Annotated in this window: 47 protein-coding genes and 1 tRNA gene; 14 read left to right on the top strand and 34 right to left on the bottom strand. The window is 49.2% G+C overall.

Features of this window, described 5'->3' with window-relative positions; translation table 11 throughout:
- The coding region (locus Q4488_RS15290) for a cytosine permease (protein WP_303581350.1) at positions 1 to 443 on the top strand (443 nt) is incomplete at its 5' end.
- Between the two features lie 159 nt (positions 444 to 602).
- Here Q4488_RS15290 and Q4488_RS15285 read toward each other — a convergent pair.
- From Q4488_RS15285 to Q4488_RS15230, 12 genes are all read right to left on the bottom strand, one after another.
- Complete coding sequence (locus Q4488_RS15285; RefSeq protein ID WP_303581349.1) at positions 603 to 2,009, bottom strand: NAD(P)(+) transhydrogenase (Re/Si-specific) subunit beta; 1,407 nt, start codon at positions 2,007 to 2,009, stop codon at positions 603 to 605.
- Between the two features lie 2 nt (positions 2,010 to 2,011).
- Positions 2,012 to 2,299, bottom strand: coding sequence for an NAD(P) transhydrogenase subunit alpha (locus tag Q4488_RS15280; RefSeq protein ID WP_303581348.1), 288 nt, complete (start codon positions 2,297 to 2,299; stop codon positions 2,012 to 2,014).
- Positions 2,299 to 3,483 carry a Re/Si-specific NAD(P)(+) transhydrogenase subunit alpha gene (locus Q4488_RS15275; RefSeq protein ID WP_303581347.1) on the bottom strand — a complete coding sequence of 395 codons (1,185 nt, stop codon included), beginning with the start codon at positions 3,481 to 3,483 and terminating at the stop codon, positions 2,299 to 2,301. Before Q4488_RS15275 ends, Q4488_RS15280 begins: the two co-directional genes overlap by 1 nt.
- Before the next feature lie 145 nt (positions 3,484 to 3,628).
- Positions 3,629 to 4,858 carry a Zn-dependent hydrolase gene (locus Q4488_RS15270; protein ID WP_303581346.1) on the bottom strand — a complete coding sequence of 410 codons (1,230 nt, stop codon included), beginning with the start codon at positions 4,856 to 4,858 and terminating at the stop codon, positions 3,629 to 3,631.
- Between the two features lie 241 nt (positions 4,859 to 5,099).
- On the bottom strand, positions 5,100 to 5,708 hold the full coding sequence (ribA, locus tag Q4488_RS15265) for a GTP cyclohydrolase II (RefSeq protein WP_303581345.1): 609 nt from the start codon (positions 5,706 to 5,708) through the stop codon (positions 5,100 to 5,102).
- A gap of 121 nt (positions 5,709 to 5,829) precedes the next feature.
- Positions 5,830 to 6,834, bottom strand: coding sequence for a TIGR03842 family LLM class F420-dependent oxidoreductase (locus tag Q4488_RS15260; RefSeq protein ID WP_303581344.1), 1,005 nt, complete (start codon positions 6,832 to 6,834; stop codon positions 5,830 to 5,832).
- 41 nt (positions 6,835 to 6,875) lie between these two features.
- Complete coding sequence (gene npdG, locus Q4488_RS15255) at positions 6,876 to 7,544, bottom strand: NADPH-dependent F420 reductase (protein ID WP_303581343.1); 669 nt, start codon at positions 7,542 to 7,544, stop codon at positions 6,876 to 6,878.
- Positions 7,541 to 8,326, bottom strand: coding sequence for a coenzyme F420-0:L-glutamate ligase (gene cofE, locus Q4488_RS15250; RefSeq protein WP_303581342.1), 786 nt, complete (start codon positions 8,324 to 8,326; stop codon positions 7,541 to 7,543). Before cofE ends, npdG begins: the two co-directional genes overlap by 4 nt.
- Positions 8,327 to 8,335: 9 nt before the next feature.
- Positions 8,336 to 8,947, bottom strand: coding sequence for a 2-phospho-L-lactate guanylyltransferase (gene cofC, locus Q4488_RS15245; RefSeq protein ID WP_303581341.1), 612 nt, complete (start codon positions 8,945 to 8,947; stop codon positions 8,336 to 8,338).
- A 14-nt stretch (positions 8,948 to 8,961) separates the two neighbouring features.
- Positions 8,962 to 9,978 carry a 2-phospho-L-lactate transferase gene (cofD, locus tag Q4488_RS15240; protein ID WP_303581340.1) on the bottom strand — a complete coding sequence of 339 codons (1,017 nt, stop codon included), beginning with the start codon at positions 9,976 to 9,978 and terminating at the stop codon, positions 8,962 to 8,964.
- Complete coding sequence (cofH, locus tag Q4488_RS15235) at positions 9,975 to 11,234, bottom strand: 5-amino-6-(D-ribitylamino)uracil--L-tyrosine 4-hydroxyphenyl transferase CofH (RefSeq protein ID WP_303581339.1); 1,260 nt, start codon at positions 11,232 to 11,234, stop codon at positions 9,975 to 9,977. The genes cofD and cofH overlap by 4 nt, the downstream gene beginning before the upstream one ends.
- Positions 11,235 to 11,886: 652 nt before the next feature.
- The gene (locus Q4488_RS15230; RefSeq protein ID WP_303581338.1) at positions 11,887 to 12,540 is read right to left on the bottom strand and encodes a TetR family transcriptional regulator C-terminal domain-containing protein; all 654 of its coding nucleotides are present in this window, start codon (positions 12,538 to 12,540) and stop codon (positions 11,887 to 11,889) included.
- A gap of 159 nt (positions 12,541 to 12,699) precedes the next feature.
- Here Q4488_RS15230 and Q4488_RS15225 point away from each other — a divergent pair, with 159 nt between their 5' ends.
- The gene (locus tag Q4488_RS15225; protein WP_303581337.1) at positions 12,700 to 14,088 is read left to right on the top strand and encodes a GGDEF domain-containing protein; all 1,389 of its coding nucleotides are present in this window, start codon (positions 12,700 to 12,702) and stop codon (positions 14,086 to 14,088) included.
- Between the two features lie 158 nt (positions 14,089 to 14,246).
- Here Q4488_RS15225 and trmB read toward each other — a convergent pair whose 3' ends face one another.
- From trmB to ftsY, 8 genes are all read right to left on the bottom strand, one after another.
- On the bottom strand, positions 14,247 to 14,978 hold the full coding sequence (gene trmB / locus Q4488_RS15220) for a tRNA (guanosine(46)-N7)-methyltransferase TrmB (protein ID WP_303581336.1): 732 nt from the start codon (positions 14,976 to 14,978) through the stop codon (positions 14,247 to 14,249).
- Between the two features lie 132 nt (positions 14,979 to 15,110).
- On the bottom strand, positions 15,111 to 15,908 hold the full coding sequence (locus Q4488_RS15215) for a thiazole synthase (RefSeq protein ID WP_303581335.1): 798 nt from the start codon (positions 15,906 to 15,908) through the stop codon (positions 15,111 to 15,113).
- Positions 15,909 to 15,968: 60 nt separating this feature from the next.
- Complete coding sequence (gene thiS / locus Q4488_RS15210) at positions 15,969 to 16,169, bottom strand: sulfur carrier protein ThiS (protein WP_303581334.1); 201 nt, start codon at positions 16,167 to 16,169, stop codon at positions 15,969 to 15,971.
- Between the two features lie 19 nt (positions 16,170 to 16,188).
- Complete coding sequence (locus Q4488_RS15205) at positions 16,189 to 16,566, bottom strand: DUF423 domain-containing protein (protein WP_303581333.1); 378 nt, start codon at positions 16,564 to 16,566, stop codon at positions 16,189 to 16,191.
- A 121-nt stretch (positions 16,567 to 16,687) separates the two neighbouring features.
- On the bottom strand, positions 16,688 to 17,545 hold the full coding sequence (rpoH, locus tag Q4488_RS15200; RefSeq protein ID WP_303581332.1) for an RNA polymerase sigma factor RpoH: 858 nt from the start codon (positions 17,543 to 17,545) through the stop codon (positions 16,688 to 16,690).
- 341 nt (positions 17,546 to 17,886) lie between these two features.
- The gene (ftsX, locus tag Q4488_RS15195; RefSeq protein WP_303581331.1) at positions 17,887 to 18,906 is read right to left on the bottom strand and encodes a permease-like cell division protein FtsX; all 1,020 of its coding nucleotides are present in this window, start codon (positions 18,904 to 18,906) and stop codon (positions 17,887 to 17,889) included.
- The gene (gene ftsE / locus Q4488_RS15190; protein WP_303581330.1) at positions 18,896 to 19,558 is read right to left on the bottom strand and encodes a cell division ATP-binding protein FtsE; all 663 of its coding nucleotides are present in this window, start codon (positions 19,556 to 19,558) and stop codon (positions 18,896 to 18,898) included. Before ftsE ends, ftsX begins: the two co-directional genes overlap by 11 nt.
- Positions 19,559 to 19,601: 43 nt before the next feature.
- Positions 19,602 to 20,984, bottom strand: a complete 1,383-nt coding sequence (gene ftsY / locus Q4488_RS15185) for a signal recognition particle-docking protein FtsY (RefSeq protein ID WP_303581329.1) — start codon at positions 20,982 to 20,984, stop codon at positions 19,602 to 19,604.
- Between the two features lie 164 nt (positions 20,985 to 21,148).
- Between ftsY and Q4488_RS15180 the strand changes: the two genes are divergently transcribed.
- Both Q4488_RS15180 and rsmD read left to right on the top strand, forming a co-directional pair.
- Positions 21,149 to 22,402, top strand: a complete 1,254-nt coding sequence (locus tag Q4488_RS15180; protein ID WP_303581328.1) for a hypothetical protein — start codon at positions 21,149 to 21,151, stop codon at positions 22,400 to 22,402.
- Between the two features lie 31 nt (positions 22,403 to 22,433).
- A complete protein-coding gene (rsmD, locus tag Q4488_RS15175; protein WP_303581327.1) occupies positions 22,434 to 23,042 on the top strand; it encodes a 16S rRNA (guanine(966)-N(2))-methyltransferase RsmD in 609 nt (202 codons plus the stop codon).
- Positions 23,043 to 23,134: 92 nt separating this feature from the next.
- Here the strand turns inward: rsmD and Q4488_RS15170 are convergent, their stop codons facing one another.
- Complete coding sequence (locus Q4488_RS15170; RefSeq protein WP_303581326.1) at positions 23,135 to 24,394, bottom strand: M48 family metallopeptidase; 1,260 nt, start codon at positions 24,392 to 24,394, stop codon at positions 23,135 to 23,137.
- Between the two features lie 186 nt (positions 24,395 to 24,580).
- On the opposite strand from Q4488_RS15170, the gene coaD reads away from it, so the two are divergent.
- Entirely contained in the window at positions 24,581 to 25,060 is a 480-nt protein-coding gene (coaD, locus tag Q4488_RS15165) for a pantetheine-phosphate adenylyltransferase (RefSeq protein ID WP_303581325.1), read from the top strand.
- Positions 25,061 to 25,095: 35 nt separating this feature from the next.
- Positions 25,096 to 25,341 (top strand): YfhL family 4Fe-4S dicluster ferredoxin, encoded by a 246-nt coding sequence (locus Q4488_RS15160; RefSeq protein ID WP_303581324.1) that lies wholly within the window; start codon positions 25,096 to 25,098, stop codon positions 25,339 to 25,341.
- A 106-nt stretch (positions 25,342 to 25,447) separates the two neighbouring features.
- On the opposite strand, the gene Q4488_RS15155 is transcribed toward Q4488_RS15160, so the two are convergent.
- From Q4488_RS15155 to Q4488_RS15140, 4 genes are all read right to left on the bottom strand, one after another.
- A complete protein-coding gene (locus Q4488_RS15155; RefSeq protein WP_303581323.1) occupies positions 25,448 to 25,960 on the bottom strand; it encodes a DUF501 domain-containing protein in 513 nt (170 codons plus the stop codon).
- A 35-nt stretch (positions 25,961 to 25,995) separates the two neighbouring features.
- On the bottom strand, positions 25,996 to 26,964 hold the full coding sequence (locus Q4488_RS15150; RefSeq protein ID WP_303581322.1) for a succinylglutamate desuccinylase/aspartoacylase family protein: 969 nt from the start codon (positions 26,962 to 26,964) through the stop codon (positions 25,996 to 25,998).
- 93 nt (positions 26,965 to 27,057) lie between these two features.
- A complete protein-coding gene (gene recG / locus Q4488_RS15145) occupies positions 27,058 to 29,139 on the bottom strand; it encodes an ATP-dependent DNA helicase RecG (RefSeq protein ID WP_303581321.1) in 2,082 nt (693 codons plus the stop codon).
- Between the two features lie 14 nt (positions 29,140 to 29,153).
- On the bottom strand, positions 29,154 to 30,065 hold the full coding sequence (locus Q4488_RS15140; RefSeq protein ID WP_303581320.1) for a hydrogen peroxide-inducible genes activator: 912 nt from the start codon (positions 30,063 to 30,065) through the stop codon (positions 29,154 to 29,156).
- A 50-nt stretch (positions 30,066 to 30,115) separates the two neighbouring features.
- Here Q4488_RS15140 and Q4488_RS15135 point away from each other — a divergent pair, with 50 nt between their 5' ends.
- Complete coding sequence (locus tag Q4488_RS15135) at positions 30,116 to 30,988, top strand: SDR family oxidoreductase (protein ID WP_303581319.1); 873 nt, start codon at positions 30,116 to 30,118, stop codon at positions 30,986 to 30,988.
- 3 nt (positions 30,989 to 30,991) lie between these two features.
- Here Q4488_RS15135 and Q4488_RS15130 read toward each other — a convergent pair whose 3' ends face one another.
- The 6 genes from Q4488_RS15130 to hemB all read right to left on the bottom strand — a co-directional run bounded on the left by Q4488_RS15130 (position 30,992) and on the right by hemB (position 37,643).
- Positions 30,992 to 31,741 (bottom strand): ABC transporter permease, encoded by a 750-nt coding sequence (locus Q4488_RS15130; protein ID WP_303581318.1) that lies wholly within the window; start codon positions 31,739 to 31,741, stop codon positions 30,992 to 30,994.
- Positions 31,738 to 32,430 carry an ABC transporter permease gene (locus Q4488_RS15125; RefSeq protein ID WP_303581317.1) on the bottom strand — a complete coding sequence of 231 codons (693 nt, stop codon included), beginning with the start codon at positions 32,428 to 32,430 and terminating at the stop codon, positions 31,738 to 31,740. The genes Q4488_RS15130 and Q4488_RS15125 overlap by 4 nt, the downstream gene beginning before the upstream one ends.
- 64 nt (positions 32,431 to 32,494) lie before the next feature.
- Complete coding sequence (locus Q4488_RS15120) at positions 32,495 to 33,253, bottom strand: ABC transporter substrate-binding protein (protein WP_303581351.1); 759 nt, start codon at positions 33,251 to 33,253, stop codon at positions 32,495 to 32,497.
- A gap of 42 nt (positions 33,254 to 33,295) precedes the next feature.
- Positions 33,296 to 34,069, bottom strand: coding sequence for an ABC transporter ATP-binding protein (locus Q4488_RS15115; RefSeq protein WP_303581316.1), 774 nt, complete (start codon positions 34,067 to 34,069; stop codon positions 33,296 to 33,298).
- Positions 34,070 to 34,355: 286 nt separating this feature from the next.
- On the bottom strand, positions 34,356 to 36,584 hold the full coding sequence (gene ppk1, locus Q4488_RS15110) for a polyphosphate kinase 1 (protein WP_303581315.1): 2,229 nt from the start codon (positions 36,582 to 36,584) through the stop codon (positions 34,356 to 34,358).
- Positions 36,585 to 36,632: 48 nt separating this feature from the next.
- The gene (gene hemB / locus Q4488_RS15105; RefSeq protein WP_303581314.1) at positions 36,633 to 37,643 is read right to left on the bottom strand and encodes a porphobilinogen synthase; all 1,011 of its coding nucleotides are present in this window, start codon (positions 37,641 to 37,643) and stop codon (positions 36,633 to 36,635) included.
- 282 nt (positions 37,644 to 37,925) lie between these two features.
- Here hemB and elbB point away from each other — a divergent pair, with 282 nt between their 5' ends.
- The 3 genes from elbB to Q4488_RS15090 all read left to right on the top strand — a co-directional run bounded on the left by elbB (position 37,926) and on the right by Q4488_RS15090 (position 41,478).
- Positions 37,926 to 38,579 (top strand): isoprenoid biosynthesis glyoxalase ElbB, encoded by a 654-nt coding sequence (gene elbB / locus Q4488_RS15100; protein ID WP_303581313.1) that lies wholly within the window; start codon positions 37,926 to 37,928, stop codon positions 38,577 to 38,579.
- Positions 38,580 to 39,081: 502 nt separating this feature from the next.
- Positions 39,082 to 40,278, top strand: coding sequence for a diguanylate cyclase (locus Q4488_RS15095; RefSeq protein WP_303581312.1), 1,197 nt, complete (start codon positions 39,082 to 39,084; stop codon positions 40,276 to 40,278).
- A 435-nt stretch (positions 40,279 to 40,713) separates the two neighbouring features.
- Positions 40,714 to 41,478, top strand: a complete 765-nt coding sequence (locus Q4488_RS15090; protein WP_303581311.1) for an EAL domain-containing protein — start codon at positions 40,714 to 40,716, stop codon at positions 41,476 to 41,478.
- Between the two features lie 83 nt (positions 41,479 to 41,561).
- Here Q4488_RS15090 and hisF read toward each other — a convergent pair whose 3' ends face one another.
- From hisF to hisB, 3 genes are read right to left on the bottom strand one after another with little or no spacing between them, the layout of a single operon-like run.
- Positions 41,562 to 42,335, bottom strand: coding sequence for an imidazole glycerol phosphate synthase subunit HisF (gene hisF / locus Q4488_RS15085; protein WP_303581310.1), 774 nt, complete (start codon positions 42,333 to 42,335; stop codon positions 41,562 to 41,564).
- Between the two features lie 41 nt (positions 42,336 to 42,376).
- Positions 42,377 to 43,024: an imidazole glycerol phosphate synthase subunit HisH gene (gene hisH / locus Q4488_RS15080; protein WP_303581309.1), complete on the bottom strand. Its 648-nt coding sequence runs from the start codon at positions 43,022 to 43,024 to the stop codon at positions 42,377 to 42,379.
- Positions 43,025 to 43,618 carry an imidazoleglycerol-phosphate dehydratase HisB gene (gene hisB, locus Q4488_RS15075; protein ID WP_303581308.1) on the bottom strand — a complete coding sequence of 198 codons (594 nt, stop codon included), beginning with the start codon at positions 43,616 to 43,618 and terminating at the stop codon, positions 43,025 to 43,027.
- A gap of 272 nt (positions 43,619 to 43,890) precedes the next feature.
- Here hisB and Q4488_RS15070 point away from each other — a divergent pair, with 272 nt between their 5' ends.
- From Q4488_RS15070 to Q4488_RS15055, 4 genes are all read left to right on the top strand, one after another.
- On the top strand, positions 43,891 to 46,020 hold the full coding sequence (locus Q4488_RS15070) for an AsmA family protein (RefSeq protein ID WP_303581307.1): 2,130 nt from the start codon (positions 43,891 to 43,893) through the stop codon (positions 46,018 to 46,020).
- Positions 46,020 to 47,072, top strand: a complete 1,053-nt coding sequence (gene mutY / locus Q4488_RS15065) for an A/G-specific adenine glycosylase (RefSeq protein WP_303581306.1) — start codon at positions 46,020 to 46,022, stop codon at positions 47,070 to 47,072. Before Q4488_RS15070 ends, mutY begins: the two co-directional genes overlap by 1 nt.
- A 45-nt stretch (positions 47,073 to 47,117) precedes the next feature.
- The gene (locus tag Q4488_RS15060; RefSeq protein ID WP_303581305.1) at positions 47,118 to 47,390 is read left to right on the top strand and encodes an oxidative damage protection protein; all 273 of its coding nucleotides are present in this window, start codon (positions 47,118 to 47,120) and stop codon (positions 47,388 to 47,390) included.
- 117 nt (positions 47,391 to 47,507) lie between these two features.
- Positions 47,508 to 47,583 (top strand) — tRNA-Phe (locus tag Q4488_RS15055).
- The last annotated feature ends 109 nt before the right edge of the window (positions 47,584 to 47,692 follow it).

Genomic DNA, 47,692 nt, shown 5'->3' with positions numbered 1-47,692 from the left:
AAATCAATCAGACCCGTGGCGTACTGCTAACGGGCCTCATCGGTGTGTTACTGATGTCTTGGGAATTGCTGAAAAAGTTGGGACTGATTGAATCTGATGTCAGTGTCGAGGCGATGTACAGCGGTTGGTTGCTGGGCTACTCATCACTGTTAGGTCCGATTGCTGGCATTATGATTGTCGATTATTTCGTCATCAAACGTCAGCAACTTAATCTGCCGGATCTCTACAAAACCCACGGCATCTATAGTGGCTTTAACATCAATGGCTTTATCGCCTTTGCCATTCCCGTGGCGCTAACGCTGTATGCACTGATGACGGGGCAGCTCAACTGGTTCTATCAGTATGGCTGGTTTACCGGCTCTATTCTCGGCGGCATCACCTATTGGTTCTGCGCTCGCAAACAAACAGCAGAACTCGGCAAACTGGCGACTCAAGGGGAGTAACGCAGCAGGCAGTATAAAAATAATAAAGCCCGGTCTGTTATTTAACAGCCGGGCATTCTTTTATCCGCGCTTTAGTTTACTAGAGCTTTAGTTTACGGAGCTTTAGTTTACGGAGCTTAAGGCTTAGAAGTTGACGTTAAGAAACCGTCTACCAACCGATTAAGCGGCTTCATGCAGTGAAGCCGTTAAATCCATAATCGCCTGCTTGCCATCACCAAACAACATCACCGCATTATCCATCGCAAATAACGGATTGGGTAGGCCAGCAAAACCAGGACTCAAGCTACGCTTAATCACCACCACGCTCTTCGCGGCATCGACATTCAGAATCGGCATACCATAGATTGGGCTACCTTTATCTTCACGCGCCATCGGGTTAGTCACATCATTAGCCCCGATCACTAGCACGACATCGGTTTTGCTGAAATGAGGATTAGATTGTTCCATGGTTTTCATCGCCTCATAATCCACCTCAGCCTCAGCCAGCAGTACATTCATATGCCCCGGCATGCGTCCGGCAACGGGATGAATAGCAAACTCCACTATAGCACCACGGCTCACGAGAGTATCCGCCAATTCACGCACCGCATGCTGCGCCTGCGCCATGGCTAAACCAAAACCGGGCACGATAACCACGCGCTGTGCACCTTCCAGCATCATGCCCACCTCATCCGGTGTGGCGGATGTGACTTTGCCTTGATAAACCTCATCGGCATCGACCGTTAAGCCATCACTTACGGCCATTTTACCGAATAAGACATTCAGCAATGAGCGGTTCATGGCGACACACATAATTTGCGTCAGAATAAGCCCGGAAGCGCCCACCAACGCGCCAGAAACAATCAACACGTTGTTGCCCATAATAAAGCCCGCCGCAGCCGCCGCCATACCCGAATAAGCGTTCAGCAGGGCAATCACCACCGGCATATCCGCCCCTCCTATCGGCATCACTAAGGTGACTCCCAGTAACAGCGCTAAACCCACCAGCAGCAAGAATCCGTCACTCCCCAGCTGATTATTCACCAGCAGAAAAATCACCGCGACAGACGCCAGTAGTAACCCCAGATTGATAAACTTCATGCCACTGAAACCGATTGCTTGACTCGGTAAAATCTCTTGCAGTTTGCCAAATGCCACGGCACTGCCAGAAAAGGTCAGCGTGCCAATCAACACCGTCAGCATGACAGCGCTATTAGTGATGATCAGCGTTGCCCCACTCAGTGCGGAACCACTCGCTAACACCGAGAAATAACTGGCGGCGGCCACCCCCAGCGATGCTCCGCCACCTAGGCCATTCAGAATCGCCACCATCTGTGGCATTGAGGTCATCTGCACCTTAACCGCCATCAAAACACCAATCAATGTGCCCAGCGCCAATCCAGCGAACACAATGTCATAGTGAATCACCTGCCGGTCCAGCAAGGTAATCACAATAGCCAGCAACATACCCAGCGCCGCTAAACGGTTGCCTCGCACGGCGGTTTTTGGCCGCGTTAAGCCCTTAATACCCATAACAAACAGTAATGCCGCGAGCAGATAGAAGAGGTTAATTATTATGCTATTCATCATTAGCCCCTCCGCTTGAACATTTTAAGCATACGATTAGTGACCATAAAACCGGCCACCACATTGATCGTAGCAAAGACAATCGCCACGAAACCTAATAACGGCACCACGGTACTCGACTCATCACCGGAACCCGCCGCCAAAATCGCACCGACAATGGTAATACCCGAGATCGCATTACTACCAGACATCAAAGGGGTATGGAGGGTCGGTGGCACCTTCGTAATCAGCTCAACCCCAAGGAATACCGCCAATGTAAACAGCGATAACAAGACAATGAAAGCTTCCATTATGCAACCTCCTCTAACAGTGGCGTTGCAACTAACGGCGGCAGATCTAACCTTTCACGTAGATCGTTATTAATGATCGCGTCGCCGTGGGTAACCACCGCCTGCTGAATAATTTCATCATCGAAATCCAACTCACAATCACCCTGCTCATTGATGAGGTGGTGCAGCAAGTTCTCGATATTATTGCCGTACATCTGACTCGCATGATGCGCCACGGTCGCCGTGATATTGTCAGGCCCCATGATCGTCACCTCGTGCTCAATCACTACCTCGCCATGACGAGTCAACTCACAGTTGCCGCCCCGTTCTGAGGCTAAATCGACAATCACCGCGCCCGGTTTCATCTGCTTCACCATCTCGGCGGTAATCAATACCGGGGAACGGGCACCAGGAATGGCGGCGGTCGTAATCACGATATCTTGCTCACTTAGCACCGCGGTCATCAATGCACGCTGACGCTGCAAGAAAGCCTCTCCCTGCTGTTTGGCATAACCTCCCTGAGCCTCGGTGGAATCCGCCTCTAACGCCAATTCAATCGGCTTGGCACCGACCGAGATAATCTGCTCCCGTGCTGCGGGCCGCACATCGTAGGCTTCGACCACGGCGCCCATGCGCTTAGCCGTGGCCGCCGCCTGTAAACCCGCGACGCCGGCCCCCATAATAAAGACCCGCGCCGGACTCAGGTTGCCCGCGGCAGTCATCATCATCGGATAGATTCTGGGCGCCACATTCGCCGCTAACAACACCGCTTTATAACCGGCTAACGTTGCCATCGAGGACAGCACATCCATACTCTGTGCACGGCTAATACGCGGAATCAGTTCCATCGCGATACTGCTGATACCCTGTTCCGCTAAGGCCGTAAAACGTTCGGGTTTGCTGAAGGGATCCATCATGCCAATCAGTAACGGGCTACTTTCCAGCCAAGCGGCGGCCTGATTCAACATCGCCCCGGATAGATTCACCCGCAACAGAATATCCGCTTGCTGATACACAGCCTGTGCCGAGGGGCTTATCTGCGCCCCCACATCTCGATAATCCTGATCACTAAAACCTGCCGCCAACCCCGCTCCGGCTTCAACCACGAAGGTGGCACCGGTGGCGGATAAGCGGGTGATATTCTCTGGTGTTAAGGCAACCCTTGATTCATTCGCCAAGGGCTCTTTTGCTAGACCGATTTTCATACCTATACTCCCCAAGCCGCCCCTTATTTCAGACAACAGGACGCCTATACGCGTGTAAAACACGCGCAGGCATCGAGTATGCGAGAAAGCGTCCGGAAGCGGACTTAGTTTTTGTTAGATTTATTCTTAGAGTGTGTTGCTGTGATTAGAGACAAGCTTGATTGAGTACCGCTTGTAACAGCACATTGCACCCGGCATGAAGGTCTTCGGGTTTAGCATTTTCTTCTTCGTTATGGCTGATACCGTTTTCACAGGGCACAAAAACCATCCCCGTCGGCGCAACACGCGCGATATAACAGGCATCATGGCCAGCACCACTGACAATATCACGATGACTATAGCCCGCATCTTCAGCGGCCTGACGTACTGAATCAACACAGCTGGTATTGAATGGCACCGGTGGAGAATACCAGATCTGCTCGAACTTCATCTCCAAGCCCATTTCATCGGCAATCTTGGCACAGACCTCACGTAGCTGTTGATCCATTGTCGACAGCACTTCATCGTTCGGGTGACGAAAATCGATGGTGAAGAAGACTTCGCCAGGAATAACATTACGTGAATTAGGAAACACCTGTAACAAGCCGACGGTTGAACAAGCATTCGGCTGATTAGCCAAACCGATAGCGTTGACCTCTTGAACGATTTTAGACGCGCCCAGCAAGGCATCCTTACGGCGTAGCATCGGTGTTGGACCCGCATGGGCTTCCTGACCGGTTAAGGTCACTTCATACCAACGCTGCCCTTGCGCATCCGTCACCACCCCAATAGCAAGCTCTTCCTCTTCCAGAATGGGCCCCTGCTCGATATGCGCTTCAAAAAACGCCTTAACGGGGCCACCCACCTCATGTTCACCGGCATAACCTATACGCTGTAACTCTTCACCCATCGTCTTACCATCAAGATCGGCACGACTTAAACCGTACTCTAGATCAAAGACCCCGGCAAAAACGCCCGATGCCACCATCGCGGGAGCAAAGCGAGAACCCTCTTCGTTGGTCCAGATAGACGCTTCAATCGGATGATCGGTTTCGATGTTGTTATCATTCAGGGTGCGAATCACTTCTAACCCAGACAGCACGCCATACACACCATCAAACTTACCACCGGTTGGCTGCGTATCGATATGACTGCCCATCACCACTGGTGGCAGATCGTTATTCTTACCCGGGCGGCGAGCAAAAACATTGCCGATTTTATCAACTCGGACGGTACAGCCTGCCGCTTCACACCACTGAGTGAATAGATCACGGGCCTGCTTATCGAGATCGGTCAGCGCCAGACGGCAACAGCCACCCTTTTCAGTACCTCCGATTTCGCCCATCTCCATCAGGCTGTCCCAAAGTCGCTGTTCATTGGTTTTTATGTTTTTCATCGATAAAGGCTCCTAATTAACGCTATTGGCAATGCCCATCAAAGGGCGACAATAAAGCACTACAAAGTATTTCCCATACAATAAAACTAGTTTAATTTTACCACATGGTCAAATTAATTTTCGAAACGTCTTGCTCGCAATATGTTCTGTTTACTTTCGCTTGATTTGATTGAGTCAAACACAGATCGGGGATCAAGCCGGTGATGCCTTAATTCATCATCGTAACCCGTTTGACATGCCGCTATAAGCTAACAAGATGACCCATTTTGAGCTGCTTTGCCTGCATATAAGGCAAATTATGTGATTGATAATCGACCTGTATCGGCACCCGACTCACGACAAAACCGAACGCCTCTAAACTGCTGATTTTATCTGGATTGTTGGTTAGTAAGCGCAGAGTCGAAATATTCAGTGCGTTGAGTACTGTGGCGGCAACCTCGTAGCTACGACTATCCACCGGCAAGCCCAGATGCCTATTGGCATCGACCGTATCCAACCCTTGATCCTGCAATTGATACGCCCTGAGTTTATTCTTCAGACCGATACCTCGCCCTTCCTGACGCAGATAGATCAATACGCCACAACCGACCTTGCCAATCATGCTCAAGGAACGATCCAGCTGTTCACCGCAATCACAACGAGAGGAGGCAAAAAGATCGCCGGTTGCACACTCGGAATGAATTCTCACGATCGGTGCCGCTGCCAAATGGGGCTGCCCCATGACCAAGATAATGTGCTCTTTAGCATCATCAGGATCACTAAACACAGTCATCGAAAATTCACCATAGGCGGTCGGCATACGCACACTCACCGCATCGGTGAGCGTTGCTAAATAAGCTTCTATCGACATAGCTATCTCCGTGTTGAGCCTGACTCAACCGTTTGTGCTGACACCCCTTTGCACAAGAAGACATCGAAGCACGTCAACATAACCGGCTCAGACCCCGAAAGGCCTGAGCACAAAGACCTGCTTAGCTAAACTGAGGAATAATGTGTTTACCGTATTTCTCGACGATATTTTCCTCATCACCATTATCCAGATAGATATTGAACTGAGTGGTTCCGGCAGCTTCCAACTCTTTCAGCTTAGCGATATGCTCATCCACAGAGCCCAAGACACAGAACTCTTCGACAATATCCGGAGTGATGAAATCCAAGAATGGGTTATCACTCTGACCATGTTTAGAATAATCATAGCCCTGACGGTTTTTGATATAAGAGGTCAAACTTTCCGGCACCTGACCACTGCTATCACCGTATTTTTCGACAATATCGGCCACGTGATTACCCACCATGGCAGGGAACCATTTAGTCGCCTCAAGACAACGTTCTTTGGTACCAAAATAAGCCGGCGCAGAGGCAATAACCTGATAGTTACTCATATCACGTCCCGCCGCCTTACCGGCATTGATCGCCTGATCCTTAAACCATTCAACCAGAGAGGGTGAGCCTATCTGCAAGACAACGCCGTCACCGACTTCACCCGCAGTTTGCAACGCTTTCGGGCCATACGCGCCAATATAAACGGGCAGTTCATACCCCTGTGCCCAAGGGAATTTAACCGGTGCTGGGCAATCGTCATACATCACCTCCTCACCGCGAACCAACGCCTTAACCTTGGTTGTGAACTCAGCGACGCGAGCCAGGTTGGCCGGTTTTTTACCCAACACACGCACACCGCTATCACCTCGACCTAAACCAACATGAAAACGGCCATTACTTTGCAGCGCTAAGCTACCAAAAAGACTCGCGGCTTGAGACCAATCACGCGCATTAGGATGCGTGACACAGGGACCAAAACTGATTTTAGAGGTATGTTCCATACACATCGCCATGGCCGGATAGGATTCACGCCACAGCACATGAGAGTCATAAAACCAGCAATGTGTAAAACCAGCTTGTTCCGCTTGTTTAGCCAAATTACGCGCACGTTCAGGGCTAATAAAACCTTTAAAAGTAATACCGAAATCCATCATTATTCTCCTAGTAAGGATTTGTTGCGTATAAGTGATTGTGCTTAATGATCAGGCGCCCAGATCTTCACTCCCGCGTGGGAGAACGGCACCTTCTTCGAAATGTTTAAACGAATCAGAATCGGGGTAATCGCTTCAATACAGCGTGCATTCACAGCAGGACCGGCGTTATAGGCATTCACACCGAGACTGGAAATCAGCTCCATCACCGCTTCTTTTGCCAGCAGATCATTACCACAGACTAAAATATCGCAGTTAATCGACTGACCGAGATTGTTCAGGGTGGCGGCGGAGACGTTATGCAATGCACCAACAACAGGAATATCATCGCCCAGTAGCGCTTGCGCGGCTTCCGTGGCAGAGCCTTCGGCAGGCATAGCCACCGCTTTAGGATCACCATCGGCCAGCGGCACAACAATATCCACCAGAATTTTATTGCTCAAATCAGGCTTAATGGCTTCCAGTGTGGCATTATGGGCGGCAAAAGGTACGGCTAAAATAACCACTTCATCCGCTGCGGCGGTCGCCTCACGGTTATCCGCTCCACTGATCACCCCACTTGCCTGCGGCTGTTGTTCATTCAGCTGTTGTGCAATTTCTGCCGCCCGCTCACCATCGCGAGAGCCTAGTGCAACATCAATACCCGCCGCCGCAAAACGCAGCGCCAGTCCTTTCCCTTGTGGGCCTGTGCCACCTAAAATAGCAATTTTCATCGAAATAGATCCTCTTGTTGTGGACGCACTAAGTCTCCGGCAGAACTTTCACAGCGCTGCCAGTCAACGCCTTTAAATATCAAAACCGGCTTTTTACCGTTTTTACTCATCAGCAAGCCGGAAGCCGCTGCAATTTCGTCTGCTAACGCGGGCACGGTGACCGAAAGCACGCGGCCATAGGCATCAACATCCCCCGCCAAATCAACTTTGGCCGGTACGTTGGCCAAACCAACCGCTACATTAACCAACCCCATCCGCCAAGGACGACCAAAGGTATCGGTAATCACAACGCCTAATGATTTGCCACTGGCCCGCTCTAAGTCTTGACAGATACCTCGCGCACTCTGATCGGGGTCATGGGGAAGGAGAATGACCTTACCGACCGCATCCACATTGGATTCATCCACCGCCGCATTGGCGCAGATAAAACCCAATCGATGCTCAGCGATAATCGTGCCCTCATCCTGCTCAGGGCGTTTTGATGTGCGGACTAAACGTTTAGATTCCGATAACACCACCTGCACCTTACGTGGGTCTTTATTCAACTCTCTGCCCAGTGTTTGCGCTTCGATGGTGGGACTAATGTCATTCAGATCAATAATTTGACCTTCCTGTTTTGACACCACCTTATGAGCAATCACGATAATGTCACCATCATCCAGTGAACATTGATTGCTATCGAGCGCCGCGAGAATCATGCCGGATAGGTCATCACCTGGGTGAATATCGGGGATGCCATCGAGTGCATGAATACTGACTTCGTTATGTGCATGACTATTCATAAAGCTGTCCTATGCGGATTTTTTTTCCAACCAGATGTTCGCCCGATCTAAATCATCAGGACAATCAACATCAAACGAGAGACTTTCAAGAAATAACCGTTGCGTATGCAATCCAGCATTAAAGGCCGACAGCAGATGGATCTGACAGGAGTTCAGGCCAAAGCTAAATGGCATCGCATTCGGCGGCGAGGTCATAATCGCATTGGTGCCCCCATCATATGAGGGACACACCACCACCGATGGCCGCGCTTCCCGATGGCTTAGCAGACATTCAATCTCCTGATAATCCAGCGTCTCAATATCACCAGGAATCACCAGTTGAGTCTCAATACCACGGCGTACGTTATATTCAGCGGCCAGCGTAACGGCGGCATTCAATCCCGCTAACTTTTGCTCTTCGAGCAGTACTTCAGCACCATAACTGTGTGAAATATCCTGAATACGCTTCGATTCGGTTACCACGAGTAGATTGTGCTGTGGGTAACGTTGACGAAAAAAACCTAAGTTCTTTTCAAATAGCTCTAGCGTTAATTTTTTCCGTTGACTGCGACTTAAAACCTCGGCCAAACGGCTTTTAGACCGTTCAGGACTTTTCATTGGAATAACAATCGATAGGGTCATAACCAACTCCTGAGTTATACCGCGGTGCGGGTCGCTAATGCATTGGCAGACTCGATAAATGACCTAGCAGATCTATTATTTCGCCCTCTGCTCGCCTGATAGAAATGCACAATGGTTTCTGCGAGGCTCATTTTTTGCTGCCGGTTAAACATTAAGGTGTCCGTTGCCAGCACATATTCGACCTTATTTGACAGACGCGGCAGCCTGTCACGATCCTGCTGATCGATGATCAATCCGTCGATCACACCGCTATAGAAATCGGCCACTCCCTCGACATCCGATCGATATCCCGCCGCCGTCATCATGCTATCCGCAGGCCCTTTCACCGTTTCACCATTGATTAAAGGAGAGACTGCAAGCTTGAATGCTGATGAGTGTTGCAGCACATCGGCGATACCCGGCACCGACAAGATAGGTTTAATACTGACAATCGGATTACTCGGCGCAATCACAATCAGATCCGCCTCGGCAATCGCGTTAAGCGACTCGGGAGTGGCGGTCGCCGCTTCAATACCGGCAATTTTGAAATCCAGTATGTCGGGCTGACAGGCTAGTTTGACGAAGTAATCTTGAAAATCGATCCAACCACTTTCAATCATCACCTTATTCTGAATACAGTCATCGGTGGGTAAAATAATCGGGGTTTTAACACCGTAAGCATGAGCGATATTGGCGGCGATAACGCTCGGCCTGACACCCCGTTGACGCTGTTCTGTTCGATAGATATGAGTGGCAAAATCCTTATCGCCTAAATACATCCAGCTATCCGAGCCCAAGCGTTTTAGCTGATCCAGCACTTGATTGCTTTCATCCCTCAGCCCCCAGCCTTTAGTTTTATCGATCTCATCGGCGAGGGTATAGGTCAAAGTATCAATATCAGGTGAAACCCATAACCCGTGAAATGCCTGATCATCAGCCACATTACCAATCACACTGAACTGCGCCGCAGATCGGCTAAAGGCAAAGCCTTCCGCCATCTTGGCACCGCCCACTCCGCCACTCAGCAGTACAATCTTCAAGGGGGAGTTCATGAGGCGACCCTCACGCTATCATTCGTAGTCGCAATCAGTTGAAAACCCTCACGGCTGGCAATGTCAGTAGGCTGCCGCGCATAAGTTTCAACCACATCATAGAGTGTGTTTCGCCGCACCGGATCACGCCCTGCAGCACTGATCATGCGAATCATATCTTGCGGCACAATCTCCTGCTCATTCTTACCACCCGCGGCCCGCGAGATACTTTCATTCATCAGCGTACCGCCCAAGTCATTCGCGCCGGCCTGTAGCATCTGCTGTGCATATTCTGGCCCTAGCTTCACCCAAGACGCCTGAATATTATCGATCCAACCATGTAACATCAGACGCGATACCGCATGCATACGAATATTTTCATCCACGGTTGGGCCTGGCCTAACGTTAGGAATATTCATATAAAGAGGGGATTCATAATGAATAAAGCCCAGCGGAACAAATTCGGTAAAACCGCCGGTCTGTTTTTGAATGGTGCGAATTTTGCCGATATGGCCAGCCCAATGTTTAGGACTATCGATATGACCATACATAATCGTGGCGGTCGTCGGCAAACCCAGCTCGTGAGCCGTGGTAATGATTTCAACCCATTGTTCAGTGGTCAGTTTATCCCGCGTCAACTGTTGACGAATCTCCACGTCAAGAATCTCAGCGGCGGTACCCGGCATCGATCCCAAACCATGATCGATTAGGTCTTGAATAAACTCAGCAATCGAGACCTTGCTTTTTAATGCGCCAAACCAGATTTCAAACGGCGAGAACGCATGGATATGCATCGCTGGGACTCGTTTTTTAATCGCCTTAAGAATTTCACGGTAATGGCTGCCATCAATATTGGGATGTAAGCCTCCCTGAATACACACTTCAGTCGCACCTCGAGCCCATGCCTCTTCGGCTCTATCGGCAACTTCATCAAAGCTCAGCAGTTCGGCAGTGGCTTCCTCTTTACGCTTAGCAAAACCACAAAACTTACAGCCCATATAGCAAACATTGGTAAAGTTAATATTGCGGGTAATAACAAAGCTCGCTTGGTTACCCACGGTCTTCTGACGGAGATAATCTGCCGTAGCGATCAAGCCATCGAGCTCGGCGCCGGTCACACCGAAGAGAGTCACGGCATCGGCTTCTGAGAGTTCAACCCCCTGTATCACAGAGATCAATATGTCGCGGATGCTGACATCAATATCATCTAACTGCGTCAGCAGTTTATGTTGCGCTGACACACTGTTATCCAAACTTAAAATACTCGGAGCATTCATATTTCTTTCCTTAATTTTAAATTCAATGACACCTAAGAAAAGACGTGGGGTGCTGACGCTGATGGACGTCATTAAAACGACTCAGCATTGAATCAACCTTGCAGAGAAAAGAACGAATAACTGCGCAAAAGAGGCAAACAGCGGTAGCCACGACAAAAGCAATATTGACGCTCACGACTGCTAGGGCTGCTTTAAAAATCAGCGTTAACTGATTCAACAAGAGGATCAGAATAGGCATCAGTATCTCCACTGCTTATTTATTCTTATTCTCGGTATAGGCTTGCATCCACAAACTTTTTACCAAACGGTAAAATAATACTAGACTAATTTTTACCATCTGGTCAAGCTTTTATTGTTAGACAATTAGCAGCGCAGCCAAAAGAAAATAAACCCTTAAGATACATAAACTTATAAAACAATTTATCTAAAGAAATAAAAATAAAGAAAGCCTATTGTTGAAAAATAGGCTGGTGAAAATGCCATATAAGAGACAATCAGTGATGCGAAGTGTCGATTAAACAACGATAAAATCGGCTCTCGATATCGATAAAAGAGCGCGAGAGAGGCATAAAAAAACCAGATAATCTTCTGCCAAGAAGCTTATCTGGTTATTCATAATCAGTGACTGATAGTGAACAGTCGAGCGAACAATTTAGCGCATTCCAAGCCCTTTAATGACCAAGTGAGTTAAGAACTCAGTCGCATTATCAAAATCTTTATCTTGCAGTTGCTCCTTACCTAGCGAGAGGCTTACCTGAGAGGAGAAATCCGCATAGGTCTGAGTCGATGACCAAATCATGAAAAACAGATGATAGGGATCAATTTTATCCATAACCCCCTCAGCCATCCACTTTTCAACTAACTTCACGTCATCCTCTAATGCGGGTGTCAGATGTGTCTGAAGATACTTCTTCAGATAAGGCGCACCGTTAATAATCTCAATCGCAAACACCTTAGAGGCATCTGGGTAATGCCGAGAGATCTCGACCTTACTTTTAATATAATTAGTGAGTATCTCTGTTGGCGTCTCACCTAGCTGATCCATCAACGTCATTTTTTCAATCAAGATATCGAGTATATTCCGCAATACCCGTTGGTAAAGAATCTCTTTCGACGAGAAATAGTAGATGAGGTTTTGCTTCGACATCCCCGCTTTCTCGGCAATCGTCTCAAGCGCCGTGCCATGATAGCCATTTTGAGAGAACAGCTGCTCTGCCGCTCTAATAATTGAATTCTCATGGGCTTCACGAATACGCGAGCGTCGACGAGGTTTATTGATAACGATTTCTTCCGATGAATTCGGCATGGTAACTGGATATCCGAGCAAAGAATAAAGTACTGAGCGCTTATTTTACCATGTGGTCATGACTGAGAAAAATTAAAGTATTTACCTGACTGCAAAAAAGCAGGGAAACCCAAGTATAATAGCGATCTCTCACATGACGTTATGGTATAGGTAGAATTCTTGTTACATAAAAATTACGCTGGCTACGTCAATCTTGACAAAATTCGCGCTATCCATGCCTTAAAGTATCAGTTATTGCAGTTAGTGATTTTTTTAATCGTTATCATCTATGCAGGCTATCTCTTTGATATCGAATCCTTATACCGACCGATTCATAACGGCCCTGCCACGCATGAACTAACGATATTATCGGCTCTGTTGATCGTTGCCGCTGTTCTAATGGATAAGATTAACACGACATCGGTGTGGATGATTGGCTTGGCTTTCACAGCGGCGCTTATCAGTCTATTACGTTTAGCGGAAATTGGCTTTGAATGGCGCTTGATTTCACACCTGACACCGTTTCATGAAGTGGCCGAAACTGCGATTGCCAATAACCTCAGTCATGCCATGGGGATGAATACATCAATGGCGATCCTGTCCTTAGCGATCGCCTTGTTATTACGTCACACACTCTCAAAACTATCTTTTTCCATCGCCTCCATCGCACCTTTTTTAGCCTTTTCAAGCCTAGCAGGTTACAGCTTTGGGGAAGACGCATTGCATGGCGCGATGTCTTTTCTAACCATTACCCTGCTACTCCCCCTGAGTCTAGCAACACTAATGCAGTGGGCCCATTATAAGTTTCTCCGCGCCATTTTCTTGCATACGCAAATGGGCAAGATATCCAGGGCTCAGCTATTACTATCCATGACAATACCTTGGGGGCTGGGCGCTCTGATTGTCTATTTAAGTAACGTCAATGATGTCTACCCTTTCGCCCTATACACCACAGGGGTGTCTTGGTTCATCATCGGCATGGTGGTATTTGCGGCGGTTACCTATGAAAGGCTTGATAGTCGCAGAAGAACACACGAACGTCAAAGCCATCGACTGTCAACCATCGACACACTGACCGAGTGTTACACTCGAGTGGAGGGGCTAAAACAAGGACAGTACGCCGTCTCAATGGCCAAACGAAACCGCGCGCCCTTGTCATTAATGATGTTTGATATTGATAATTTTAAACGTATTAATGATAACTATGGTCATCTCGCGGGTGATCAAGTCCTAAAAGCAATCGCTGATGAAATAAAAAAAGGTTTACGCAAAACAGATATACTCACTCGCTGGGGAGGCGAAGAATTTGTGGTCATTTTATATGACTGTGCAGAAGCCGACGCCATGACATTAGCCGATAAAATCCGTCAGGCCATTGCAACAACTAACCTTTCACTCGAGCCACAATCCGACCTTCATGTCACCGTTTCCATCGGCTGCTCATCACTGACGGAAGCTATTGCCGATATTCCAAGTTTATTCAATCATGCAGACACGGCGATGTATGCGGCGAAAAAAACGGGCAAGAATAAGGTTGTAGGACAACAGCAGCTCAACGAAGGATTGTGACAAAGTCAGCGATAAAACACTGACTTCACAGGCTTCATATCGACGTTAAGTAGCCTAATCTGACACTTTTAGGGGCGCTTCATCATGACGATCGATACACCACTCGTTCATTTAGGCTAACCGTAAAGCTCACAGGCTGCGCAGAAGAATAACGCGTCTCAATCTGCCGTGCGCTCAAAGATGAGATCCCATACCCCATGCCCTAGGCGTTCGCCCCGCTTCTGAAACTTAGTCACGGGGCGCCACTCGGGTTGCGGTGAATACTGTTGATCACCCGCGACATTACGGTAGCCCGGCGCAGCACTCATAATTTCCATCATATGTTCGGCATAGTTTTCCCAATCCGTGGCCATATGCAATTGACCGCCGACTTTAAGCTTCTTGCGAAGCGTGGCGGCAAACGCTAGCTGCACAATACGACGCTTATGGTGTTTTTTCTTATGCCATGGATCAGGAAAGAACAGTTGCAACGTACTCAGGCTTGCATCGGGAATACATTGAGCCAGCACTTCAATCGCATCATCACAAAACACGCGAATATTGGTGAGGCCTTGTTTCTCGACATTGCTCAGCAAGCGCCCCACACCGGGACGATGTACTTCGATACCGATATAGTTTTTCTCTGGCTGGTCTTTAGCCATCTCGATCAACGAGTCACCCATACCAAAGCCGATCTCCAGCACCACCGGTGCCTCACGGCCAAACACCTCTGCCAGATCCAGCATCCCCTGACTCAGCTCCAGCCCCATCTGCGGCCATACTGTCTCCATCGCCTTCTGTTGGCCTTCGGTCATGCGGCCGGCACGCAGCACAAAGCTTTTAACGGTGCGCATATATTTTTCCTCAGACTGTTCTGAGGTTGCCTGTTCAGGTTTTTTATCTTCTGACATCAATCTGGGCTCTTAGTAAAACAAAACAGCCTGATCAACGGATCAGGCTGCTACAATCTTTAATTAAATCAGACGACGCCATCGCCGCCTGTTTATAAATCAATAAGTTAACAACGGCTATTTAAGCGGCCATCACTTAGAGACAATCGTACCTTCCATCGGAGATGATGCGCTGGCGTATTTCTTCCGTGGCATCCTTCCTGCGAGATATGCCTCACGTCCCGCTTCAACCGCTTTACGCATCGCAGAAGCCATCAATAAAGGGTTACGAGCACCAGCAATCGCTGAGTTCATTAATACCGCTTCACAACCCATTTCCATCGCTACCGCGGCTTCAGAAGCCGTACCAACACCCGCATCAACCAATACCGGCACGTTGCAATCTTCCATTATAACATTGATATTATGCGGGTTGAGGATTCCTAAGCCAGAGCCGATCATCGAGCCCAACGGCATAATAGAAACACAGCCCAAAGACTCGAGCTCTTTGGCCACAATCGGATCATCACTGGTATAAACCATCACCTTAAAACCATCCCGCACCAACACATCGGCGGCTTTGATTGTTTCGACCACATTCGGATAGAGCGTTTTCTGATCGCCCAAGACTTCCAGCTTCACCAGATCGTGTCCGTCCATCAACTCACGCGCCAGCATACAGGTACGAATAGCGTCTTCAGCATTAAAACAACCGGCGGTATTCGGCAAAATCGTATATTTATCTGGGGAGATGACATCTAAAAGATTCGGCTCATCTTGATTTTGACCAATATTGGTACGGCGTACCGCCACGGTCACAATCTCAGCGCCACTGGCTTCGATCGCCAAACGCGTTTCTTCTAGGTCACGATATTTCCCAGTGCCAATCAACAGACGCGACTGAAAGCTACGGCCTGCAATAATCAATGGATCGTTATGTTGTTCCGACATTGTATTCTACCCAATTAGATTCTGTCATATTCTCAAAAACATGCATCAGGTTGGCTATCGTCAACCGCCGCCAATTGCATGCACTACTTCAACTCGGTCGCCTTCGCTAAGCGCGGTTTCTGCATGTCGGCTACGAGGCACGATCTCAAGATTCAGCTCGACGGCCACGCGACGTTCTCCCAATTGCAACTGTTCAATCAGATCGGCCACGCAGGCGCCTTCCTGAACGTCTAGATTGTCACCATTTACCTGTATCAACATTGAGCTTGATCCACTTTTATTAACTTAACTGCCGAAACGCAACCCGGCCAAGATTCAACCAGCCAGCTAGAAACAATACGCCCCCGATAGGAGTGATAGCGCCTAACCAATGCTGCCCGCTCAGCGCCAGCAGATAAAGACTGCCACTGAAAAAAACCATTCCCGTCATAAACAAGACCGCTGTCTGATTTAGGCCTCGATCAGGCTGTCGTAGCATTAGCCCCCCCACACCAAACAGCGCGAGGGTATGAAACATCTGATATTGAATGCCGGTTTGCAGCACCTCATAGAGACGGCTACTCAGCTGCGTGCGTAGCATATGTGACGCAAAGGCACCGAGGCCTACTGTGATAAAACCGCTCAGCGCGGTAAAAAAAATAACAAATCGTGCAGACATGAATGGTTCCGGGAAATAAGGCTCATTATTCTAACAAAGCTAAGCGGCCGCGATAAGCAATAAAAAAGCCGCACTCAAACGAGGGCAGCTTTTTTAATCAGTACGACAACCGCCTAAGTGATCAGGCTTCGAGCATCGATAGTTTAATTTTTTTCATCGCATTCTTTTCCAGCTGACGAATCCGCTCGGCAGACACTTCATAGCGAGCGGCCAGCTCATGCAGTGTAGCCTTCTCTTCGCCTAACCAGCGTTGCATCAGAATATCACGACTACGTTCATCTAACTGTTCCATCGCCTGACTAAGACGCTGATTAGAATCGGCTTCCCAATTAGAATCTTCCACCTGACTCGCAGGATCTTGACTATGATCTTCTAAAAAATAAGCCGGGGATTGATAAGCACGCTCATCGTCATCACCAACCGGCGCATCAAAGGCCATATCGGCACTGCTCATCCGGCCTTCCATTTCACGCACAACTTGCTCATCTACGCCAAGATCGCCAGCCATCGCGGTAACTTCATCATTGGTTAACCAGCCAAGGTTTTTCTTCTTACTACGTAGATTAAAGAACAGCTTACGCTGTGCTTTAGTCGTCGCTACTTTGACAATCCGCCAGTTGCGCAGAATAAACTCATGCATCTCCGCTTTAATCCAATGTACAGCAAAGGATACCAAGCGAACCCCCATGGTAGGGTCAAAACGCTTCACGGCTTTCATCAAGCCAACGTTGCCTTCTTGAATCAGGTCAGCCTGAGATAGGCCATAACCGGAATAAGACTTAGCAACATGCACCACAAATCGCATGTGAGATATTACCAACTGACGCGCTGCTTCAAGATCGTTCTCGAAATACAGACGCTGTGCCAGTCCACGTTCCTCTTCTACTGTGAGAACAGGAATCGCAGTCACCTGACGTATATATGCCTCCAGATTCTGACCCGGAGATAATACTTCAATGACTCGCAGGCTTTTGCCCATTTCTCAACCTCATTACTTATTCATTTAAAGAATGTCGCTATAAGTTAAAGCTATGACACACTTCAGTCTGATTAGTTCCGACTAGATACAACCCGCTATTTTAAACAATAACCGCCTCTTTGATAAGACTAACCGCTAGCGGACCAATAAAGATAACGACAACACTAACAGATGGCAAGCATAACAACGGAATCACTTTACCTATATTTACATTGAACATTTACATTGAACATTTACATTGAACAGCTGAATACTTAACCGCCCACGTGCATGTACTACTGTTGCAGCGGCCATCACATCGCTATCTAACAAGCGACTTTAGGCTGTATCGATTAAACGGCTTATTGCGGCTGAATCTCGCGCAGATGCCGCCCTACCGCTAGCCAAGCACCGGCTAAGCCCAAGAGAATACTGATGATGAGTAACAGAATTGTTTCAACGAAACCCAAGCCGGTCAGTTCAAACTGACTATGATAAAGCCCCACTAACTGTTCAACAGGGCCATTCAACCAGAATAAACTAAATTGAATCAAGAACCAGGCAGATACTCCACCCGCGAGCCCAAACCAGACGCCATCATAGAGGAAAGGGCGTCGCACATAAGCATCCGTCGCTCCCACTAGCTTCGCAATAATAATTTCATCACGGCGACTCTCAATGGATAAACGAATCGTATTACCCACCACCAATAGCACCGCCATGATAAATAGCGCCGTCAGTACCCACACTAATCGCTCCGCCAATAATACAAAAGCGACTAACCGCTGCACCCATTCCATATCCACGATCGCTTCATCGACCTGCGGCAAGGCTTGTAATTTCGCTTGTAATAACGGCACCGATGCGACCGATAGATCCCGCGGCATCACCATCACCACAGCGGGCAACGGGTTACTATCGAGAAAACTAAACACATCACCAAAGCCAGACATCGCCTGAAACTCCAACATCCCCTGCTGTGCCGTAATCAGTTCGCTGGCCGCCACATCATCACGCAACAACAGCTTGCGGCTGAGGGTTTCCGCCTCTGCGTCGGTAACGCTCAATTTAAGATACAGCGCCACCCGAGGATCGCCTTCCCAACTATCCCCCAGTTGTTGAAGATTCTTTAACCCCGTATACAGCGCGCCAGGCAGGGCTAAGGCAATCGCCAGTACCGCTAGGGTCATAAAGGTGGTCAGGGGCTGCGATAACAAAGAATAATAAGACTGTCTGGCCACCTCAATATTATGCCGCACATAGCTGCGGCCTTTATCGGCGATATTCAGATGATGATGTTCTGCACCTCGATGCACCTTAGCATCGCGTTTGGGCGTTGGCTCAACCCGGACCGCACCTTTGCGACGTTGATTATTTTCCATCGGTCATCAGCCTACCCTGATTAAGAGTAATCACGCGATGAGGCATGCGGGCAATCAAGCTCAGATCATGGCTGGCAATCAACACGGTTGTACCCACCTGATTAAACTGCTGAAACAACCGCATGACCTCTTCAGAGAGTTTTGGATCGAGATTACCGGTCGGTTCATCGGCTAACAACACCTGCGGTTTATGCACAATCGCACGCGCAATGCCCACGCGCTGCTGTTCGCCCCCCGATAGCACCACCGGATTAAGCTTCTCTTTATCTAATAGGCCAACTTTATCCAATGCCGCACGCGCTCGACGCGCCGCATCAACGGGATCAAAGCCGCAGATACGCAGCGGTAAAACAATATTTTCGAACACCGAACGGTCGAACAGTAGCTGATGGTTTTGAAACACCACCCCAACGCGGCGACGATGATAAGGAATCTGTCTGTTACTCAACCTTGCGAGATCTTGATCGCCCATCAACACGCGGCCATTAGAAGGCCGCTCCATTAGCATCAATAACTTCAGCAAGGTACTCTTACCCGCCCCCGAATGGCCCGTTAAAAAGGCCATTTCGCCACGGGCGAGACTAAAGTTAACCTGACTCAGCGCATCATAGCCATTGGGGTAGCGCTTAGTGACATTGTCGAAGCTAATCATTGGCGTATTCGATACATGACGTTAAACCGTTGCTAAAAAGAACCTAGTCAAACAGCGCCGAAACAAATTCTTTCGCCTTAAAGGGACGCAGATCATCCACCTGCTCACCGACACCGATATAACGAATAGGCAGATCGAGCTGCTTAGCGATGGCAAAGATAATGCCGCCTTTGGCAGTGCCATCGAGCTTAGTCAGACTGATACCACTCACACCCACTGCCTCTTTAAACAGCTTGGCCTGACTCATCGCATTCTGTCCCGTCCCCGCATCTAGCACCAGCATTACCTCATGAGGTGCATCGGGATCTAGCTTTTTCATCACCCGCACGACTTTTTCCAGCTCTTGCATCAGATGATCTTTATTCTGTAACCGACCCGCGGTATCGGCAATCAATACATCGACATTCTTAGCCTGAGCAGACTGCAAGGCGTCATAGATAACCGAGGCGGAATCCGCACCGGTATGTTGCGCGACCACCGGTACATCATTACGATCACCCCACACCTGAAGTTGCTCGACCGCCGCCGCACGGAAAGTATCACCCGCCGCCAACATCACGGATTTACCTTCGGCCTGATACTTTTTCGCCAACTTACCGATGGTCGTGGTTTTACCCACACCGTTAACCCCCACCATCAGTAACACAAACGGTCCGTTACTCTGACTGAAATCAATCGGCTGTTCTACCTGATCCAACAATCCCGCCAACTCTTCTTTCAACGCGATATAGAGCGCATCGGCATTGGCTAACTGCTTACGGCTCACACGAGCCGTCAGTTTATCGATAATCTCGGTGGTTGCTTCAACCCCGACATCGGCGAGTAACAGTTGAGTTTCGATCTCTTCAAACAGATCATCATCGATCTCTTTAGCACCGAGAAATAGATTGCCCAAGCCTTCGGTCAGATTACCCTTGGTGCGGCTCAAGCCCGCTTTAATGCGGCCAAAGAAGCCTGGTTTCTTTTTAGTCTCAGGGGTTGCGGCTGCAACGGCCTCCGGTTCAATCAAAGCCACCGGAGACTCAGCGACGTCTACCGGTTCGTCAACGGTTTCTACAGGCGCAGCACTGAGCGCTTCGATTGACGACTCGTGATCCGCATTCCCCGTTATCGCATCGTCAGCCGTGGGTTGATCTTCGGCGACCGCCAGGTTTGGTTCCGTGGGAGCCTCCGCCATCACCGTCTCTGGCTTTTCGATCTCGACCGCTGCGTCCACCGTTTGGACTGCTTCGACAGCTATCGCGTCAGCCTCTATCGTTTCTTCAACAGAGGCTTCTATCGCTGTCGATTCAATCGGGGCGACGGATATTTCGTCCTGCTCGACAACCGTTTCCGCCTGTTCAGATGGCCGTTCGACTACCTCGGCTGAATCTTTCTGAGTATCATTTTTCTCAGACTTGAAAATTGATTTAAGCTTCTTAAACATGCTCGATTACTGTCCGATATCAGACGCTGAAAGGGCAAAAAAACAAGGGAATCCCTGTTCCATCCGCGAGTCGTCCTGTATGTTTCATTTAGGCCGGATATCTTATCATAGTAAAGCTCGACTGGGGCACTCAAAACAGGCCATAACATAACCAGGTAAAACCGATGCTGGAAGCCAAGCCTCCTCTGTTCAACCGCACTTATCTCAAAATCATTATCGGCGTCGTCGCCGTTGCTATTGCACTGCTCACTGCGGGTCAGCGCAGCGGCCCTGAGTTTATCAATATAAAGAAACAGCCCGAAGTGCCACTCTATTACGCTAACGTCGATCAATTAGAGACACTAGAGCTCAGCTTCCTATTACGCACTGACGTCGCTCTCAATGGCGAACAACAGTTATTACAACAGCTATTATTACAACAGGTTGAACAACAACTGGCAGGATTAACGGCGCAACCCACGTTTGCCTTTTTGCAGGCGACACTGAGCACCGCGATTGCGCCCGATCAGCTTAAAATCGTTATTACGCTTTCGGCAGATCATGCCGCGCAAACCGATGCTATTCACGATCTAACCAAACAATTGCTACAACGGTTGAGCACTTATCAGCCCGATATCGGGCTCGAGCAACGTTGGGCACGCTTAGAAGCAGCGCAATACTTAAATTTGAAAGACCCTGAGAATCGCCTGCTAAACCACTTTGGTGAGCTAATCAGTCACCGCCACTCGGTGTCTGCGCTTCAACGCTTTGCCGATATCTATCATAACAGCACTCACCTCAGTGGCATCACCCTCACCCTTAAAGGGCCCGACAGCGAAGCACTCGCTCAACGTCTAAGCGCCCTACTAAGCAGCCCAATAGTCAGCAATAATCGCCGTCATGGCAGTCTCGACATGGCACCGACTGACCCCACATCGGTTCGCCTACCTCCTCAAGGCAATCAAACCTATCGTCTGACAGGTCTCGTATTACCCGGTCGCCAACAACCTCAATTTGCCACTGAACTACTCACGGTCCAAACATTGCGGCAGTTAATCCAACGACAATCGCAACTAACCGCACGCCTAATCTGGAAATCACTCGACAAACAGGGCTATCTCGCTATGATGCTGCACGGTTCATCCATCGATGCCAATAGCGATCTAACACCGTTAATGACAACACTGCTAACACAGCTTGATGATGCCTTGATCGATGACACTCGGCACAGGCTGCAAAATACCTATCGAGAGCAGATGGAGTCACTTACCGCGCAGTTAAATATGTTAGATACTATTGCGTTTTACCGGTTACCGACGGATTACCTGAGCCGTTTCGAAACGACGCTCGATGCAGTCAATAACGCCGATGTTCGTGATAATATGCGTCACTTTCTCACCAGTAACGAGCGTTATCAAATTACGCTACCGGCATATTAAGTCATGCAGCGTTCAACTTTAAGGAATGACAATGGCTAGACGTCGCCCACAGCGCCCGCCTCAGAAAATCAGCTCAGGCAATCAACAACTACGGATCATCGGCGGTGAATGGCGTGGCCGTAAACTCAGCTTTCCCGCCGTCGAAGGTCTGAGACCCACCCCCGATCGCGTCAGAGAAACACTGTTTAACTGGCTATCGACTTACATCCCTAGCGGTCGTTGCCTCGATCTTTTCAGCGGCAGTGGCGCACTCGGTTTCGAAGCACTGTCGCGCGGAGCCTCTCACGTCACCATGATCGACAACTCAGCGGTAGTGATTCGTCAGTTACGTCAAAACATTCAAGATCTGAAGACTCAGAGAGCCGAATTAATTACCAGCTCGGCCACCGATTGGTTAGAACAGCGCAGTGGTGATCTGGAAGTCCAGTTTGATGTGGTGTTTCTGGATCCGCCCTTCCATCAAGACCTGTCCGCCATCTGCTGTCAATTACTGGAACAAAACGGCCTGCTAACCGCCAACGCAATGATCTATCTCGAAACCGAAAAGGAACTCACCGATCCGCTAGTACCCGATAACTGGGTGCTGCATCGAGAAAAAACCGCAGGACAGGTCACCTATCGGCTGTATCGAAGAACCTAACAAAGCCGTGATTCGTTGTTCGTGGCTCGATGGCGGCGCTGAGCAACAACGCGTCAATCGCACACGTTGGACGTTCGAGCAACGCTTTCGCCCTAATATGGCAAGGCATCATCGACGTAATAGCGCGCCTTCATCTTCTCAAGCTGCGCTAACGTCACGCCATCATTGGTTTTAAAGGTCAGACTAAAGCGTTGACCGGGACGCACGATACCCGACTGATGAGCAACATACCGATGCACCTTGCCTCCACTGTCCTCTGCAATAAACCCCATCACCACGCCTTTGAGTGATCGATTACCGGCATAGCGCCAGCGAGTGCTCCAGCTAGTCGTGCTGACGCGCCGCTGTTGTTCAAGCTGCATATAGGTTTCGACGGCTTTCACAAACTGAGCATATTGTGCCTGACGTCCCGCTTCCTGCTTTGCTTGTTGATGATCAACATAGGCGCCTAGGGCGGTGGATAAGATAGCCGATACGCCACCACCTTCACCGGCGGTAGCTTGATCTCGATTATCACGTTTCTGCCATAGACTATTATTATCGCGCAAGGTCGCGGCACTCGGATTGATGCGACCCGATTGATAATACTGCTTAACCTGATTCGCCAGCGCCTTGGTTTCGGCGGCACGTTCGGCATTCACGGGATGATCATGGGCAAATAAACTACGGGCATTACCCTGTTGCTGATATTGTCGCTGCCAAATACCCGTGGCCGCATAAGGATCATAACCCGCCAAGGCACTGTATAACACACCGATACGATCTGCTTCCCGTTCTAACGCATGGGTATACGCCGCTTGATAGCCCTGTTTTCGTGCGGCACTCGATGTCAGTAAGCTAATCTGCTGAGAGGTCTGACGCTCGCCAATATGATTCGCTACGGTATGCGCAATTTCATGACCAATCACCGCCGCCACCTCATCATTATTTAATTGCTGCATCAACCCCCGATGAACAACGATATAAGTACCGCCGGTGGTAAAAGCATTAAATGAATCCCGATCCAGCAATATTGGCTGCCAACGTTCTTGACTGAGATGACTAATCTGATGCACCCGATCAAAGATTTGAATTAAACGCTGATATTCGCGTCGATCAAGCGCCGCATCCGTTTTACGGCCCGCTTTTCGCTCAGCCGCTAACATCTGTTGAATCGCGGCATTGCCCTGCTTGATCTGCGCCGTACGATCCGCAGCACTCAGTGTTCGCTGCCCCGTCACGCGATCAGTTTCGGTGATTGATTCGGCAACGTCATACAAACCTTTATCAATATTCTGTAATGTTTGACAGCCGCTCAGCAGCACAACACTAAAAACAAGAAGAAATGGAGTAAAACATCGCATCGCCGTCATCTGATCACCTTTTAATCATTCGCGCTAACATGTATATTCCTTATTGTGATTAAAATAATTCTTCTTATAACCACTAAAGATCAATACATTCCATTATTGTATTTGTGATAGCCTTGCAATTCAGCTAATATCGCGCCTTTGCGGATTTGCTAATATTCATTCAAGCACAGTAGACGTGAACTCATAATGAACATTGCAGTATACCCGGGTACATTTGACCCTATAACAAATGGACACGCCGACCTAGTCGAACGGGCATCGAAGCTGTTTGATAAGGTGATTGTAGCCATTGCCTCTAGCCCTAATAAAGAACCTTTATTGCGGCTGGAAGAGCGGGTTCGCCTGGTGAAAACGGTAACATCACACCTAGACAATGTTGAAGTAATTGGCTTTGATTGTTTATTGGTAGAACTGGTACGCAAGCATAATGCCAATATTATTTTGCGTGGCCTTCGTGCGGTTTCCGATTTCGAGTATGAGTTTCAGCTCGCCAATATGAACCGTAAGCTAGCGCCGAAGACAGAAAGTATCTTTCTGACGCCGGCAGAGCACTTATCTTTTATTTCATCCACCCTAATACGCGAGATCGCGAGCTTGGGCGGTGATGTAGAACAGTTTGTGCACCCTTCAGTCAATACAGTGCTGAAAGATCATTTCGGACACTAATATTTAAGTAATTACGAGTCAGTGAGGTAGCCACAATGTCATTAATTATCACAGATGAATGCATTAACTGTGACGTATGTGAGCCGGAATGTCCCAATGAGGCGATTGCTCCCGGTGATGAAATATACGAAATCGATCCAAACAAATGTACTGAGTGTGTTGGTCACTATGACACCCCTCAGTGTGTTGAAGTTTGCCCAGTGGATTGCATTCCTAAAGATCCGGATCACGTTGAGAGCGAAGAACAGCTGATGGAGAAATACCACAAGCTGACCGGTTAATCGATGTCACTAACCGCGGATTAAACATTAACAGACGCTTGGCGTCTGTCAAAAAGCAGGCAAACGCCTGCTTTTTTACGCCTGCGATTATCCCACCGCCATCGTTTTACATAGACAATACAAGCTTATTGAGCTCATAACGTTGCTCAATGAGGGCACCAATCGCCGTACCACCAACTGCTAGGTGGTAGGCATACTGCATGTGCAAACAGCGTACTTTATCCCAGTGACGAATGCCGCCAATGCCATAACTGTCGAATAGGTCAGTAAAGCCAAGCTCGGCAATACGTTGACGGTCACTATCCGTCATCATCTGCCAGCGTAGCTCAACATAGCGTTGCTGATCCCTCAAATGCGCCTCGCGTAACTCTGTATCGGTTTCGATTTGCTGCTCGATACGCTTCACCTCGCCCGCCGTTTCGATCTCGGCAATCGCCTGATACAGATCTTTAGAACTTAGCCAATAGAGCGTCGGGAAAGGCTGATCATCCACCAGTGAGCGCATCTGCAGCACGCCAGGCACCCCCTGAGGGCTCTGCCAGGCAATATCAACCAATCCACGGGGTTCACGCCCCAACTGCCGTTCAATGATTTCAAGTTGCTGCTCAGAAGCGGCCATAAGGATTCCTGTTCAGTGTCATACAAAGTTGCATCTTATAAACGTTCCGCCAGTGTCACCACCTCTTCACCGATAACCGGCACTCGGGCGGGCATAATCAAAGTGCAGTTATCAAAGGGGGCGGCGATCAATGTTTGATCATCTAGCGCAATTAATTCGCCTTTATTATATTGCTCAAAGCCTGTCACCGGCGCGACAAAACGAAACTGTTCTGTCGCTGCATGCAGCACTCGATCAATACGATAATGGCCGGCCTGATGATCGGCGGCATAACCCCACGCGGGGATCTCCACCGCATTGTCTAACATGCCGTGCTGTGCAATAAAGCGCAGCGCCACTGCTAACGCCTGCTGCGAGGTTGACTCAGCAAAGTGCTGACCACACTCCGCCACGATCGATACCCCCTGCTCGGCATGTCGTTGATGCTCGGAAATCATAATACCATCATGATAGTTACCCACATCATACAGCAGGTGCGGGAACGGAAACTGTAACCGATCGGCAAAAGCACGATTCGTCGAGGTCTGTGGATAAATTAGCATCGGTGCCACGGCAAAGGTCGTCGAATGTAGATCCAACACACTATCAGCGTTCTCGATATAGGGTAGCAATTCAACGGCTCGCTGTGTTTCACGCGTATCGGGGTGATATAACCGTTCGGATAACCAGATACGATTCATATCCTCATCGAGACAACGGCTAGCGAACGGCCGTTGCGGATCGAAGGTTTGATAAGCCTCAACATTGGCGAAGATTAGCGTTAACGCCCCCTTTGTCGGCCGAAACTGATGCTCCAACAGCCATAACAGCGCGTTGGCACCGCAGATCTCGTTGCCGTGGGTTAGTGCTTGAATCACCAGTTCTGGCCCATCACGGCCCGAATCTAACCGATGTACGTAATCAATACCGCTATTACCTTGACGCCAGTCACTCAAATCACGCGGTAACAGTTCAATAGGCGCATCAGAGGCTGCAATGGAAAAGCGACACGGAGGTACAGTCATAGATCTCTCATCATGGGTCGATAAAGACACTGGGAATTAACATTGGATAGCGCCACATCGGTCAACGCCGCTAACCGTTGACTGACAAAGCCATTAGACACTGGCATAGCGTTCATCGCGACCTAACCAACGCTGAATAATGGCATCACTCAACTGCGGATCCGACATCACTTGTCCCGCCACCTGCTTCACTCGGGTTAATAGATCAGCATCCCGCTGTAAGTCCGCCACCTTAAATGACATCATGCCGGTTTGCCGCGTGCCTAGCACTTCGCCTGGCCCGCGCAGTTGTAAATCTTTTTCCGCAATCCGAAAACCATCAGTGGTTTCGCGCATCACCGCTAAGCGTTCACGTCCCTGTTGCGATAGGGGCGCATGATACATCAACAGACAAAAACTCTCGACCGAGCCTCGTCCCACACGACCCCGTAACTGATGTAACTGAGCCAGCCCAAGGCGTTCAGGATTTTCGATAATCATTACCGAGGCATTCGGCACATCTACGCCCACCTCTATAACGGTGGTCGCTACTAATAGATCGAGTTCGGCGGCTTTATAGCGTGCCATAATGGCGGTTTTCTCCGTCGGTTTCATGCGCCCATGAATTAAACCGACCCGTAATTCAGGTAACGCTTCTCGTAGCTCGGCTTCGGTTACTTCCGCCGCCTGACACTGCAGCGCTTCAGACTCCTCTATCAACGTGCACACCCAGTAAACTTGACGTCCCTGACCGCAGGCCTGACGCACTCGTTCAACCACTTCAGAACGACGCTGATCGGAAATGACCACCGTATTCACCGGCGTTCGTCCTGGAGGCAATTCATCAATCACGGAACAATCCAGATCGGCATAGGCACTCATGGTTAACGTTCGCGGTATCGGGGTCGCGGTCATAATCAACTGATGAGGAGCCCGATGATCGGTGCGGCCCTTTTCTCGCAAGGCTAAGCGCTGATGCACACCAAAACGGTGTTGCTCATCCACCACCACCAACCCAAGATTGGCAAAGTGAACCTCATCTTGAAATAACGCGTGGGTGCCGACGACGACCTGTGCCGAGCCATCACTGATCACCTCTAGCTGGGCCTGACGTTTTTTACCTTTCAGCTTGCCCGCCAACCACGCTACTTTCAGCCCTAACGGCTCGAGCCAATGAGTAAAACTAATAAAGTGCTGCTCGGCTAAAATCTCGGTGGGCGCCATCACCGCCGCCTGAAAGCCTCCTTCAACCGCCTGCAATGCCGCCAGCGCAGCCACCACGGTTTTACCCGAACCCACATCTCCCTGCACCAACCGTAGCATCGGATAGGGCTGACACAGATCAGCGCTAATCTCTTGACTGACTCGCTGTTGCGCACCGGTTAATGGAAAGGGTAATTGCTGCAGAAAAGCCGTTTGATATTGATGACTGTTTGCTAGCTCTGGGGCGCCTAACTGTCGAGTTCGCTGACGTAACTTAATCAGAGAGAGGTGATGCGCCAACAACTCTTCGAAGGCGAGTCGCCGTTGAGCCGGATGATAGCCATCGAGTAACTGCGCTTGATCGGCATCCACCGGTGGCCGGTGAAGATAACTCACCGCCTCATTCAAACAGGGGAGCCGCCACTGCTGTCGCAAGTGCTCGGGAATTAATTCTGTCAATGAACCTTTGGCTAAATAGGCCAACGCACCATCCGTTAAGCCTCGAAAACGAGCCTGATTAATACCTTCGGTAGTCGGATAGATCGGCGTCAAACTTTCCTCTACCGGAGTAACCACGCTCTCATCTAGGCGGCGATATTCTGGATGGTAGATCTCCAAACCGCTGGCTCCCGTACGAATTTCACCAAAGCAACGGATGCGGGTGCCCACTTTTAAGCTATTTTTTTGCGCCGCCGAGAAGTGAAAAAAACGCAACGTAATGGTGCCGCTGCCATCCTGTAATCGACACACCAGACTGCGCCGCCGTCCCATGACAATATCCGCGCCTTTCACTTCACCTTCGATCACGCCCTCATCCCCTGGACGTAGACCGCCAATGGGCATAATACGGGTGCGATCCTGATAGCGCAGCGGTAGATGAAACAGCAGATCCTGTAACGTATGGATATCTAACTTAGCTAACTTCTCTTGCAATGCCGCCCCGACACCTTTCAGTTCCGTGACCGGCAATTGTGCGAGGCTATGTCGGTTCATATCAGCCGTTTATATCAATGTTTATGTTCTGCGACCGCACAGTTGTTGAGTGCTTCAATCAACAAATCGATCGCCTGCGGCCGCGGAAAACTAGCGCGCCAAGCAATACCCACAGTACGTACCGGTGGCGGTGCTTTGAAGGGTTTGGTCACGACCATATCCGATTGATAGTAGCCACCGGTAGCCGACTTCGGAATCACACTCGCCCCGAGCCCTGAGGCGACCATCATGCGGATGGTTTCCAGCGAGCTACCCTCGGTGATGGTATGCTTATCAGAGCCGTGAGAGAGCGTTGGACAAGCCTCCAAGATCTGATCGCGAAAACAGTGTCCTTCACCCAGCAAGAGGAGATCTTGATCTTGCTCATGCAGCGTCTGACTATCGATCTGATCTTTACTCGCCAAGGCATGATCCTTAGGCAGTAACATCATAAACGGTTCGTCATACAGCGGCCGCGTGAGAATATCGGCCTCATCAAACGGTAACGCAACGATAATGGCATCCAACTCACCATTGCGAATTTTAGGACGCAAATTTTCGGTGAAATTTTCTTCGATATAGAGCGGCATTTTCGGTGCTCGCTTTTGTAACTCGGGCACCAACTGCGGAAACAGATAAGGCCCGATGGTATAGATCGCGCCGACGCGCAACGGGCTAGCCAGCTGATCCTTACCCTCTTGCGCCATATCTTTAATCGATTCCGCTTGTTCCAGCACGGTCTGTGCCTGACGCACCACTTTTTGTCCTACCGGCGTCACCCGAACCGCATGCTTACTCCGTTCAAATAATGCGGTACCCAACTCATCCTCCAGCTTTTTAACGGCAATACTCAGCGTCGGCTGACTGACGAAGCAGCGTTCAGCAGCACGACCGAAATGCTGTTCTTGGGCTAGAGTAACGATGTAACGTAACTCGGTAAGAGTCATAGGCGGCTTTCCTTTGTTATGATACTCACTCAACCTGATACAGGATAAGTATGGTGAAGCATAAATTAAACAGGGATCAGATTCTAATCGCTGGTTGCGGCGATATCGGCAGTCAACTGGGACTCAACCTAGTAGCCCAAGGGCATTCAGTAGTTGGCCTGCGTCGTAATATATCTCAGCTACCGCAAGGCATCCAAGGCATTACCGCTGATTTAAGTCAGCCTGACACGCTGTCAGCCTTACCACAAGCAATTGACAGCGTATTTTATATCGTCTCAGCCGGTCGCCGAGATGAGACTGTCTATCAACAGGCCTACCCTCAAGGCCTGCAGAATCTACTCAACGCATTACATCAGCAAGCCATTCAACCTCGGCAACTGTTTTTTATCTCTAGTACCGCAGTCTATCATCAACAGCATGATGAATGGGTAGATGAAAATAGCGTCACCGAACCGGACAATTTTTCTGGCCGCATTATGCTCGCCGCTGAAAAGATCGCCTTAGACAGCGATATCCCCGCCACCGTCGTCCGTTTTAGTGGCATCTACGGGCCGGGACGAAATTATATGCTGGGACAGGTTAATCGCGGCATCGGTTATCCGAGTACTCCGCCACGTTATAGCAACCGAGTGCACCGCGACGATTGCGTCGGTGCCTTGGCATATCTATATCATCTCTCACAGCAACAGCCATTGTTAACATGCTATCTGGTCAGCGATGATACCCCCGCCCCCTTAGATGAAGTCAGCGACTGGCTAGCACAGCAATTGGGGGTTGAGATAACGGAGCGATCAGCACGGCGCACCATCGGTAGCAAACGCTGCCGCAATACACGCATCAAACAATCAGGTTATCAGTTCAAGTATCCAGACTATCAAGCCGGATACCCTGAACTGATCAAAACCTTTAAACGGCAGCGGTGATGACTACTGATCGATATGAGGGTCGCGTAACTGCGCATCCAACCCTTTGGGCGTATCGGTATGATGATAATACTGATAGCGGTTAAAGCGATATTCCATAAAACGGAACAACCCAATAATCAGCGCACTAATCGCCAGATACACCAACCCGGCGGCCAAAAACATCTCCAGTGGCGTATAGGTGCGAGCAATGATGGTGCGTGCCATGCCGGTCAGATCCAACAGGGTAATGGTACTGGCTAACGCACTCCCTTTGAGCATTAGAATCACCTCGTTACCGTAAGCGGGTAAGGCAATACCAAACGCGCGCGGCAGAATAATACGCCTCACCTGCACCGGCTTACTCATCCCCATCGCTTCCGCCGCTTCAATTTCACCGACAGGTATCGCCTGAATCGCACTGCGAAACAGTTCGGCACTATAAGCCGCCGTGTTCAGACTAAACGCGATAATGGCACACCAATAAGGCTGTTTAAGGATTGGCCAAAGGATCGATTCACGCACAAACTCAAACTGCGACGCGCCATAGTAAACCAGAAAGATCTGTACCAGCAGCGGCGTACCACGAAAGAAATAAATATAAGTAAAAGGCAAAGCCTTGAGCCAAAACTGTGAGGAAGCGCGCATCAGAGACAGGGGTATCGCTAGGGCAATACCGATCAGACCCGAGATCAACACTAACTCCAGCGTCAGCCAAGCACCTTCCATTAAGCGGGGAAGGTATTGCCAGATCACACTCCATTCCCAGGTCATCCTCGACTCTCCCGCGCAGCTGGATTAGCCACCCATTCCATCAGCATGGTAAACCCGGTCGTGGCCGCTGTTAGCAATAGATAAATACAGGCCGCCACCATAAAAAAGGTAAACGGCTCTTTGGTGGCACTGATGGCAACCTGCGATTGACGCATAATATCGTTCAACCCCACAACCGATACCAGCGCGGTATCTTTCAATAGCACCTGAAATAGATTGCCGAGGCCAGGAATCGCTAAACGCCACACCTGCGGTAGGATAATACGGAAAAAGGTTCGCCGCGGACTCATACCACAGGCAAGACCCGACTCCCACTGCCCCGCGGGGATCTCCATCATCGCCATCCGGAACACCTCGGTCGCATAGGCACCAAAGGCGATCGACAATGCCGCCACGCCCGCGATAAACGGTCCGATCTCGATATACTCATCGTAGCCAAAGCCACTGGCGATCCACATCAATAACTGCGAGCCACCAAAATAGATCGTTAACACTAACAGCAGTTCAGGCAAACCTCGCACCAACGTGGTATAACCCGTCGCCAACCACCGTGCGACACGATTGTTCGACAGTTTTGCCGCAGCGCCTGTCAAACCAAACACCAATCCCACCACTAAGCTCGCTAGAGCCAGCTGAATGGTGATCCAGGTACCGGAGATTAGGAGATGACCAAAGCCTTGCAGGTCCATGAAATACCCTAAAAAATGGGCCGAGCAGCGCCGGCCTCAGTGATAAAAATGGTTATAGACACCATTAATAGATGGAGAATGGGAAGTACTTTTCATTGATTTTAGCGTAAGTGCCATCAGCAACAATCGCTTTAATCGCCGCGCTAAACTTGTCTTTCAATGCATCGCCTTTACGCACAGCTATCCCGATTTCGTCATTAATATCGATATCATCACCCTGGAAATGAAAGCCATTGCCTTCGTCTGAACGCAACCAATCATAGGCTGGAAATTTATCCGATAGCAAGGCATCCAAACGGCCCGAGGCTAAATCAAGATAAGCATTGTCCTGAGTATCATAGAGTTTGACATCCACCACGTCGCCCAGATTATCTTCTAGATACTGACCCGCAATCGTGGCCCGTTGCGCCCCCACGGTCTTGCCTTGCAAACCCACTTTAGTGACCTCAATAGAACTACCTTCAGGGGTCACAAACGCCAACACATTGGAATAATACTTGTCGGAAAAATCGACTACCCGCAGGCGCTCTTCAGTAATCGACATCGAGGCAATAATGGCATCATATTTACGCGCGCGTAGACCCGGGATAATCCCATCCCAGTCCTGTGCCACAATATCACAATCAGCTTGCATCTGAGCACACAGAGCTTGCGCAATCTCAACATCAAAACCGATCAGTTCGCCATTCGAATCCACCATATTGAAAGGTGAATAAGCGCCCTCAGTTGCGATCCGAATTTTATCCTCAGCGGTTGCCGCTTGTGCTGCCATCAGGCTACCGGCAACAAGCGCAACGGTGGCAAACAATTTACGAATAGTCATCATCGATTTCCCTTAAAATAGTATGTCTTATTGATTGAAAACCTAGCGATGGCTGGCCATAAAGGCCTGCACTCGTGTCGATTTTGGATTATTAAATACTTGATCTGGAGGCCCTATCTCTTCGATTTGACCTTCATGCAAAAACACCACCTGACTCGATACATCTTTCGCAAAACGCATCTCATGAGTCACGATGAGCATCGTCCGCCCCTCTTCAGCCAGTTCTTTCATCACAGCCAATACTTCATTGACTAGCTCAGGATCGAGCGCGGAAGTCGGCTCATCAAAGAGCAATACCTGAGGGTCCATCGCGAGTGTTCGCGCAATGGCCACTCGCTGTTTTTGTCCGCCGGAAAGATTATCGGGATAGGCATTGCGCTTATCCGCGAGGCCGACTTTTTCGAGCAACTGCTCAGCCCGCGCGATAGCCTCAGCTTTCGGCTGCTTTAACACCTGAACCGGCGCTTCAATAATATTTTCTAGAATGGTTTTATGCGGCCAGAGATTAAAATTCTGAAACACGAAGCCGATACGAGAACGCATCTTTTCCAGCTGTTTGCGGTTAACGGCCATTAAATTGCCATCTTTTCCCGGCTTCAGTTGCAGCTTTTCATTACCCACGGTGATGTCACCCTGACTAGGATGCTCAAGCAGGTTAATACAACGCAGTAATGTACTTTTACCGGAGCCACTGGAACCCAAGATGGAGATAACATCGCCATCATAAGCAGTTAATGAGACACCCTTGAGGACGGCAAGGTCACCGTAGGACTTATGAATATCGTTCAGCAGCAGGGCTGTTGGGGCATTCGCCATGATCAGGCTTCCATCTGGTAGTCATTATTCCGCTGATAACGGCTAAATAACGTGAAGGATAGCGCTTATGTCGTCAAGCACAGTAACGCGTCAGCTGGCAGGATCATCTGCGGCTATCCGAAAGTTTCTTATCAGAAACTTCTATAATCTGACAATTTTCCACAAAATGCCCTCGGAAGCAAACAAAAATAGACTTGCGAGCCTCAGACACGCAGTAAAACCACGCCGAAACGCAAAAGTGGCCCCGCGAGGCCACTTTAAACTAAACATGAAATTAACAGCAATATCAGCTGCTAAACTGGCTCAGCAGCGCCTCTTGAGCACTGATGGGCTCTTCACCTTCTTCAGGCCTATTAAGGGTATAACTACCGTCTGAGTTTAAGTTCCAACTACGGCTGTTATCGGCCAGATAGAGATCCAGATCACTCTTAACCCGTTCGGCCAACTTACCGGTTAACGGGAAACCCGTCTCGACACGGTTAAGCATATTACGCTCCATCCAATCCGCACTGGAACACAACACATCTGGTTTACCTTTATTGGCAAAATAATAAACCCGAGTATGTTCCAGAAAGCGACCGATAATAGAGCGTACCGAGATATTGTCTGAAATCCCGACAATACCCGGTCGCAGACGGCAAATACCGCGCACAATCAGTTCAATCTTGACGCCTCGCTGAGACGCTTGATAGAGCGCCCGAATCAGTTGCGGTTCGGTCAGACCATTAATTTTGACAATAATATGACCCTGCTTGCCATGTTTGGCTTCCCGCTCAATCATTTCCAGCATCCGAGCATGCAGTGTAAACGGCGCATTATGTAGCTTTTTCAAGCGTTGAATTTTGCCCATACCGGTCAGTTGATGGAAGATCTTATGCACATCTTCACCCACATCCGCATCGCTCGTCATATAGCTATAGTCGGTATACAATCGTGCAGTGCCGGAATGATAATTACCGGTGCCGAGATGCGCATAGCGCACCAGCTTGCCATCCTCACGTCGAACCACCAGCATCATTTTGGCGTGGGTTTTAAAATCGACAACGCCATACACCACCAACGCACCCGCTTCTTGTAATCGACCCGCCAATTGCAGGTTAGATTCTTCATCAAAACGCGCTCGCAGCTCGATCACTACCGTGACCTCTTTACCACTACGCGCCGCATCCACCAGCGCATCGACAATATCGGAATTTACCCCGGTACGATAAAGCGTCTGTTTAATCGCCAGCACTTTCGGGTCTTTGGCCGCCTGCCGCAGTAGATCAACAACCGGCGAAAATGATTGAAATGGATGATGTAATAACTGATCTTTATGTCGCAGTACATCAAAAATATTTTTCTGCTTATAGCGTCCAGACATTCCCGGTGTAAAGGGCTTCCAACACAGCTGTCGGCAATCCACCAAATCGCGTAACGCCATCATTCGAGTCAGGTTGACCGGGCCATCGACTCGATAGGTATGCGCTTCATCCAAATTGAATTCACGTAACAGGAACCGAATCAGCCCTTCAGGGGTACGCTGATCCACCTCTAGACGAACGGCCGCACCATATTTGCGGGAATGCAACTCACCGAGCAAGGTTCGCGCTAAATCTTCAACCTCTTCTGAATCAAAGGTTAAGTCGGCATTACGGGTGATACGGAACTGAAAACACCCTTCAACCTTCATGCCAGGGAACAGTTCATCGGCAAATTCATGAATAACAGAAGAAAGGAAGATCAGATTCTCACCCCCCTCACAAAGCTCATCCGGTAGACGAATCAGCCGCGGCAGCGAACGCGGAGCAGGAATAATCGCTAAACCACTTTCCCGCCCAAAGGCATCTTTACCATCCAACTCAACAATAAAGTTAAGGCTTTTATTCACCAAACGAGGAAAGGGATGTGACGGATCTAAACCGATCGGACTAACCACGGGCTGAACTTTCTCTTCGAAGAAAATACGGATCCACTCTTTCTGAGCATCCGTCCAATCTCGACGACGTTGAAAATGAATATTTTCTTTTTCCAACTGCGGAAAGATCGTTTCATTAAGAATCTTATATTGCCGCTCTACCTGTGCTCCGCAGATTTCGCCGATGCGATTCATCACTACCTGAGGGTGAAGCGCATCGGGACCGACCGATTCACGACCGTATTTCAGCTGCGCCATCAGCTCGGCCACACGAATTTCAAAGAACTCGTCCAGATTACTCGAGAAGATCAGCAGAAACATCAATCGTTCCATCAACGGATGCGTCTCATCCAAGGCCTGTTCTAGCACCCGGATATTAAACTGCAGATGACTCAGTTCACGGTTGATGTAAAGCTCAGGGGCCTTCAGATCGAGCGGTGGCTCTTCAACCGGCTCAGTAATGGCAATAGCCTCACGACTTTCGACCAGCGCAATAGACGCTTCATGAGCCGCAATATCTCCCTGATAGTCATCATCCGCGGCAGCTGCTAGCACCGTGTCCGACGCTAGCGGCTCTGCGGCTTGTTCCCTCGCCTGTTCTTTTATCTGCTCGGTCATATCCATCCCCTTCAGCTATTCTTCTATTTATTCCGCCATAATGGCATATCACTCATTTAACAATAGCGCAGCTCGCTTAGCAAAGTAGGTCAAAATGCCATCACAGCCGGCACGCTTAATACAAACCAGCGATTCCATCATCACACTTCGTTCATCCAACCAACCATTCTGAAAAGCGGCCATATGCATCGCATATTCACCACTCACCTGATACACAAACGTGGGCACTTTTAATTCATCTTTAACCCGTCGAACAATATCCAAGTACGGCATGCCAGGCTTAACCATCACCATATCCGCCCCTTCAGCCAGATCCAAGGCGACTTCATGTAACGCCTCATCACTGTTAGCGGGATCCATCTGATAATTAAACTTATTACTCTTACCCAGATTAGCAGATGATCCCACAGCATCACGGAAAGGTCCGTAGTAAGCGCTAGCATACTTGGCAGAATACGCCATGATTCGCGTATTCACATGGGTATTCATCTCTAACTCTTCACGAATACTACCGATACGACCATCCATCATATCGCTCGGTGCAATGATATCGGCACCGGCCTCGGCGTGAGACAGCGCCTGACGCACCAAGGTATCGACCGTGCGATCATTTAAAACATAGCCATGAGTATCAATAATGCCATCCTGCCCGTGAGTGGTGAATGGATCCAACGCCACATCCGTCATCACGCCCAGCTCAGGACAAGCCTCTTTTAGCGCCTTCACCGCGCGCTGTGCCAATCCATCTGGGTTATAAGCTTCTTCCGCCAGTTCTGATTTGACGCTCAGCGGCGTGACAGGGAAAAGGGCAACCGCAGGCACCCCCAAAGACACTAATTCACGCGCTTCCTTAACCAGCAGATCGATACTCATCCGCTCGATACCCGGCATAGACGGGATGGCTTCGCGTTGATTAGTGCCCTCAATAACAAACACGGGATAGATCAGATCATCAGGCGTGACCACATTTTCGCGCATCAGACGACGGGAAAAATCATCGGCACGCATACGACGCATACGGGTTTCAGGGAAAAAACGCTGACTATTAGTAAATGACACAGAAAACTCCTTTTAGAAGCGGGGTATTTGACCGGAAAACAATGACATTATTATGACAGATGCCTCTTGATGACGCCTATAGATAAAGCATTATACTTAGTGACCTAGATTATAAATGGCTGAAATAATGAATGATAAACACTCTCAGCCCTATCGTTATGATACTTGACGGCCAATCTACGTATTTCAAGCCCCACGAAACATCGAGGGGAATCGCTGATCCAATCGCTATGCGGTAAGATTCAGCCGCTTTCAATCTTCACCTTAAAGGGAGTACCCATAATGAAAAAAGTAGCCGTGATATTGTCAGGATGCGGGGTCTATGATGGTTCCGAAATCTATGAATCCGTTTTAACCTTGCTCGCGATTGAACAGGGTGGCGCCAGCTACCAATGCATGGCCCCTAATATTGAGCAGATGCATGTCATCAACCATCGTAACGGTGAAGAAATGACCGGCGAGCAGCGTAATGTGCTGACCGAAGCCGCACGCCTTGCCCGTGGAGACATTATCGATTTAGCTGACGCCAATCCTGCTGATTATGATGCGTTGATTATCCCTGGCGGTTTTGGCGCGGCCAAAAATTTGAGCGATTTCGCCGTGGCCGGTGCCGCAGCGAAGGTCAATCCCGATCTCCTTCGCTTCACTCAGGCGATTCACCTCAGTGGCAAACCCGTAGGACTCATCTGCATCGCACCAGCCATGACGCCATTACTGTTTGGTAAAGGGGCCGTCTGTACCATTGGTAACGATCCAGACATCGCTACCGCGATCGAAACAATGGGAGGACAACATCAACCCTGCGAGGTTGACGACTTCATTTACGATACCAAGCTCAAGATTGTCAGCACCCCCGCTTATATGCTCGCAGGTAATATCAGCGAAGCCGCCAGCGGCATTAATAAACTAGTCAATAAGGTGCTGCTACTTTCCTAGTCGCTGTGATTATTGGCAGCCTTAACGAAAACGCTGAGATAGTGAGTCGCATGATGTTGTCCGTCAGTCGAGTCGTTCCGTCAGTATGCTGATGACGCGTAAAATAGATGAATGACTCACTATCACACCGTATTGGGTGGATCATCGTCCTCTTATCTACCGCCCTAACCGTCACGCTGCTAGGCAGTTATCTAATCAATCACTACGAACCGTTAGTAACATTTTATTGCGGCCAGTAATATAGAGGCGCGCCAATGGATAAACGCACGCAATCAGCATCACTCACGCCACACGTATTAACGCGCCGCATCGATTACTCAACGACTCACAAAGCATCCCTGTAACCCCTATTTCATGCATAGCGACCTCCTTACACATCAATAATCGGGTTAAATTTTGACTTATATCAGCTCTCATATAATTATCTTAAAGAAGCCGTGCTTCCTGACGAAACACCTATATCGTTACCATTGATCGCTGATCAAAACCGGAAATAGACAGGATGAACTACTTAACCGCTATGTATATCTCATTACGTGAGTCGCTGGGTATTTATACCTCTGATCAGCTCTTCGAGTTGTTCACGAATAAACAGCATAGTATGCCGATCTCCCGCCATCGGGCTGCTATCATTCAGAGCCGCGTGTTCTTCTTCTGCGCCATTTTTGCCGTATTGGTGCCAACGTGGTCGGTCATCGATCTTCTATTTCTGCCCAACAGCCTGTGGCGCGATCTGTTATTCATCCGCGCGCTGTCGGCAGCCGCATTTGCATTACTCGCTTGGCAGGCTCGTCAAGAGCCGAGCCTTAAGCGGGCGCGATTACTGTTGGCCGGTATGCTGTGTATCACGCCACTATTCTATCTCGTATCAGATCACTGGCTTCAGGCTTATGATCTTACAGGTACCGAACAGATCATCGCCGAACTCTATGCCCTACTGCCCTTCGTGATGATTGCCGGTCTAACACTCTTTCCGCTAACACTCACAGAACTGTTACTATTAGCCGCGCCGCTACTAACCGTTGTGATCATCGCATCGATACCGCAAACCAATAGTGATATCCCTCAAACGGTGGCAACGATTTGGCTATTCTCTTTAATACTCGGTGTCGCGATCTTTGCATCGCTGAATCAGTTACGTTATATGCTCTCACAGGTCAATCGTGCCAGCTATGATGTCTTAACCGGCTTACTAACACGCCGAGCGGGGATCGAAATGCTGGACCTGCAGTTTCGTCTATCATCCATGAGCGGCACGCCGCTATCGATTCTTTACCTAGACCTCGATCATTTTAAAATGGTGAATGATATTTTTGGCCATGATGCCGGTGATAAAGTACTAAAAGCCGCCGCACAGCAACTCAATTCAGCGGTACGTAAAGGCGATAGCGTGATTCGCTGGGGTGGTGAAGAGTTTATCGTGGTTCTGCCAACGGCCACTCCCGCAGAAGCCAACGAAGTGATCTCTCGAATCATGCAGGCAGGGCTTGGCTTACGCCCCGATGGCACAGCGACAACGGCCAGTATTGGTGTCACTGAAATACAAGCCGATAAGATGAATAACTGGAAAGACACGGTTGAATTGGCAGATCACCGCATGTATACCGCCAAAACACAGGGACGCGCTCGTAGCCTCGGTGCTAACCATACCGAACTACTGTGGCCGAACGTTGATCAAGCATCACCATCAGAAGAGTAGACAAGAGGCCAGAGCCGAAGTTGCCGCTATAAATTCACGCTTAGCTTACGACGCTTCGGCTCATCGCGCATGAATCAATCATCGCCTGCACATGACGGCTATGCCCGCCAAACAGGCTGAGACTTGTGTATCAGCGTTTATTCTCAGCGGATGTGATAAAGTCGCTGATTTAAATCATTTTATTTAAGTACTTTGCTCAAGCTATTTCTCCGCTTGAAACAGGCCGACAGTCTACTTCGATGCCATCGCATTTAGATCACGCTGCAACTATCTTGCGTCAATGTTTAAGGTTCACTTCGTGGCTCATTCTGGTATCTTTATATCGATATCGGCCTCGATACTGAAAGTTTATTTATACCGGTTGTGCCAAGCGTTTTAACACTGATGATCCTAACAACGTCGATAATTTCTTATTGCTACTAGAGAGTATTTTACATGCCACAACAGCAGGATTTTCGCCACTTAGGGTGCATAGAATGTGCTTCCGGATGCGATTTGGGCTTCGACTTTACCATGGCGTTTCAGCCTATTATCAACACACAAACACGCACAGTTTTTGCGCAAGAAGCACTAGCTCGTGGCTTGAATAACGAAAGCGCTTTTCATGTTTTTCAACAGGTTAATGAAACAAATCGTTATCGATTTGATCAAAGCTGCCGAGTAAAAGCCATAAAACTGGCGGCTAAATTAAATATTCAAAAAGACAGCTTTCTGAGCATTAATTTTCTACCTAATGCGGTATACAAGCCCGAACTCTGCATCCGCACCACATTGAATGCAGCCGAAGAGTTCCATTTCCCCAAAGAAAAAATCATCTTTGAATTTACAGAAAATGAAGCGATTACCGATAGCGGTCATTTAGAATCGATCATTAGCCATTATCAGCAACAAGGTTTTTTGACGGCCACCGATGACTTCGGCTCTGGCTTTAACGGCCTTAATCAACTGGCCGATTTGAAAACCGACATCACCAAAATCGATATGCAATTGATTCGACATATCGATCGAGATCAAAAACGACAAATAATTGTGCGTAACTTAGTCAATTTATTCAACCAACTGAATATGATGGTGGTTGCTGAAGGGGTCGAAACACGAGCGGAATTTCATGTTCTCAGAGACATGGGCATACATCTATATCAAGGCTATTATTTTGCCAAACCGAGCTTTGAATCACTCGCCGACATTCGTTGGGAATAAACGCTTCAGCCTTTTGTCTCAACGCAAAGCATAAAAAAGCGCCACTAGTGGCGCTTTTTTATCAACACATCAGCAGCCTCGACTCACAGCCGCACTTCGATACCTCGTTCCTGCATATACTGCTTCGCTTCAGGAATACTGTATTCATTGAAATGGAAAATGGAGGCAGCCAGCACCGCATCCGCCTTACCTTCGATACAACCGGCCACGAGGTGATCAAGATTACCCACACCACCGGACGCAATCACTGGCACATTGACCGCATCGCTGATCGCTCGCGTCACACCCAGATCATAACCATTCTTCACGCCATCCTGATCCATTGAGGTCAGCAGAATCTCGCCGGCCCCTAACTGTACCATTTTTTTCGCCCACTCAACCGCATCTAAACCGGTAGGTTTACGGCCGCCGTGAGTGAAGATCTCCCAGCGATCGGTGTCACCCGGTTGCGAGACTTTTTTGGCATCAATCGCCACCACAATACACTGTGAGCCAAAACGATCAGCCGCTTCACGTACAAAGTCAGGGTTAAACACCGCCGCACTGTTGATCGATACTTTATCCGCACCGGCATTGAGCATGGTGCGAATATCGTCAACGGTACGAATCCCTCCGCCCACCGTTAACGGAATAAATACCTGCGAGGCCATCCGTTCAACCGTATGTACCATGGTATCTCGCCCCTCATGAGTGGCGGTAATATCCAGAAAAGTGATCTCATCAGCGCCCTGCTCATCGTAACGCTTCGCGACTTCAACCGGATCACCGGCATCGCGGATATCGACAAACTGAACCCCTTTTACAACGCGACCGTTTTCTACATCCAGACAGGGAATAATGCGTTTTGCCAATGCCATGATTTTTACCTATAAGAACTCATCTACAACGATACAGCAGATTAACCTTTGCCATCCCAATTGAGGAAATTTTTCAGCAATTGTAAACCTACCGTATGACTTTTTTCAGGGTGAAACTGTGTCGCAAACACATTATCTCGGGCAATCGCGACATCGATATCAACACCGTAATGACAGTTCGCCGCCACTCGTGATTTATCCACCGCATCAACGTAATAGCTATGCACAAAGTAGAACCGGCTCGCATCGTCAATGCCATGCCATAACGGATGATCGAAGCGCTGATGCACCTCATTCCAGCCCATGTGTGGCACTTTAAGGCGTTCACCATCGGCTTCTTTTAGATCATCGCCAAAGAATCTAACCGTGCCATCAAAATGCCCCAGACAATCAACCCCGCCATTCTCTTCAGAACGCTGCATCAATGCCTGATAACCAACACAGATACCTAAAAAGGGTTTACCAGAAGCGATTGCCTCCGCCACTTCTTTATCCACCCCTAAGCGACGAATTTCAGCCATACAGTCGCGAATAGCACCCACCCCCGGTAGCAAGACCCGATCAGCATTACGCACTTTTTCGGGATCTGCGGTAACCAACACATCCACGCTGGGCATCACATGCTCCAACGCTTTAGCAACCGAATGTAGATTGCCCATACCGTAATCGATAACTGCCACACTGCTCATTTACAACGACCCTTTTGTCGATGGCATCTGATTAGCCGCCCGCTGATCGATAGTCAACGCACCGCGCACCGCTCGGCCAAACGCTTTAAAAATCGTTTCGGCCTGATGATGGGCATTAAAGCCCTTCAAGTTATCGATATGCAAAGTCACACCCGCATGATTAACGAACCCTTGAAAGAACTCCCAAAACAGCTGAGTATCAAATCGACCAATGCTGGCGCGAGTAAAATCAACATTCATATCCAGCCCTGGACGGCCAGAGAAATCGATGACGACACGCGACAACGCTTCATCCAGCGGACAATACGCATGGCCATAGCGCAAAATGCCTTTTTTATCGCCCACCGCCTGAGCAAATGCTTGGCCGAGGGTAATACCGATATCTTCTACCGTATGGTGATCATCAATATGATTATCGCCCTTGGCAACAATATCCAGATCAATCAAGCCGTGACGAGCAATCTGATCAAGCATGTGCTCAAGAAAAGGGACGCCAGTGTCAGCCTTAAGCTTACCGCTGCCATCCAAATTTACCGACACTGTAATCTGGGTTTCCAGGGTATTACGAGTGACGGTGGCTTGCCGTTCAGCCATGATCTTCTCCGCGATGGGTTAACAGTACAGTTTGTATAAACATTCATAAAAATAAGCCACCATTATACAACCAATAACACCTTAATGCGTAGCACTCGAAGCATTCACCCCGTAAAAAGCGTACAGCCTCTGAGCGTTTTCATTTACGGTTAATCTAGGGTCTGTAAAATCGTTCTGCTACTATGCGATGAATACCATTGGTAACCATCCAGTTGTTAAAAAGTGTGCCGCAATGGATATCGTTGACTGAATACATGATCCAAGGAGAAGACATGAAAACGCTGTTAAAAATTTTTGCTGGCCTAATCGCACTACTACTCATCGTAGTGGTAGCCGGCGGCATCTTGCTAGGAATGTTCTTTGATCCAAATGAGTATAAACCAGAGATCAAGCAACTGGCGCTTGAAAAAGGCGGCATTCAGCTAGAGATCGATGGTGATCTCGGCTGGTCCGTTTTCCCTTGGCTCGGCATCGAAATTAATCAAATCAAGGTTAACTACCCCGGCCAACCGCAGCTGGCTGAACTGAATCAAGCTCAGGTTTCGGTTGAACTGCCCGCACTGCTGTCCGGCAATGTGAAAATGAGCAGTATTTTGCTGGATGGCCTGACGCTAAATCTCGAACAAAGCAAACAGGGTAACAACTGGGCAGTCGCTGGCGCAGCACAACCATCCCCCGAAAGTACCCCAGAGACTGCCGCCGAAGCCAGTGGCGGCGCCGCCATTGCACTGGATATCGAAAGCATCGCGATCACCAACGGTAATATCAGTTACAACGATACGACTACCGGCAGCAAAGTGCTGCTGAAGAACTTCTCCATGACCTCGGGCAAAGTCACCACCGGCACTTACTTCCCAGCTGAGCTCAGCTTTCAAGCAGAACAATATCAAGCAGATAAGAAACAGCTGACCGTCGATGCGGCCCTAAGCGCTGAATTTTTCCTCGATCTAGCCAAGCAGCAATACAACATCAAGGGGCTAGCAAGCACCTTCGGTCTCAGCGGCGTTGCCTTCAACGACAAAACCGTACAGGTAAAACTAAACAGCGATATCGAAGCTAACTTAGCCAACCAAACCGCCACACTGAAAGACATGAGTCTGAGTGCCGCCAACGTGGTTGCCAAGGGTGATGTCTCAGTCACTAATTTCAGCAAGCCCGTTATCAGCGGTAATCTCAATGTTGCCCAATTTAGCCTGCAAGCGTTACTAGCAGCACTGGGCCAACCGGCAATCGAAACCTCCGATCCTGAGGTGCTCAAAGCGATCAGTTTCAACGCTCAACTCGGCGGTGCTGCTAATACCCTCGGGCTGAACAAAATGAGCCTTAAATTGGATGATACCCGCTTTAATGGTAGCTTTGCGATGAATCTGGCCACCGGATCAATCGCCTTCAATATGAAAGGTGATGAACTCAATGCCGACCGTTACCTGCCGCCTGCATCAGAACAACCCGCGCCAGCCTCATCCAACAGCAAGGCCAAGTCTACAGGCTATTCTAAAGAGCCTGTCATTCCTGTTGAGTTACTCAAAGGGCTGAATATGGATGTTGATCTAGGGTTAACAAAACTGCTGATCAATCAACTGACCCTGACCAACCTCGAACTCGCCACCAGTGCTCACGGCGGCTTAGTAAACATCAGCAAGCTCAACGCGGATATGTACAGCGGTACGCTGCGTAACTCAGTGATTGTCGATGTACGCAAATCCCCGACCAAGCTGACAGTTAATAAAAACATCAGCAATATCCAAATCGGCGACCTACTGATGGATATGGCCGAGGTTGATCGCCTCACCGGCACATTCAACACCCAAGCGAAAATCACCGCACAGGGCGATTCGGTCCACGCTATCGTCAATAGTTTGAACGGTAACGCACACGTCACCATGCCCGATGGCGCGGTCAAAGGGATCGATATTGCTCAGACAATCTGTCAAGGTTTCAACAATATCAGCGCTCTTGGCATCGATGCCGATCAGGTGGATCGTTCGACACCGTTTGCCGACCTTAGCAGCAACTTTAAATTTACGAATGGCGTGATCAGCAACCAAGATCTGATTACCAAACTCGATGCTATTACGCTACGCGGAAAGGGCAGTGTCGATCTGCCTGCTCAAGATTTAGATTACCGCTTAGGCTTAACGATTGAAGAAAATCTATTTAAGAAAACTTGCGCCGTAAACAACAACCTTGAAGGGGTTGAATGGCCCGTCAACTGTAAAGGCAGCTTTGATACGGCCCCCGCCCAACTTTGTCGCCCGGATACCAGCGTGTTAAAAGAGCTATTAAAGCAAAAAGCTAAAAAACAGCTAGAAGGCAAGCTGATGGATAAGCTCGGTGGCGGCGAAGAAGGTAGCAAAACAGAAAGCGCCAAGAAATTACTCAAAGGGTTATTTGGTAACTAATGACAAATGATCAATTTTCGACAGCCGTGCTGGCTTGGTTCGATCAGCACGGCCGTCATGACCTACCTTGGCAGGCGGATAAAAGCGCCTACTTCACCTGGCTGTCTGAGATCATGTTACAACAGACTCAGGTCAGCACGGTGATTCCCTATTTCGAACGCTTTCGCCAACAGTTTCCCCGAGTGGAAGATCTCGCCGCCGCCGATCAAGACGAAGTGCTGCATCTATGGACAGGTCTTGGCTACTACGCTCGCGCCCGCAACCTTCATAAAACAGCTAAAATAGTGAGTCATGATTTTGGCGGTCAGTTTCCTCAAACGGTCGATGCTTTGGAACAACTTCCCGGCATTGGTCGCTCGACGGCTGGAGCGATTCTATCGATCTCTACCGGCAAGCGAGCCGCGATTCTCGATGGCAACGTCAAACGAGTACTGGCCCGCTACTACGCCATTGAAGGCTGGCCCGGTACCACCGAAAACATGAAGCAACTGTGGCAATTTGCCGAACACAACACCCCCCACCAACGAGTCGCCGATTACACCCAAGCGATGATGGATATGGGCGCGACTCTTTGCACCCGCAGCAAACCAGCCTGCCTTCTCTGCCCACTGGTAACAGGCTGTCAGGCCCATCAACAGGGCCGCGAGAACCAGCTTCCTATCTCAAAGCCGAAGAAAGCCATTCCGGTTAAACAGACCATGATGCTATTGATTCAGGATGAACAAGGTCAGATACTGCTACGCCAACGCCCCCCTAGCGGCATCTGGGGCGGTCTATGGAGCCTTCCCGAAACATCCGATCTACGTGATGCCGAACAGGAAACCGGCCTGCCTATCGATGCTGACAGCGCCTCTGCCCTGTCGCCTGTGCGACACACCTTCAGCCACTTCCATCTCGATATCACCCCAGTGCACATTGAGCTGCGGGATAAAGACCTTACAAACAGTGTCATGGAACAGCCCGCCACTCTCTGGTATAACTTACGCCAGCCACAGAAGATCGGTCTGGCCGCCCCAGTCAAAAAGCTACTGGGTAAACTAAAAACGAGCTGAATACCGGTCTCAAAGCAAACGATCAGACTAACCTTGGAGAACACCATGACCCGCACCGTAATGTGCCGTAAATACAAAGAGGAACTGGAAGGACTGGATAAGCCCCCTTATCCGGGTGCCAAGGGCCAGTTGATCTTCGACACCATATCGAAAAAAGCCTGGACCGAGTGGACCAACCACCAGACCATGCTGATCAACGAAAAACACCTCAGTCTAATGGACCCATCCACCCGTGAATTCCTGCAGCAAGAGATGCAGAAATTTATGGACGGCGACGACTACGAAAAAGCAGAAGGCTACGTTCCACCCTCGAAATGAGCACGACATCAGTACATAAAATAGACAAAGCGATATAAATAGCAAAAATAACCGATTTAATGCCGCAATGTGATTGACAGCGCAGCCTGAAATCAGTTTAATACGCACCTCTTGTTTGCCCGGATAGCTCAGTCGGTAGAGCAGAGGATTGAAAATCCTCGTGTCCTTGGTTCGATTCCGAGTCCGGGCACCATTTATTTAGTTGAAAAAGCCTCACTTCATAGCGGGGCTTTTTTGCGTCTGGATTATCGCAGCTCGGAACACGAACCTAGTTCGATTATTCGTCGCTACGCTCCTCCCCC

Source organism: Amphritea sp. 1_MG-2023 (genome assembly GCF_030547545.1).
GTDB lineage: Bacteria > Pseudomonadota > Gammaproteobacteria > Pseudomonadales > Balneatricaceae > Amphritea.
Note: the sequence above shows the minus strand (reverse complement) of the source record. Positions and strands in the feature narration are given on the sequence as shown.

Coding starts and splice junctions, on each gene's coding strand:
- Q4488_RS15135 (WP_303581319.1), top strand. CDS start 30,116: ATGGTGAAGCATAAATTAAACAGGGATCAGATTCTAATCGCTGGTTGC.
- ftsE (WP_303581330.1), bottom strand. CDS start 19,558: ATGATTAGCTTCGACAATGTCACTAAGCGCTACCCCAATGGCTATGAT.
- Q4488_RS15130 (WP_303581318.1), bottom strand. CDS start 31,741: ATGACCTGGGAATGGAGTGTGATCTGGCAATACCTTCCCCGCTTAATG.
- thiS (WP_303581334.1), bottom strand. CDS start 16,169: ATGTTGATACAGGTAAATGGTGACAATCTAGACGTTCAGGAAGGCGCC.
- cofD (WP_303581340.1), bottom strand. CDS start 9,978: ATGAACTCCCCCTTGAAGATTGTACTGCTGAGTGGCGGAGTGGGCGGT.
- Q4488_RS15140 (WP_303581320.1), bottom strand. CDS start 30,065: ATGACTCTTACCGAGTTACGTTACATCGTTACTCTAGCCCAAGAACAG.
- recG (WP_303581321.1), bottom strand. CDS start 29,139: ATGAACCGACATAGCCTCGCACAATTGCCGGTCACGGAACTGAAAGGT.
- cofH (WP_303581339.1), bottom strand. CDS start 11,234: ATGAATGCTCCGAGTATTTTAAGTTTGGATAACAGTGTGTCAGCGCAA.
- hisH (WP_303581309.1), bottom strand. CDS start 43,024: ATGAGCAGTGTGGCAGTTATCGATTACGGTATGGGCAATCTACATTCG.
- Q4488_RS15260 (WP_303581344.1), bottom strand. CDS start 6,834: ATGATGGATTTCGGTATTACTTTTAAAGGTTTTATTAGCCCTGAACGT.
- Q4488_RS15270 (WP_303581346.1), bottom strand. CDS start 4,858: ATGAAAAACATAAAAACCAATGAACAGCGACTTTGGGACAGCCTGATG.
- coaD (WP_303581325.1), top strand. CDS start 24,581: ATGAACATTGCAGTATACCCGGGTACATTTGACCCTATAACAAATGGA.
- Q4488_RS15160 (WP_303581324.1), top strand. CDS start 25,096: ATGTCATTAATTATCACAGATGAATGCATTAACTGTGACGTATGTGAG.
- Q4488_RS15070 (WP_303581307.1), top strand. CDS start 43,891: ATGAAAACGCTGTTAAAAATTTTTGCTGGCCTAATCGCACTACTACTC.
- Q4488_RS15150 (WP_303581322.1), bottom strand. CDS start 26,964: ATGACTGTACCTCCGTGTCGCTTTTCCATTGCAGCCTCTGATGCGCCT.
- ribA (WP_303581345.1), bottom strand. CDS start 5,708: ATGTCGATAGAAGCTTATTTAGCAACGCTCACCGATGCGGTGAGTGTG.
- Q4488_RS15215 (WP_303581335.1), bottom strand. CDS start 15,908: ATGTCGGAACAACATAACGATCCATTGATTATTGCAGGCCGTAGCTTT.
- Q4488_RS15205 (WP_303581333.1), bottom strand. CDS start 16,566: ATGTCTGCACGATTTGTTATTTTTTTTACCGCGCTGAGCGGTTTTATC.
- Q4488_RS15060 (WP_303581305.1), top strand. CDS start 47,118: ATGACCCGCACCGTAATGTGCCGTAAATACAAAGAGGAACTGGAAGGA.
- Q4488_RS15115 (WP_303581316.1), bottom strand. CDS start 34,069: ATGGCGAATGCCCCAACAGCCCTGCTGCTGAACGATATTCATAAGTCC.
- cofE (WP_303581342.1), bottom strand. CDS start 8,326: ATGAATAGTCATGCACATAACGAAGTCAGTATTCATGCACTCGATGGC.
- rsmD (WP_303581327.1), top strand. CDS start 22,434: ATGGCTAGACGTCGCCCACAGCGCCCGCCTCAGAAAATCAGCTCAGGC.
- Q4488_RS15090 (WP_303581311.1), top strand. CDS start 40,714: ATGCCACAACAGCAGGATTTTCGCCACTTAGGGTGCATAGAATGTGCT.
- ftsY (WP_303581329.1), bottom strand. CDS start 20,984: ATGTTTAAGAAGCTTAAATCAATTTTCAAGTCTGAGAAAAATGATACT.
- Q4488_RS15230 (WP_303581338.1), bottom strand. CDS start 12,540: ATGCCGAATTCATCGGAAGAAATCGTTATCAATAAACCTCGTCGACGC.
- trmB (WP_303581336.1), bottom strand. CDS start 14,978: ATGTCAGAAGATAAAAAACCTGAACAGGCAACCTCAGAACAGTCTGAG.
- hisF (WP_303581310.1), bottom strand. CDS start 42,335: ATGGCATTGGCAAAACGCATTATTCCCTGTCTGGATGTAGAAAACGGT.
- Q4488_RS15285 (WP_303581349.1), bottom strand. CDS start 2,009: ATGAATAGCATAATAATTAACCTCTTCTATCTGCTCGCGGCATTACTG.
- npdG (WP_303581343.1), bottom strand. CDS start 7,544: ATGAAAATTGCTATTTTAGGTGGCACAGGCCCACAAGGGAAAGGACTG.
- Q4488_RS15095 (WP_303581312.1), top strand. CDS start 39,082: ATGAACTACTTAACCGCTATGTATATCTCATTACGTGAGTCGCTGGGT.
- mutY (WP_303581306.1), top strand. CDS start 46,020: ATGACAAATGATCAATTTTCGACAGCCGTGCTGGCTTGGTTCGATCAG.
- cofC (WP_303581341.1), bottom strand. CDS start 8,947: ATGACCCTATCGATTGTTATTCCAATGAAAAGTCCTGAACGGTCTAAA.
- Q4488_RS15155 (WP_303581323.1), bottom strand. CDS start 25,960: ATGGCCGCTTCTGAGCAGCAACTTGAAATCATTGAACGGCAGTTGGGG.
- Q4488_RS15120 (WP_303581351.1), bottom strand. CDS start 33,253: ATGACTATTCGTAAATTGTTTGCCACCGTTGCGCTTGTTGCCGGTAGC.
- Q4488_RS15180 (WP_303581328.1), top strand. CDS start 21,149: ATGCTGGAAGCCAAGCCTCCTCTGTTCAACCGCACTTATCTCAAAATC.
- Q4488_RS15275 (WP_303581347.1), bottom strand. CDS start 3,483: ATGAAAATCGGTCTAGCAAAAGAGCCCTTGGCGAATGAATCAAGGGTT.
- rpoH (WP_303581332.1), bottom strand. CDS start 17,545: ATGGGCAAAAGCCTGCGAGTCATTGAAGTATTATCTCCGGGTCAGAAT.
- Q4488_RS15170 (WP_303581326.1), bottom strand. CDS start 24,394: ATGACGGCGATGCGATGTTTTACTCCATTTCTTCTTGTTTTTAGTGTT.
- elbB (WP_303581313.1), top strand. CDS start 37,926: ATGAAAAAAGTAGCCGTGATATTGTCAGGATGCGGGGTCTATGATGGT.
- ppk1 (WP_303581315.1), bottom strand. CDS start 36,584: ATGACCGAGCAGATAAAAGAACAGGCGAGGGAACAAGCCGCAGAGCCG.
- hisB (WP_303581308.1), bottom strand. CDS start 43,618: ATGGCTGAACGGCAAGCCACCGTCACTCGTAATACCCTGGAAACCCAG.
- Q4488_RS15280 (WP_303581348.1), bottom strand. CDS start 2,299: ATGGAAGCTTTCATTGTCTTGTTATCGCTGTTTACATTGGCGGTATTC.
- Q4488_RS15125 (WP_303581317.1), bottom strand. CDS start 32,430: ATGGACCTGCAAGGCTTTGGTCATCTCCTAATCTCCGGTACCTGGATC.
- ftsX (WP_303581331.1), bottom strand. CDS start 18,906: ATGGAAAATAATCAACGTCGCAAAGGTGCGGTCCGGGTTGAGCCAACG.